The sequence below is a fragment of the Streptomyces sp. PsTaAH-137 genome (assembly GCF_003259365.1).
Lineage (GTDB): Bacteria > Actinomycetota > Actinomycetes > Streptomycetales > Streptomycetaceae > Streptomyces.
Genome location: NZ_QLLY01000031.1, coordinates 1 through 44,523, shown reverse-complemented (window position 1 = coordinate 44,523; position 44,523 = coordinate 1). Strand labels below are relative to the sequence as shown.

General features: G+C 71.2%; 35 protein-coding genes and 1 rRNA gene. 28 read left to right on the top strand and 8 right to left on the bottom strand.

Translation table 11 applies throughout. From position 1 onward, the window contains the following. Positions 1-166: 166 nt before the first annotated feature. From rrf to K377_RS39275, 9 genes are all read left to right on the top strand, one after another. Positions 167-283, top strand: a 5S ribosomal RNA gene (gene rrf, locus K377_RS39315). A 70-nt stretch (positions 284-353) separates the two neighbouring features. After that, positions 354-998, top strand: coding sequence for an HAD family phosphatase (locus K377_RS39310; RefSeq protein WP_111668450.1), 645 nt, complete (start codon positions 354-356; stop codon positions 996-998). Between the two features lie 118 nt (positions 999-1,116). Beyond that, a complete protein-coding gene (locus K377_RS39305; RefSeq protein ID WP_202454988.1) occupies positions 1,117-2,325 on the top strand; it encodes an MFS transporter in 1,209 nt (402 codons plus the stop codon). Then, complete coding sequence (locus K377_RS39300) at positions 2,276-3,457, top strand: acetoin utilization protein AcuC (protein ID WP_111668455.1); 1,182 nt, start codon at positions 2,276-2,278, stop codon at positions 3,455-3,457. Before K377_RS39305 ends, K377_RS39300 begins: the two co-directional genes overlap by 50 nt. A gap of 127 nt (positions 3,458-3,584) precedes the next feature. Then, on the top strand, positions 3,585-4,400 hold the full coding sequence (locus K377_RS39295) for a phosphatase (protein WP_111668449.1): 816 nt from the start codon (positions 3,585-3,587) through the stop codon (positions 4,398-4,400). Between the two features lie 129 nt (positions 4,401-4,529). Then, a complete protein-coding gene (locus K377_RS39290; protein ID WP_158689180.1) occupies positions 4,530-4,742 on the top strand; it encodes a helix-turn-helix domain-containing protein in 213 nt (70 codons plus the stop codon). Between the two features lie 150 nt (positions 4,743-4,892). Further along, positions 4,893-4,991: a 30S ribosomal protein bS22 gene (locus tag K377_RS39285; protein ID WP_003948845.1), complete on the top strand. Its 99-nt coding sequence runs from the start codon at positions 4,893-4,895 to the stop codon at positions 4,989-4,991. Between the two features lie 214 nt (positions 4,992-5,205). Next, a complete protein-coding gene (locus K377_RS39280; RefSeq protein WP_111668448.1) occupies positions 5,206-6,279 on the top strand; it encodes an NAD-dependent epimerase/dehydratase family protein in 1,074 nt (357 codons plus the stop codon). Between the two features lie 14 nt (positions 6,280-6,293). Next, positions 6,294-7,340, top strand: a complete 1,047-nt coding sequence (locus K377_RS39275) for a lysophospholipid acyltransferase family protein (protein WP_111668447.1) — start codon at positions 6,294-6,296, stop codon at positions 7,338-7,340. Positions 7,341-7,398: 58 nt separating this feature from the next. Here the strand turns inward: K377_RS39275 and K377_RS39270 are convergent, their stop codons facing one another. The 3 genes from K377_RS39270 to K377_RS39260 form a co-directional block, all read right to left on the bottom strand. Then, positions 7,399-8,619 (bottom strand): DUF5667 domain-containing protein, encoded by a 1,221-nt coding sequence (locus tag K377_RS39270; protein WP_111668446.1) that lies wholly within the window; start codon positions 8,617-8,619, stop codon positions 7,399-7,401. Positions 8,620-8,855: 236 nt separating this feature from the next. Then, a complete protein-coding gene (locus K377_RS39265) occupies positions 8,856-9,644 on the bottom strand; it encodes an ECF subfamily RNA polymerase sigma factor, BldN family (RefSeq protein WP_111668445.1) in 789 nt (262 codons plus the stop codon). A 314-nt stretch (positions 9,645-9,958) separates the two neighbouring features. Continuing rightward, entirely contained in the window at positions 9,959-10,915 is a 957-nt protein-coding gene (locus K377_RS39260; RefSeq protein WP_111668444.1) for an HAD family phosphatase, read from the bottom strand. Positions 10,916-11,023: 108 nt separating this feature from the next. On the opposite strand from K377_RS39260, the gene K377_RS39255 reads away from it, so the two are divergent. The 7 genes from K377_RS39255 to K377_RS39225 all read left to right on the top strand — a co-directional run bounded on the left by K377_RS39255 (position 11,024) and on the right by K377_RS39225 (position 19,022). After that, a complete protein-coding gene (locus K377_RS39255) occupies positions 11,024-11,311 on the top strand; it encodes a glutaredoxin family protein (RefSeq protein WP_375606001.1) in 288 nt (95 codons plus the stop codon). 320 nt (positions 11,312-11,631) lie between these two features. Next, positions 11,632-12,438, top strand: coding sequence for a redox-sensing transcriptional repressor Rex (locus K377_RS39250; protein ID WP_111668443.1), 807 nt, complete (start codon positions 11,632-11,634; stop codon positions 12,436-12,438). Further along, positions 12,435-14,090, top strand: a complete 1,656-nt coding sequence (locus tag K377_RS39245) for a glutamyl-tRNA reductase (RefSeq protein ID WP_111668442.1) — start codon at positions 12,435-12,437, stop codon at positions 14,088-14,090. Before K377_RS39250 ends, K377_RS39245 begins: the two co-directional genes overlap by 4 nt. Then, complete coding sequence (gene hemC, locus K377_RS39240; protein WP_111668441.1) at positions 14,087-15,049, top strand: hydroxymethylbilane synthase; 963 nt, start codon at positions 14,087-14,089, stop codon at positions 15,047-15,049. The genes K377_RS39245 and hemC overlap by 4 nt, the downstream gene beginning before the upstream one ends. After that, positions 15,046-16,725, top strand: coding sequence for a uroporphyrinogen-III synthase (locus K377_RS39235; protein WP_111668440.1), 1,680 nt, complete (start codon positions 15,046-15,048; stop codon positions 16,723-16,725). Before hemC ends, K377_RS39235 begins: the two co-directional genes overlap by 4 nt. 112 nt (positions 16,726-16,837) lie before the next feature. Then, a complete protein-coding gene (gene hemB, locus K377_RS39230) occupies positions 16,838-17,827 on the top strand; it encodes a porphobilinogen synthase (protein ID WP_111668439.1) in 990 nt (329 codons plus the stop codon). A 31-nt stretch (positions 17,828-17,858) separates the two neighbouring features. Then, positions 17,859-19,022 (top strand): winged helix DNA-binding domain-containing protein, encoded by a 1,164-nt coding sequence (locus tag K377_RS39225; protein ID WP_111668453.1) that lies wholly within the window; start codon positions 17,859-17,861, stop codon positions 19,020-19,022. A 344-nt stretch (positions 19,023-19,366) separates the two neighbouring features. On the opposite strand, the gene K377_RS39215 is transcribed toward K377_RS39225, so the two are convergent. Beyond that, a complete protein-coding gene (locus K377_RS39215; RefSeq protein WP_111668437.1) occupies positions 19,367-19,567 on the bottom strand; it encodes a hypothetical protein in 201 nt (66 codons plus the stop codon). Positions 19,568-19,789: 222 nt separating this feature from the next. Next, positions 19,790-22,774, bottom strand: a complete 2,985-nt coding sequence (locus K377_RS39210) for an AfsR/SARP family transcriptional regulator (protein ID WP_111668436.1) — start codon at positions 22,772-22,774, stop codon at positions 19,790-19,792. A gap of 273 nt (positions 22,775-23,047) precedes the next feature. On the opposite strand from K377_RS39210, the gene K377_RS39205 reads away from it, so the two are divergent. The 8 genes from K377_RS39205 to K377_RS39170 all read left to right on the top strand — a co-directional run bounded on the left by K377_RS39205 (position 23,048) and on the right by K377_RS39170 (position 33,919). Then, positions 23,048-24,316: an amidohydrolase family protein gene (locus K377_RS39205; RefSeq protein ID WP_111668435.1), complete on the top strand. Its 1,269-nt coding sequence runs from the start codon at positions 23,048-23,050 to the stop codon at positions 24,314-24,316. Positions 24,317-25,038: 722 nt separating this feature from the next. Continuing rightward, positions 25,039-25,965 carry an LLM class F420-dependent oxidoreductase gene (locus K377_RS39200; protein WP_111668434.1) on the top strand — a complete coding sequence of 309 codons (927 nt, stop codon included), beginning with the start codon at positions 25,039-25,041 and terminating at the stop codon, positions 25,963-25,965. Between the two features lie 12 nt (positions 25,966-25,977). Continuing rightward, complete coding sequence (locus K377_RS39195; protein WP_111668433.1) at positions 25,978-26,757, top strand: SDR family NAD(P)-dependent oxidoreductase; 780 nt, start codon at positions 25,978-25,980, stop codon at positions 26,755-26,757. A gap of 115 nt (positions 26,758-26,872) precedes the next feature. After that, positions 26,873-27,991, top strand: coding sequence for an LLM class flavin-dependent oxidoreductase (locus K377_RS39190; protein WP_111668432.1), 1,119 nt, complete (start codon positions 26,873-26,875; stop codon positions 27,989-27,991). Positions 27,992-28,124: 133 nt separating this feature from the next. Continuing rightward, complete coding sequence (locus tag K377_RS39185; protein ID WP_111668431.1) at positions 28,125-29,864, top strand: amidohydrolase family protein; 1,740 nt, start codon at positions 28,125-28,127, stop codon at positions 29,862-29,864. Beyond that, positions 29,861-31,336, top strand: coding sequence for an aldehyde dehydrogenase family protein (locus K377_RS39180; protein WP_111668430.1), 1,476 nt, complete (start codon positions 29,861-29,863; stop codon positions 31,334-31,336). Before K377_RS39185 ends, K377_RS39180 begins: the two co-directional genes overlap by 4 nt. A gap of 266 nt (positions 31,337-31,602) precedes the next feature. Next, positions 31,603-33,141, top strand: coding sequence for an APC family permease (locus tag K377_RS39175; protein WP_111668429.1), 1,539 nt, complete (start codon positions 31,603-31,605; stop codon positions 33,139-33,141). A gap of 208 nt (positions 33,142-33,349) precedes the next feature. Further along, a complete protein-coding gene (locus tag K377_RS39170; protein ID WP_237551505.1) occupies positions 33,350-33,919 on the top strand; it encodes a DUF4351 domain-containing protein in 570 nt (189 codons plus the stop codon). A gap of 4 nt (positions 33,920-33,923) precedes the next feature. Here K377_RS39170 and K377_RS39165 read toward each other — a convergent pair whose 3' ends face one another. Continuing rightward, positions 33,924-35,462: a CehA/McbA family metallohydrolase gene (locus K377_RS39165; RefSeq protein WP_111668428.1), complete on the bottom strand. Its 1,539-nt coding sequence runs from the start codon at positions 35,460-35,462 to the stop codon at positions 33,924-33,926. Between the two features lie 98 nt (positions 35,463-35,560). Further along, entirely contained in the window at positions 35,561-35,881 is a 321-nt protein-coding gene (locus tag K377_RS39160; protein ID WP_146614830.1) for a hypothetical protein, read from the bottom strand. 164 nt (positions 35,882-36,045) lie between these two features. Here K377_RS39160 and K377_RS39155 point away from each other — a divergent pair, with 164 nt between their 5' ends. The 3 genes from K377_RS39155 (at position 36,046) to K377_RS39145 (ending at position 41,801) form a co-directional block, all read left to right on the top strand. Further along, entirely contained in the window at positions 36,046-36,882 is an 837-nt protein-coding gene (locus tag K377_RS39155; RefSeq protein ID WP_111668426.1) for a TIGR03619 family F420-dependent LLM class oxidoreductase, read from the top strand. 56 nt (positions 36,883-36,938) lie between these two features. Beyond that, on the top strand, positions 36,939-39,545 hold the full coding sequence (locus K377_RS39150; RefSeq protein WP_111668425.1) for a bifunctional FO biosynthesis protein CofGH: 2,607 nt from the start codon (positions 36,939-36,941) through the stop codon (positions 39,543-39,545). 111 nt (positions 39,546-39,656) lie between these two features. Further along, complete coding sequence (locus K377_RS39145) at positions 39,657-41,801, top strand: LamG domain-containing protein (RefSeq protein ID WP_258395305.1); 2,145 nt, start codon at positions 39,657-39,659, stop codon at positions 41,799-41,801. Between the two features lie 51 nt (positions 41,802-41,852). Here K377_RS39145 and K377_RS39140 read toward each other — a convergent pair whose 3' ends face one another. Continuing rightward, complete coding sequence (locus K377_RS39140; protein ID WP_237551504.1) at positions 41,853-42,935, bottom strand: tyrosine-protein phosphatase; 1,083 nt, start codon at positions 42,933-42,935, stop codon at positions 41,853-41,855. Positions 42,936-43,167: 232 nt separating this feature from the next. Here K377_RS39140 and K377_RS39135 point away from each other — a divergent pair, with 232 nt between their 5' ends. Then, positions 43,168-44,277: an ADP-ribosylglycohydrolase family protein gene (locus K377_RS39135; RefSeq protein WP_111668424.1), complete on the top strand. Its 1,110-nt coding sequence runs from the start codon at positions 43,168-43,170 to the stop codon at positions 44,275-44,277. The last annotated feature ends 246 nt before the right edge of the window (positions 44,278-44,523 follow it).

Here is a 44,523-nt window from a genome sequence, read left to right as displayed (position 1 = left end):
CTGGGTTGATAGGCCGGATCTGGAAGCACCGTGAGGTGTGGAGGTGACCGGTACTAATAGGCCGAGGGCTTGTCCTCAGTTGCTCGCGTCCACTGTGTTGGTTCTGAAACCACGAACAACCCCATGCCATGGTCACGGCGTGGTGCGGTTGTCAGTTTCATAGTGTTTCGGTGGTCATAGCGTGAGGGAAACGCCCGGTTACATTCCGAACCCGGAAGCTAAGCCTTACAGCGCCGATGGTACTGCAGGGGGGACCCTGTGGGAGAGTAGGACGCCGCCGAACAAATTTTGAGAAAGCCCCCGTGCCATTGGCACGGGGGCTTTCTGCGTTTACGGGGTCGTAAAGTCGTCGTATGCGCTACGAACTGGTCATCTTCGACAACGACGGTGTGCTCGTCGACAGTGAGCCCCTCTCCAATACGCTGCTGGCCGGCTATCTCACCGAGCTCGGGCACCCGACCTCGTACGAGGACTCCCTGCGCGACTACATGGGCGCCGCCCTGCACCGCGTACACGACCTGGTTTTCGAGCGGAGCGGGGAGCGGCTGCCCGCTGACTTCGACGATGTTTTTCACGGGCGGGTCTTCGCCGCGTTCGAGCGGGAGTTGCAGCCCGTGCCCGGAGTCGTGGAGGTGCTGGAGAAGCTGACCTCCGACGGGGTGCCGTACTGCGTGGCCTCTTCGGGGAGTCATGAGCGGATTCGGGTCGGGCATCGGACCACCGGGCTCGATCGGTGGTTCGGGGAGGGGCGCGTCTTCAGTTCCGAGGATGTCGGGCGGGGGAAGCCGGCGCCTGATCTCTTCGAGTACGCGGCCCGGCGGATGGGCGTCGCACCGGAGAAGTGCGTGGTGGTCGAGGACAGTCCGCTCGGGGTGCAGGCGGCCGTCGCCGCCGGGATGGACGTGTACGGGTTCACCGCCATGACGCCGGCCGAGCGGCTCAAGGACGCCGACGGTCTCTTCGGCGATATGCGTGAATTGGTCGGGCTCCTGGGCTGAGCTGCCGAACTGGGGGACCGTCCACGGGAATTGGGTGCTTGATCTATCTACCCAGCGGTAGGCCGGGCGCATACGCTGAGCCGCCATGACCGATGGGAACGCAGGCATAACAGGCGCGATGCGATGGGGCCGAAGAGCGCTCGGATTCAGCTTCTTCGCCCAAGGGGTGGCGTTCGCGCTCCTCGTGACCCGGATTCCCGCCATTCAGGACCAGTACGGGATTTCGGACGGGCTGCTTCCCGTCTTTCTCGCCGCCGTGCCGATCCTCGCCGGGGTCAGCAGCGTCGGCACCGAGCAGCTCGTCAAGCGGGTGCGGCCGAGCCGCGTACTGCGGTGGGCGCAGCCCGTGGTGCTCCTCGCGCTGCTCGGCGTCGGGGCCGGGGACACCCTGGTGGAGGTCGCCGTCGCGCTCGCCGCGTTCGGCCTCGCCGTGGGCGCGCTCGACGCGTCGATGAACATGCTCGGCGTCAGCCTGCAACGCGCGTACGGGCGCAGCATCATGCTCGGGTTCCACGCCGTGTACAGCCTGGGCGGCATCGTGGGTGCGTCGCTCGCGTGGGCCGGGGCGCACTGGGAGCTGTCGCTGTTCGTGTCCTATCTGCCGGTCGCCGCCGTGCTGGTGCCGCTCTGTCTTCTCGGCAGCCGGTGGTACGTCGACGCGCGCGCCGCTGCCGTCGTGGAGGACCAGGTCGGGCAGGCGGCGGGCGGTGGGGTCGTTTTCAGGATGCTGCTGCCGCTGTGCCTGGTGATGGCGTTCGCGTACATCGGGGACTCGACCGTCTCCAACTGGAGCGCGAAGTACCTTCAGGACGTGCTGGGGAGCTCGGAGCAGCTGTCCACGGTTCCGTACAACGTCTACATGGTGATGACCCTCGTGGGGCGGGCCGTGGGCGATGTGGGTGTGCGGCGGTTCGGGGCCGTGGCCGTCGTGCGGCTCGGGACCGTGATCGCGGCTGCCGGGTTCGGTGTGGTGGCCGTGGCGCCCGGGCCGTGGGTCGGGATGCTCGGGTTCACGCTGCTCGGGCTCGGGCTGTGTGTGATCGTGCCGCAGACCTTCGCGGCGGCCGGGCGGATGTTTCCCGGGGCCTCCGACGCCGCGATCGCGCGGCTCAATATCTTCAACTACGTTGGTTTTCTGGTGGGTTCGCCGCTCGTGGGCGCTTTGGGCGATGCGTGGAGCTATCGCGGGGCGATGCTCGTCCCGATGGCGTTGGTGCTGGTGACGCTGGTGTACGCCCCTTCGTTCGGGAAGGGCGGTGACCGATACGGTGGCGGGCATGAGCGGCCGCGTGCAGTTGATGTGGGACCCGGCGGTAGCGGGGTATGACTTCGGGCCCGGGCATCCGATGGACCCGGTCCGCCTTGAGCTGACCCGCAGCCTGGTGGGGGCCTTCGGGCTCGACCGGGCCGGGGACGTGGAGGTCGTGGCCGCGGCCAGAGCCGGTGAGTCCACGCTCCAGCTCGTGCACCGCGAGGACTACGTGGAGGCGGTCAAGGCCGCCTCCCTGGATCCGGCCGCCGCTGATCCCTCGTACGGGCTCGGCACCACCGACGATCCGGCCTTCGCCGGGATGCACGAGGTGTCCGCGCTGATCGCCGGGCAGTCCGTGGGCGCCGCGGAGGCCGTGTGGCGCGGGGAGGCCCTGCACGGGGTGAACTTCGCCGGCGGGCTGCACCACGCGATGCCGGGCGGCGCGTCGGGGTTCTGCGTCTACAACGACGCGGCGCTGGCCATCGCGCGACTCCTGGAGCTGGGCGTCGAGCGCGTCGCGTACGTCGATGTGGACGTGCATCACGGGGACGGGGTGCAGGCCGCGTTCTGGGAGGACCCGCGCGTGCTGACCGTCTCGCTGCACGAGCATCCCCGGACGCTGTTCCCGCAGACCGGGTGGCCCGAGGAGACCGGGGCCGACGGGGCCGCCGAGGGGTCCGCCGTGAATGTCGCGCTGCCGGCCGGGACCGGGGACGCCGGGTGGCTGCGGGCGTTCCACGCCGTGGTGCCGGAGCTGCTCGCCGAGTTCCGGCCGCAGGTCCTCGTTACCCAGCACGGGGCCGATACGCACTTCGAGGATCCGCTCGCCCATCTCGCCGTGTCGCTCGACGCGCAGCGGGCCGTGCAGGTCGCCTGTCATGAGCTGGCGCACACGTACGCGGACGGGAAGTGGGTCGCGCTCGGAGGCGGCGGGTATGCCGTCGTCGATGTCGTGCCGCGGTCCTGGACGCATCTGGTGGCCGTCGCCGCCGGGCGGGACATCGATGCCGAGACCGTGATTCCCGAGTCGTGGCGGCAGGAAGTCTTCGCTCGTACGCGGCAGTTGGCGCCTGCCCGGATGACCGATGGGCGGTGGCCTGTGGTGTTCCGGGGGTGGGAGGAGGGGTACGACCCCGCCGATCGGCTGGATCAGGCGATTCTTGCTACGCGGAAGGCCGCGTTTCCCTTGCGGGGGTTGCTGGCTTAGCTGGGCTGTGGCGGGGGAGATTGCGGCGGGCAGCGGCAGATTGCCCACGGCTCATGGGTTACTCCCTCTGTGGGGTGTTTTGGGGTTTTGGGGGTGCTCCGGGCGTCAATGGGCCAGCATCGCAAAGGTGTTGAGCACCGGCGCCCTTCGTGCGCATCTGTTGGCGGCTCGGCTTGCCGGGCCCGTGGCGACCTCCCGCGAGGAGAGTCTGCGCAGTTACCGGCTCTTCGAGGCGCGGGACCCGCGTGTGCTGCTCGGGCTCGATCCCGAGTGGGCCTGGGGGCAGCGGGATCTGCTCGCCCTCATGGCCGACAAATGCGGGGTCTCGCCGGATCCGGGACACACCTCGGGGTACGACATCATCGATCCGGAACGTACGCTGGCGGCGCTGGACGCCTTCGGCGACCGCCTCGGCAGGGCCGCCGACGCGCGGTCTCCCGTGCTCATCGGGACGGGACACCCGCACCGACTGCTCGGCTTCTACGCCTCCCTGGCGAGTGCCCTGTCGGCGGCCGGCTGTCCCGTTCTCACTCCCGCGCAGGGTCTCAGTGTCGACATAACGACCCGGTTTGGTCTACGTACCTACAACCTTGACTACGTACGAGGCGTCGCGCTGGTGCGGGAACCGGACGCGTGGCCGCCCGGAAGTGAGACCGGCGCGCACACGCACTCCCCCCTCCCGGTTCGTACCGCTCTGACCGCTCTGGCGGAGGCCGGGCAACCGCTTCCAGAGCTTGTCGTGGGGGACCACGGATGGGTCTGCGGTGCAGGTCAGTTGGGGTTCGACGCCATCGGCCTGGCCGATACGGATGATCCGGCCCTGTTCGTCGGTGAGGCCGAGGGGCAGGTGTCCGTCGTCGTTCCGCTTGATGACGCTGTGCGGTCTGATTACTACCGACCGCTTACTCGCTATGTACTCAATCGAGCGTGTCTGTCACAGTAGGCGGCCGATCGCTGCTCCTCTTCCCCACTCGCACCACACGCCCCTACATTGGGGAGTGAGCACGCAACGACGTTGAGTCACCGGAAGGGGAAGCCGGTGGCCGTCGAGTGCGGAAGGTTCAGGTGTGACATGGCTGCTGGTGAGAGTAGGCCTCTGAACGAGGTGCAGTTCCTGACCGTGGCGGAAGTCGCCTCGGTCATGCGAGTGTCCAAGATGACCGTGTACCGGCTGGTGCACAGCGGTCATCTGCCCGCGATCCGGGTCGGGCGGAGTTTCCGCGTCCCGGAGCAAGCGGTTCACGAGTACCTCCGCGAGTCCTATGTGGGGGTGGATGCGGGCTGATCCGTAGCCGGCGAAGCCCTCGATTTCTGGCTCGGCACTCGGGCGGGGTAGGCTGGCCCCCCGTAGGTCGTGTGGGCCCCAATGCAGCCCCGCACCGAGTGATGGTCCCCGCTTTCGCGGGGCTTGTCCGAGAAGTGAGCGAGGGTAGTCGTGGGCTCTGTTATCAAGAAGCGCCGTAAGCGGATGGCGAAGAAGAAGCACCGCAAGCTGCTGAAGCGCACCCGCGTGCAGCGTCGCAACAAGAAGTAAGCGACTGCTGCGTCAAGCGCGTCATCTGTGGCCCTTTCACCGTTCGGTGGGAGGGCCACAGTGCGTTGGGCCGGCCCGCGATGTACGTACGGCTGTGGCTGTCGTCACTTCATGCATCGCCCGGTCATCACAGCGCAACATCGAACCGCTAACGTGAGGCGCGAGCAGTGATTGCGGAGCGCGGCGGGGCTGCGACGGAAGGTAGGCGCTGATCTTGGGCAAGGTCGTGCTCGTGACCGGGGCGGCCCGGCAGCTGGGGGGCCGGTTCGTGCGGCGCATCCAGCGGGACCCGGACGTGGACCGGGTGATCGCGGTGGACGCCGTGCCGCCCGCGCACCATCTGGGCGGAGCGGATTTCCTCCAGGCCGACATCCGGCAGCCGGCGATCGGGCGGGTGCTCGCCGAGCACTCCGTGGACACCGTCGTGCACATGGACGTCACCGGGACCCCGCTGGCCAGCGGTGGCCGCGGCTCGGTCAAGGAGACCAACGTCATCGGCACGATGCAGCTGCTCGGTGCCTGTCAGAAGTCGCCCAGCGTGCGGCGGCTCGTGGTGAAGTCCAGTACGAACGTGTACGGGTCCGCGCCCCGCGACCCGGCCGTCTTCACCGAGACGACGCCGCCCAAGTCGCTGCCGAGCGGCGGGTTCGCCAAGGACACCGTCGAGGTCGAGGGATATGTGCGCGGGTTCGCCCGGCGCCGGCCCGATGTCGCCGTGTGCGTGCTCCGGTTCGCCAACATCCTCGGGCCGACGGCCGATTCGCCGCTCGCCCAGTACTTCGCGCTGCCCGTCCTGCCGACCGTGTTCGGGTACGACCCGCGGCTGCAGTTCGTGCACGAGGACGATGTGATCGAGGTGCTGCGCATCGCCTCGCACGAGCCGCGCCGCTCCACCCTGAACAGCGGGACCTTCAACATCGCCGGGGACGGGGTGCTGCTGCTCTCGCAGTGCTCGCGCCGACTCGGCCGGCCGACCGTGCCCGTCCTGCTGCCGGCCGTGACCTGGGTGGGCGGCGCGCTGCGTACGCTGGGTGCCACGGACTTCTCGCCCGAGCAGATCCGGTTGCTCACGCACGGGCGGGTGGTGTCGACGGCCCAGATGCGGGACACCCTGGGGTTCCGGCCCGCGTACACGACCGCGGAGACCTTCGCGGACTTCGTACGCGGCCGGGGGCCCGGGCTGCTGCCACCCCAGGCCCTGGCGTCAGCCGTGGACAGGGTGGCCGCGCTGCCCTTCCTGGGCGGTGCCCGTACGCCGAGCCGGCCCCCGACGCAGAGCGCCAACTGAGGAGCGCATCAACGATGGCTGATGCCAAGGTCATTCCGTTCGACGACGACAGGTCGCGGGGGGCGACCGGCAAGGCTGCCGCACGCCGCAGGGGGCCGGGCGGCCGGCGCCGGGCCGAGCAGCCCGCTGCCGTACGCGAGATGGCGGCCGTACCCGTGCAGGAGCAGCCTCCGGCGCCGGACGCCGAGGTGCCCGGGACCGGCCCGGCTGCGGAGCAGCGGGGCGGCTGGGACCGGAAGATCGCGGGTGGGCTCGCCTTTCTGCGGCGCCGGATCACCGGCGATTACGACGTCGACGAGTTCGGCTACGACAAGGAGCTCACCGACCAGGTCCTGATGTCGCTGCTGCGGCCGATCGCGGAGAAGTACTTCCGGGTCGAGGTGAAGGGCATCGAGAACATCCCGTCCGAGGGCGGGGCGCTGATCGTCTCGAACCATTCGGGGACGCTGCCGCTGGACGGCCTGATGATGCAGGTCGCCGTGCACGACAACCACCCCGAGGGCCGCCATCTGCGGCTGCTCGCCGCCGACCTGGTCTTCATGCTCCCGGTCGTCAACGAGCTGGCCCGCAAGGCCGGGCACACCCTGGCCTGCGCGGAGGATGCCCAGCGGCTGCTGGAGGGCGGGGAGCTGGTCGGGGTCATGCCGGAGGGCTTCAAGGGCATCGGCAAGCCGTTCAGCGAGCGGTACAAGCTCCAGCGGTTCGGCCGCGGCGGCTTCGTCTCGACCGCGCTGCGCGCCGGGACGCCGATCGTGCCGTGCTCGATCGTCGGGGCCGAGGAGATCTACCCGATGGTCGGCAACGCCAAGACTCTGGCCCGGGTGCTGGGTTTCCCGTACTTCCCGATCACGCCGACGTTCCCGTGGCTGGGGCCGCTCGGGGCGGTGCCGCTGCCGACGAAGTGGACGATCCAGTTCGGCGAGCCGATCCCGACGGACGGGTATCCGCCGGAGGCGGCGGAGGATCCGATGCTGATGTTCAATCTGACGGACCAGGTGCGTGAGCAGATCCAGCACACGCTCTACAAGTTGCTGGTGCAGCGGCGGTCGGTGTTTTTCTGAGAGACATACGTCAGGGCCCGGGGTGGTGTTCCCCGGGCCCTGACGCATGCGCGTGCTGCTAGCCGGCGTCCTCGCTGTCGATGCCCAGGCCGGGGAGCAGGCCCGGGAGGAGCGGGGGCAGGGTCACGTCCGGCTTGGCCGGGCCCGTGGTGCTGTCGCCGGTCTTGCCCTCGGACGGGGTCGGGGTCGACTCGTCCTTCGGGGGGTCGAGCAGGCCGCCCGTGGTCTCGCCGAGCAGGCCGTCGTCCTTGCCGCTGCTGGAGCTGGACGGCTTGGGCTTGGCCGAGGACGAGTGGCGGTCGTGGCCCGTGGTGCCGGACGGCGCCGAGTGCTCGGTGCCGGGGGTGTCCGTGGCGGTGCCGCTGCCCCGGTCCGTACCGCCCTTGCTGCCCTGACCGGGAGGCTGGGGCAGCAGGGAACGCAGCGGTTCGACCTCTTCGTCTATGGCGGCGAAGACCGAACTCACCTGGTCGCGTACGTCGCCGAGCTGGACCGGCAGCTTGTCGCTGAGGGCGGACCAGCTCTTGCGGTGCGACTCGGCGAAGGCGGAGAGCGCCTGGATCGGCCCCAGGGAGCCGTCCCGCTTGTAGGCCGCGCTGAGCAGCTTGTGGCCCTCCGACGCGTCGTACTGCATGCCGGACAGGGCGCGGCGGACCTCGCCGAGGGACTCGTGGTCGAGGTGTCCGGTGCGGCCGCGGTCCATCAGCCGACGGGCCTCGTTGAGCCGCGTGGACGCCTGGTCCAGGTAGATCTGGCCGCGGTCGGAGTCACCGTCCGCCATGCCCAGCTTGAGGTCCTCCATGCCGCGCTTGAGGCCGTAGAGGTGGTCGCCGGGCAGGGCGCTCGAACTGGCGGCCGCCACGCCGCCGAACGCGCCCGCGGCCACACCGACCGTGAGCCCGCCCGCGGCGATGCCCTTGGTGAGGCGGGAGCGGGGCCGCAGCTTCCGCAACGGGCTGGCGCGATGTGCGCCCTTGGCCTTCGCCGACCGCTGTTCGGGAACGGCTGGGCCTGGGGCCCCTTCCGCGAACATGGCCTCCATGGCGGCAACGAGCTGGGCTCGCTGCACCACCTTGACCTCGGGGTCGAGCTCCGGTTTCGGCAGTTCGCCGAGGCCTTCGGTCAGGGTCAGAAGTCTGCCCTGCTCGGACTGCTCGGACAGGGCGACCGGGGCGGCCGGTTCTTCCGGCTGCTGCGCCACCGCGTCCTGGGCGGACTCGTCCTCCAGGGCCTGGGCGAAGGCGTTCGCCCGCCGGTGTGCCGAGACATGTGCGATCACTGGCGGCACCTCCTCTCGTCATGACGGTCGACTCCCCAGGTGGTCCTGGGGTTGCACACCGGAAGAGTTTGCACACGATCGAGTGAGTGAAACCGGTCCGGATGTGACCACAGGGAGCCTGCATCCCGCACAACGATCGGCGCGGCACTTGGGTTACGGACCGACGGATGATCCGACCGCGATCGCATCTCTCTTTCACAGAAGGTGAGTTGGAGGATGCGGATCGTGACGGTCGGTCAGCGTACGTCGTCCGGGAGGAGCCGGGCGAGGGTGCGGACGGCCCGGTACTGGAGGGTCTTGATCGCGCCCTCGTTCTTCCCCATGACGCGGGCGGTCTCGGCGACGGAGAGACCCTGGAGGAAGCGCAGCGTCACGCACTCCTGCTGCTGCGGGTTCAGCCGGCGCACGGCTTCGAGCAGTGCCGCGTTCGAGAGGGACTCCAGGACCGAGTCCTCGGGGGAGCGCTCCACCTCGTTCGCGTCCAGCATCTCGCCTGTCGTGACCTCCAGGCGGAAACGGCTGGACTTGAAGTGGTCGGCCACCAGATTGCGGGCGATCGTGACCAGCCAGGCGCCGAAGTCGCGGCCCTGCCAGGTGAAGGTGCCGATCCGGCGCAGCGCGCGCAGGAAGGTCTCACTGGTGAGGTCCTCGGCCGTCGCCTTCCCGCCCACGCGGTAGTAGATGTACCGGTACACGGTGTCGCTGTACTGGTCGTAGAGGCGCCCGAACGCGTCGGCCTCACCGCCCTGGGCGCGCTCGACCAGGTCCATCATGCGCGCGCTGTCGCTGTCCGCGGCGGGACGGCGGGCCGTGGAAGTGCCGGACGTGCCGGCGGCGCCGGAGCGCGCCCGTCTGCCCGCCGTGGCGGCGCCGCTGTCGGCCATGGCGAAGCACGGGCGGGCGGGCGCAGGGACGGCGAGGGCGGGGACGGCGTACGCGGTGGGGACGAAGCCGCGCAGCCGGTCGACGACCGTTGCGCGCAGCGTAGCCAGGCCCGAGGCGTCAACCCCGACGTGTTGAAACACGGGACTCCCAGAGGCAGAGCTTCCATCACGTGCAGTACCGGACCGTTCACTCGTCGTACTGACGAGTGGGTGCCGGAATGCGTCTGAGGAGAATAACGCTTCGTGCAGGGAGCGCTACACCCAGTTGCTCAAATCACCGATTACGTCACTTCTGTAGCTGATCGACGATGGTTCAAGTACCGGAGAGTGACCACTTGTTGATCGGATTAGGTCATCTTCCGGCAGCGGTCGTGACGCGTTGTGGCCGAGTGGTATCCGCGTGACTGGCCCCGCCCGGTGCCGGGTAAGACGTTCGGAATGCGCTCCGGGGAGGGTCAGCGGCGGCGGCGCTGCAGGGCGATGACGGCCGCCGTGCCGCCCGCCACGGCGCCCACGCCGGCCGCAGCCGGGATGCCGACCTTGGCCGCCTTGCGGCCGGTGCGGTAGTCGCGCAGCCGCCAGTCCCGCTCCTTGGCGTACGTACGGAGCTTGGCGTCCGGGTTGATCGCGTACGGGTGCCCGACGAGGGAGAGCATCGGGATGTCGTTGTGGGAGTCGCTGTACGCGGCGCAGCGGCCCAGCTCCAGGCCCTCGGCGGCGGCGAGGGCGCGGACGGCCTCGGCCTTCGCGGGGCCGTGCAGCGGCTCACCGACGAGCCGGCCCGTGTAGACCCCGCCGATCGACTCGGCGACCGTGCCGAGGGCGCCGGTCAGGCCCAGGCGGCGGGCGATCACCGTGGCGATCTCCACCGGGGCGGCCGTGACCAGCCACACCTTCTGCCCGGCGTCCAGGTGGGCCTGGGCGAGGGCGCGGGTGCCGGGCCAGATGCGCTCGGCCATGTACTCGTCGTAGATCTCCTCGCCGATGGACATCAGCTCGGCGACGCGGTGGCCCTTGACGATGGACAGGGCGCTGTTCTGCGCGTCCTGCATGTGCTCGGGATCCTCGATCCCGGCGATCCTGAACCACGCCTGCTGCCAGGCGAACCGGGTCAGCTCGCGGCGCTGGAAGAACTTCCGCTTGTACAGGCCGCGGCCGAAGTGGAAGATCGCGGCGCCCTGCATCACGGTGTTGTCCAGGTCGAAGAAGGCCGCGGCCTTGTCGTCGCCGGCGACCGGGAAGTCGGGGGCGGACTCCTCGGCCCGTTCCTCCTCGCCCGGCGGTGCCTGGCCTTCGAGGTCCTCCAGCTCCAGCGAGGACTTGCGCGCGGCCTCCGCCGAAGCCTCGCCTGCCAGCACGCTCCGCGCGGTGGCGGAGCGCCTACGGGGTGTGAGCCATCCGAGAGCGGCCATGCGGTGAGCATAGCCAGTTTGTTCGGTGGTTCCGGAGTCGAGCGGATTTCGGGAAGCTGTCGCTCTGTGAAATCCAGGCGTCGTGAGGGGTCCGGAGGTGGGGCCAGAATGGCCGGTATGAGTCCCATCTTTCGCCGGAGCGAGAAGAAGAATCCAGCCGACCGGGTGGTCACGCTGATCGGGAAGCCCGGGTGCCATCTGTGCGACGACGCACAGGAGGTGATCGAGAAGGTCTGCGCCGAGGTCGGAGCGTCCTGGGAGAAGAAGGACATCACCGAGGACGCGGAACTGCACCGCTTGTACTGGGAGCAGATCCCGGTCGTCCTCGTGGACGGGGCGCAGCACGACTTCTGGCGCGTGAAGGAGGAGCGGCTGCGGCGGGCGCTCACGGGATGAGGGGCCGCACAGTCGTCGCACACGTCACTGACCGACGAGTCCAAACAGGCTGAAAAGTCGCTTAGGATCGAGGGCGGTTTTGGTCTCGGGGGCGTGGATCGTAAGGAGTGTGTGCGGTTTTGCCCCCATCAGGTAAGCAACGAAGCTGCCTGCGCGCCGGTTCCACCAGAGCGCGCGGGGGGCGCGTGACCCCGGTCACGTTGGCCGGGCAAATCGGACACCATCTTTGTGCACGCGTTCACAAAGACATAGCCTGCATTCGACGGGGCGGTCTGGGAACGAACGGCCGCCTGCAGCCCCGCTCTACCCGCAGGAGCACCGTGGCAACTGGCCGAACTCACCGACCGGCGACCCGCAGCCGAGGAATTCCCGAGGCCACCGTCGCCAGGCTTCCGCTGTACCTCCGCGCGCTGACCGCACTGTCGGAGCGCTCGGTACCCACGGTCTCCTCCGAGGAGCTCGCGGCCGCGGCGGGGGTCAACTCCGCGAAGCTGCGCAAGGATTTCTCGTACCTCGGTTCGTACGGGACCCGTGGTGTCGGCTACGACGTCGAGTATCTCGTGTACCAGATCTCCCGCGAACTGGGCCTCACCCAGGACTGGCCGGTTGTGATCGTCGGTATCGGTAACCTCGGTGCGGCGCTGGCCAATTACGGCGGGTTCGCCTCCCGTGGGTTCCGGGTCGCCGCGCTGATAGACGCCGACCCCGCGATGGCCGGAAAGCCGGTCGCCGGGATGGCCGTGCGGCACACCGACGAGCTCGAGAAGATCATCGACGACAACGGCGTCTCCATCGGCGTCATCGCGACCCCGGCCGGTGCCGCGCAGCAGGTCTGCGACCGCCTGGTCGCCGCCGGTGTCACCTCCATCCTGAACTTCGCGCCCACCGTGCTGTCCGTGCCGGACGGCGTCGACGTGCGCAAGGTCGACCTCTCCATCGAGCTGCAGATCCTCGCCTTCCACGAGCAGCGCAAGGCCGGCGAGGGCGCCGCCGACGGGGAGAGCCCCGCCGAGGGCGCCGTCGGCGTCGAGGGCCCGGCCGCCAAGGTCACCAAGCCCGCCGCGCAGTCGGCCGAGAAGAACCGCAAGGGACCCGACGGGGACGTGCCCGCCGTGATGCCGGCATGAGCCTCCTCGTCGTCGGACTGAGCCACCGCAGCGCCCCGGTCAGCGTTCTGGAGCGGGCCGCGCTGCACGCGGACACCCAGGCCAAGCTGCTCCAGGACACCCTCGCCGCCGAACCGGCCGCCGAGGCCGCGGTGCTCGCCACCTGCAACCGCATCGAGCTGTACGCGGACGTGGACAAGTTCCACGCCGGTGTCGCCGAGCTGTCGACGCTGCTCGCGCAGCACAGCGGTGTGGGGCTCGACGAGCTCACTCCCTATCTGTACGTGCACTACGAGGACCGGGCGGTGCACCACCTGTTCTCGGTGGCGTGCGGGCTCGACTCGATGGTCGTGGGCGAGGGCCAGATCCTCGGCCAGATCAAGGACACCCTGGCGCGCGCCCAGGAGCTGCACTCCGCGGGCAAGCTCCTCAACGATCTCTTCCAGCAGGCGCTGCGGGTCGGCAAGCGGGCCCACTCGGAGACCGGCATCGACCGCGCCGGTCAGTCGCTCGTCACCTTCGGCCTCGAACAGCTCGCGCTGGCGCGGCCGGTGGAGGACTGGGCGGCCGGGAAGCGCGCCCTGGTCATCGGCGCCGGGTCGATGTCCTCGCTGGCCGCCGCCACGCTCGCGCGGGCAGGGGTCGCCGAGGTCGTCGTCGCCAACCGCACCGCCGAGCGGGCCGACCGGCTCGTCGAGATCCTCCAGGAGGGCGGGGCCGCCGCCCGGGCCGTCGCGATGAGCGCGGTGGCGGACGAACTGACACGTGCCGACGTCGCCATCTCCTGCACCGGCGCCACCGGCCTGGTGCTGACCGCCGACGCGGTGCGCGCGGCCGTCGCCGGACGCACCCCCACCGCGGGCGCCGAGGTGCCCGCCCCCACGACGTCCGGCAGCGGCAAGGCCGGCCCCGACGCCTGTCCGGTCGAGGTGGTCCGCGGCGGGTTCTCCGTCGAGGGCGAGGCCGCCGTCGCCGGGTTCGACGCCGCCGAGCTGGAGCAGCACGGCGCCTGGGTGGACAACGCTCCGGGCCGCCGGACGCAGGCCCCCGAGGCCTCGGAGGCGGACGCCATCGCGGCGCTGGCCGCCGTGGGCCGCGTACCGGAGATGCGGCGCGAGCGGACTCCCGGGCCCGTGCGCGATGTCGCCCTGGCCCTGCTCGACCTGGCGATGCCGCGGGACATTGATGCCGCCGCGCACCGCATCGACGGGGTCCGCCTCGTCGACATCGAGTCGCTCGCCGACGCCTCGGCCGACGCCCCCATGGCGGCCGACGTGGACCAGGTGCGGGCGCTGGTGGCCGAGGAGGTCACCGCGTTCGGCGCCGCGCAGCGCGCGGCGACCATCACGCCGACGGTCATCGCGCTGCGCACCATGGCCGCGGACGTCGTGGCCAGTGAGATCGCGCGGCTCGACGGGCGGCTGCCCGGCCTCGACGGCAAGCAGCGCGCGGAGATCACCCAGACCGTGCGGCGCGTGGTGGACAAGCTCCTCCACGCACCGACCGTGCGGGTCAAGCAGCTCGCGGCCGAGCCCGGTGGCGCCGGGTACGCGGACGCGCTGCGCACCCTTTTCGACCTGGACCAGGAGACGGTCGACTCCGTCTCCCGGGCAACCCCCCAAGACCGTGAATCCGCAACCGGCACGGCAGGCAAGAATCGAGGCCCGGCATGACCGCCGAGAGGGCACTGCGGCTGGGCACCCGGCGCAGCAAGCTCGCCATGTCCCAGTCGGGGCATGTAGCCGAAGCCGTACGGCAGTTGACCGGCCGCGAGGTCGAGCTGGTCGAGATCACGACGTACGGCGACACGTCCCGTGAGCACCTCGCGCAGATCGGCGGCACCGGCGTCTTCGTGACGGCGCTGCGCGACGCGCTGGAGCGCGGTGAGGTGGACTTCGCCGTGCACTCGCTCAAGGACCTGCCGACCGCGCAGCCCGAGGGTCTTGTGCTGGCGGCGCTGCCGCAGCGCGAGGACCCGCGCGACGTGCTCATAGCCCGGGACGGCCTGACGTTCACCGAGCTGCCGGCCGGGGCGCGCGTGGGCACCGGTTCGCCGCGCCGGATGGCGCAGCTGAACGCGTACGCACGCAGCCACGGCATGCGCATCGAGACCGTGCCGATCCGCGGGAACATCGACACCCGCATCGGTTACGTCGAGAAGGGTGAGCTGGACGCCGTCGTGCTGGCGGCCGCCGGGCTCAACCGCATCGGTCGGAGCGCGGAGGTCAGCGACTTCCTCTCCACCGACATCGTCCTGCCCGCCCCCGGACAGGGGGCTCTGGCAGTCGAGTGCACCGTGAACAACGGTGAACTCGTCGCCGCGCTCGGAGAACTCGACGACCCGTTCACCCGGGCCGCCGTGACCGCCGAGCGGTCCCTGCTCGCCGCCCTGGAGGCCGGCTGCAGCGCACCTGTGGGTGCGCTGGCCGACCTGCTGGCCGACGGGCAGATTGCCAAGGAAATGCGCCTGCGCGGCGTCGTCGGCACCACCGACGGCTCCGAGCTGGTGCAGCTGACCACCACCGGTCCCGTGCCCTCGTCGGAGGACGAGGCGCTGGCGCTCGGGCGGGAACTCGCCGCCGAGATGCTGGCCAAGGGTGCGGCCGGTCTGATGGGGGAGCGAGCACTTTGAGCCCCACCACCGCTGAATCGACCGCCTGTGCACCTGGGCACGTCACCTTCCTGGGTGCCGGTCCCGGTGATCCAGGACTGCTGACCCTACGGGCCGTGGAAGCCCTGACCCGAGCGGATGTGCTGATCGCCGAGCCCGAAGTGCTCGACGTCGTGCGTACGCATGCCAGGGCAGGCGTGACCGTCCTCGACTCGACGGGCGCGCCGGCGCAGACGGGCCTCGCTGACGAGGCGTCAACTGCCGTCGCGGTCCCGGCTCTGAGGGACTGGGCCAATCTTGTCATGGAGGCCGCGCGGGGCGGCAAGCGGGTCGTGCGTGCGGTCACGGGGGACCCCGGGCTCGACACGTACGCGGCCGAGGAGATGCTCGCGTGCGCCGCGCAGGGCATCGGCTTCGAGGTCGTCCCGGGCATCGCCGCGGCCGTGGGTGTGCCCGCGTACGCCGGTGTGCCGCTGCGGGACGCCGAGGGCACCGACGTCCGGTTCGTGGACGCCCGTACCGCCTCGGACCGCTGCTGGACCGAGGTCGGCGCGTCCGACTGCACGGTCGTGGTGTCGACGACGCTCGACTCGGTGGCCGCGGCCGCCGGTGAGCTGGTCGCCGCGGGCCGCAAGCCCGACACCCCGCTGTCGGTGACGGTCGCGGGGACGACGACGCGGCAGAAGACGTGGTCCGCCACGCTCGGCACCATCGCGCAGACCTTCAAGCAGGCCAAGGTGCTGCCGTCGCCGGAGGGCAACCGGCCGGTGATAGCCGTGGTCGGGGAGCGCAGTGCCACCGCCCAGCGCGACCAGCTGTCCTGGTTCGAGTCGAAGCCGCTGTTCGGCTGGCGGGTGCTCGTGCCCCGGACCAAGGAGCAGGCGGCGTCGCTCTCCGACCAGCTCCGCTCCTACGGCGCGGTGCCGCACGAGGTCCCGACGATCGCCGTCGAGCCGCCGCGCACCCCGCAGCAGATGGAGCGCGCGGTCAAGGGCCTGGTCACCGGCCGCTACGAGTGGATCGCCTTCACGTCGGTCAACGCCGTGAAGGCCGTACGCGAGAAGTTCGAGGAGTACGGGCTCGACGCCCGCGCCTTCGCCGGGATCAAGGTCGCCGCAGTCGGCGAGCAGACGGCGAACGCGCTGATCGCGTTCGGCGTGAAGCCCGACCTGGTGCCCAGCGGTGAGCAGTCGGCCGCCGGTCTCCTGGAGGACTGGCCGCCGTACGACCCGGTCTTCGACCCGATCGACCGGGTCTTCCTGCCGCGCGCCGACATCGCGACCGAGACGCTGGTCGCCGGTCTGATCGAGCTGGGCTGGGAGGTCGACGACGTCACCGCGTACCGGACCGTGCGCGCCTCGCCGCCCCCCGCCGAGACGCGTGAGGCGATCAAGGGCGGTGGCTTCGACGCGGTGCTGTTCACGTCGTCGTCCACCGTGCGGAACCTGGTGGGTATCGCGGGCAAGCCGCACAACGTGACGGTCATCGCCTGCATCGGTCCGGCCACCGCCAAGACGGCCGAGGAGCACGGGCTGCGGGTGGACGTGATGGCTCCCGAGCCGTCCGTCACCAAGCTGGCCGCCGCGCTGGCCGACTTCGGTGCCCGGCGCCGGCTCGCCGCCATCGAGGCCGGTGACCCGGTGACCCGGCCGAGCGAGCGGAGGCCGGGGGCGCGCAGGCGCCGCGCGGCGCCGTAGGACAGAGGTGAGGGGCGGGTTTCCCGGTGCTGTGCCGGGGGCCCGCCCCGCTTCGTTTTCATGAGTACGTGTTGGTACGTAGAAGTACGTGTAGGTACGAGGTGACAGTGCAGTGACTCGGTACGGCTCTTTCCCCGGTTCCCGGCCCCGGCGGCTGCGGACGACTCCCGTGATGCGGCGCATGGTCGCCGAGAACCGGCTGCATCCGGCCGACCTGATCCTGCCCGCGTTCGTGCGCGAGGGGATCGACGCGCCGCAGGAGATCGGTTCGATGCCGGGCGTGTACCAGCACACCCGTGACTCCCTGAAGAAGGCGGCGGCCGAGGCCGTCGAGGCGGGCGTCTCCGCGATCATGCTGTTCGGTGTGCCGCTGGACGAGAAGAAGGACGCGGCGGGCACCGTCGGCACCGACGCCGACGGGATTCTCCAGGTCGCGCTGCGCGATGTGCGGGCCGAGGTGGGCGACGACCTCATCGTCATGTCCGACCTGTGCCTGGACGAGTTCACCGACCACGGGCACTGCGGCGTCCTCGACGAGCAGGGCCGGGTCGACAACGACGCGACCCTTGAGCGGTACGCCGAGATGGCGCAGGTGCAGGCCGACGCGGGCGCGCACGTGGTCGGCCCGAGCGGCATGATGGACGGTCAGATCGGCGTCATCCGCGACGCGTTGGACCAGATCGGGCGCGAGGACGTGGGCGTGCTCGCGTACTCGGTGAAGTACTCCTCCGCCTTCTTCGGCCCGTTCCGCGAGGCCGTGGCGTCGTCGCTCCAGGGCGACCGCAAGACGTACCAGCAGGACCCGGCCAACGCCCGGGAGTCGCTGCGGGAGCTGGCGCTCGACCTGGAGGAGGGCGCCGACATGGTGATGGTCAAGCCGGCCGGGCCCTACCTGGACATCCTGGCGAAGGTCGCAGAGGCGTCGGACGTGCCGGTCGCCGCGTACCAGATCAGTGGTGAGTACGCGATGATCGAGGCGGCGGCGCAGCGCGGCTGGATCGACCGGGACCAGGCGATCATGGAGTCGCTGACCGGGATCAAGCGCGCGGGCGCGAGCATGATTCTCACGTACTGGGCGACCGAGGTGGCGCGGAAGCTGTAGGACCGGTGCCCGCCGGGTGACAATGCCCGGCATGACGATCAGTGCTCTCGCCCTCAACCGGGCCACTCTCGCACGGCAGTTGCTGCTGGAGCGGGCGGACATCGGGGTCGAGGACGCGGTACGGCGGGTTGTGGCGCTCCAGGCGCAGCAGCCCGCTTCACCGTATGTGGCGCTGTGGAACCGGGTGGCGGGGTTCCGGGCCGAGGAGCTGGACGCCGCGTTCGCCGCTTTCCGGGTGGTGAAGTCGACGCTGATGCGGATCACGCTGCACGCGGTGCACGTCGACGACTATCCGGCGCTGCGGGCCGCCGTGGAGCCGACCGTACGGGGTGCGCGGCTGCGGGACCGGCGGTTCACGGCGTCGGGGCTCACGGAGTCGGACGCGGCGCGGCTGCTGCCGGAGCTTCTTGAGCTGGCCGGTGTGCCGCGCGGGGCGGGGGAGTTGGGGGAGTGGCTGGCCGGGCGCGGTGGGGGCATCGCGCCGGAGGTGGCGCGGCCCGCGTGGCGGATGCTGCGGCAGTGGGCGCCGCTGTGGCACGCGCCGGTGGCGGACGCGCCCTGGGGGTACGTCTCGGCGGGGCGGCAGCTCTTTGTCGCCGCGGGGGCGGAGCGGCGGCCCGAGCTGGCGGATCCGGGGGCCGTGGCGGAGGGGATGTGGGTGCTGGTGCGGCGCTATCTCGCGGGGTTCGGGCCCGCGTCCGTGGCGGACATCGCGCAGTTCGGGCTCGTGCAGAAGGGGCGGGTGCGGGAGGCGCTCGGCGCCGATCTGGTGGAGCTGGAGGGGCCCGGGGGTGAGGTGCTGTACGACGTTCCCGGCGGGGTGCTGCCCGGGGAGGGGGTGGCGGCGCCGCCTCGGTTGCTGGGCATGTGGGACAGCGTGTTGCTGGCGTACGCGGATCGGGGGCGGGTGCTGCCGGGCGCGTACCGGAAGGTGGTGACGCGGGTGAACGGGGATGTGTTGCCCACGGTGCTCGTGGACGGGTTTGTCGCCGGGGTGTGGCGGATGGCGCCGGAGGGGGATGGGGTCGAGGTTTCTGCTTTCCGGGCGCTCACGGAGGGGGAGTGGGGAGTGCTTCGGGGGGAGGCTCGGGGGGTTTGCGCGCTGCTGGTGGGGCGGGATGTCGCGGCTTATCGGCGGTTTGATCACTGGTGGGAGAAGGGGTTGCCGGTGGTGGAGTCGCGGGTGTTGGGGTGACGGGTGTTGGGGTGGCGGGGGTTCGTTGTCGGGTGCGCGCTGCGTCGTGGCTGGTCGCGCAGTTCCCCGCGCCCCTGGGTGGTACGTCGGCTGACGGCCGGTGGCCGCTTCTCGCGCAGTTCCCCGCGCCCCTGAGGCATGCGCTCCGCGCAGCCTCATCGATGAGATGCCGCACGAAGTGCGCATCTCAGGGGCGCGGGGAACTGCGCGAGAAGCCCCACCGGGCCGCGGGTGGAGAACGGCCCCAGAGCGCGGGGAAACACTCGGCCGGGGCCGGGCATGACTCGGCCGCGGCGGCTCCCCCTCCGCGCCGCCGCGGCCGATCCCCGTGTGGGCAGAAGGTTCTAGACGGGCTCGTCCGTGGCGTGGACGTTGTCCGTGGTGGCGTCGCCGGTGGTGGACTTGGCGGTGGCCTTCAGCGGCTCGCTGGTGGCATGCACGTTCAGGGGCGCGACGGTGGGCTCGCCGGTGGCGTGGACGTTGTCCGTGGTGGCGTCGCCCGTGGGCTCGTCGTTCGCGTGGACGTTCTCGGTCTTGTCGGTCATCTTCCTGCTCCCCTGCAGAAGGTACGGACTGCTTGCGCTGTGAAGAGCGAGATCCGCCCGGCAGCTCCCCCGTGGGCGGCCGGACGGATCTCGCGGGCCGGATCACCCTAAGGTCCCGGCCGTTCGCCGTTCCGTCTGCCCCCGACGCGACGGCCCGGCATATGTGGAAGAGTGCCGGGCCGCGATAAACGAACGATGAACGAGCCCTGTCAGCAGGCCCGTTCAGGCGGCGGTCGGCGCGAGCAGCGCGCTGACCTGGGCGGCTTCGGGGGCGTCGAGGGACCGGAAGATGTCCAGCGCCTCGCGCCAGCAGACCTGGGCGCGGTCGAGCTGGCCGATGCTGTCGAGGGCCCGGCCGAGCACGGTGAGGACATTGCCCCGCCGCCAGTCGCCGCCGATCCCGCGCAGCAGTGTCAGCGCGGTCTCGGAGTGGGCGGCGGCCTGCCCGGGCCGGCCCGCGGCGATGTCGACCTCGGCGAGCCGGAACAGGGTCATGCCCTCCCACAGCCGCTGCCGGCTGTCCCGGAAGACGCCCAGGGCCTGCTGGAGGCAGTCGGCGGCCTCGGTGAGCCGGCCGCTCTGGGTGAGGGCGAGCCCGAGCGCGTAGCGGCCGTTGGCGCCCTTCAGGTCGTGCCCCATCTCGTCGTACATCGCGGTGCCCTGCCGGGCGAGGGCGACGGCCCGGTCGGTGCGGTCGGCCGCGAGGTGGATACGGGAGAGGTTGCACAGGGCGCTGGCCTCGCCCGGCCGGTCGCCGAGGGCGCGGAAGTCGGCGATCGCGCGGGTGAAGTGGGCCTCGCCCTCCTGGTTGCGGCTCTGGTAGAGGGAGACGACCCCGCTGATGTTGGAGGCCCAGCAGCCGGTCAGCGGGTCGTTGGCCGTGGCTGCCAACTCGGCTGCCCGCTGGGCCTCTTGGAGCGCCACGTCGAAGCGGCTTCCGGAGATGTGGTGCACGAAGGCCAGCGCGGTGAGCGCGCGGGCCTCCACGTGGAGCGCTCCGTGTTCCTGCGCGGCGTCGCGCAGGAGGGCGGCGACGGCCTCGTACTCCTTGGAGTTGGCCCCGGACTCGGCCAGGTCGATGGCCGCCCACAGGGTGTCGACGGCGCGGCGCAGGGTCCCGGGCCGCGCCGACTGGCGTACGCAGGCGAGGAGGCTGACGGCCTCGGCGTACAGCCAGTCCTGCGCGGCGCGTCGGCTCTCGAAGGCCAGGCCCGGGTACGCGGACGGGGTGAGGTGGTCCACGAGGCGGTCGCCGGGGCGGTCGATCAGGTAGACCCCGGAGACGGTGGAGAGGTAGAAGTCCAGGAGCCGGGAGAGCGCGGCGTCCCGGCCGGTGCCGGGGTCCTCGTCGCGCTCGGCGCACGCACGCGCGTAGAGCCGTACGAGATCGTGGTACCGGTAGCGGCCGGGCGCCGCCGATTCCAGCAGGGACATGTCGACCAGCTGCTCCAGCAGGTCCTCGGCCTCGTCGGGGTCCAGGTCGAGCGTGGCCGCGGCCGCCGAGAGGGAGATGTCCGGGCCGTCTGCGAGGCCCAGGAGGCGGAACGCGCGGGCCTGCGCGGGCTCCAGCTGGCCGTAGCCCAGCTCGAAGGTGGCCTTCACGGCGAGGTCGCCGGCCTGGAGCTCGTCGAGGCGGCGCCGGCCGTCGGCGAGCTTCGCCGCGAGGACCGAGACCGTCCAGGTGCGGCGGGCGGCGAGGCGGGAGGCGGCGATCCGGATGGCGAGCGGCAGGAAGCCGCAGGCCGCCACCACGTCGAGGGCGGCCTCGCGCTCGGCGGCGACCCGCTCCTCGCCGACGATGCGGGTGAACAGCTGGAGGGCCTCCTCGGGGGACATGACGTCCAGGTCCACGAGGTGGGCGCCGGCCAGGCCGACCATCCGGACCCGGCCGGTGATCAGCGCGGCGCAGCCCTCGGTGCCGGGGAGCAGGGGGCGGACCTGGGCGGCGTCCCGGGCGTTGTCGAGGAGGACCAGGACGCGGCGGCCGTCGAGCGTCGAGCGGTACAGCGCCGCCCGCTCGTCCGGGGAGTCGGGGATCGCGGAGTCGGCGGTGCCGAGCGCCCGCAGGAACGAGCCGAGGACCGCCTCCGGCTCGGCCGCGTGCGGGCCCGCGCCCTGGAGGTCCACGTACAACTGGCCGTCGGGGAAGGCGGACCGGGCCGCGTGGGCCACGTGCACCGCCAGCGTCGTCTTGCCGACGCCGCCGATGCCGGCCACCGCGGAGACGGCCATCACGCCGCCCGCGCCGGTCTCCGAGGAGGCGGCGGACAGCGCGTCGCTCAGCTCGCGGACGAAGTCGGCGCGTCCGGTGAAGTCGGGTACGGTCGCCGGTAGTTGGGCCGGGCGGACCGGGACCGCGGGGGGTTCCGCGGGCGGCGCCGAGGGCTCGGCGAGGCCGGGGTCGGCGCGCAGGATGCGCTGCTGGAGCTCGGACAGGCCGGGGCGCGGGTCCACGCCCAGCTCGTCGGCGAGCAGGCGGCGGGTGTCCGCGTACACGGCGAGCGCCTCCGCCTGCCGGCCGCTGCGGTACAGCGCCAGCATCAGCAGTTCGCGCAGCCGCTCGCGCAGCGGGTGGGCCGCGGTGAGGGCGGTGAGTTCGGAGACCGCCTCCGCGTGGCAGCCCTGCTCCAGGTCCATGTCGAGGCAGAACTCCAGGAGTTGCAGGCGCCACTCCTCCAGACGGGCGCGCTGGGTCTCCGCGTACGGTCCGGGGACACCGGCGAGCGGTTCGCCGTCCCACAGGCCGAGGGTCTTGCGCAGCAGGGCGCGCGCCTGGCACAGGTCGCCGGACTGGCGGGCCTTCTCGGCGTCCGCCGCCAGCTCCTCGGCGACCGCCAGGTCCAGGGCGTCGCGCCGGGGCAGCCGGATCGCATAGCCGCCGGACTCGCTGACGAGCACGTCCGGGTCGAGGATCTTGCGCAGCCGGGACGCGTAGGTGCGCAGCGCGGCGAGGGCCTGTGAGGGCGGGTCCTCGCCCCAGAGCGCGTCGATCAGCTCGGACGCCGTGGCGGTGCGGCCGTCGCGCAGCAGCAGGGCGGCGAGCAGTGCGCGCTGCTGCGGGGAGCCGGGCGCCAGCGGTTCGGCGCCGCGCCAGGCGTGGACCGGGCCGAGGACGCTGAAGCGCAGGCCGGATCCGGGCACGGCGGACACGGCGTCCTCAGGCGTGCCGGACCGTCGCTGCTCCGGAACCCGCGGTCCACCGTCCATCGTCGCTGCCCCCCTGCCGCCCCACCAGCACCTGTTCGTCCCGTACTCCGCGCCGGTGTCGCTCCGGCGTTTCTGCCCTCGCTGTCCAGGCGGCGCGCCGTCGTCGGCACGCCCCCCGAGGCAACTCCGTCAGTTTGCCTTGTTCATGGCAGATACGTCAGCCGCGGGAGACTGTCATCACAGACATCTCACGCGTACGACCCTCACCATCCGCACAAATCCGTCGGTCGTCAGCTAGCTGACGGGTCGTCAGATCGGCGCTACCGTGAATCCATGGAGACCACCGAGACCGCAAACACCCAAAGTGCCCCGGAATCAACCGACTTGCCGCTCATCATCTCCGTCGACGACCACACCGTCGAGCCGCCCACCGTGTGGTCCGACCGGCTGCCGAAGAAGTTCGCCGACGTGGGGCCGCGCATCGTCCGCGCGCCGCTGAAGGAAATGACCTTTCTGGGCGGGAAGTTCGCGCCCGTCATGGGGCGACCCGGGGACGACGGGCCGATCGGTGACTGGTGGGTGTACGAGGATCTGCACCGGCCCCTCACCCGGCTCGACACCGCCGTCGGCTACGACCGCGACGAGATCAAGCTGGAGGTCATCACCTACGAGCAGATGCGCCCGGGGTCCTTCGACGTTCCCGCCCGCCTCGCCGACATGGACGTCAACCACGTCCAGTCCGCGCTCTGCTTCCCCACCTTCCCGCGCTTCTGCGGGCAGACCTTCACCGAGGCCAAGGACCGGGAGCTGGGGCTGCTCGGGGTGCGCGCCTACAACGACTGGATGGTGGACGAGTGGTGCGGGCCGGCTGCCGCCGGGCGGCTCATACCGCTCACCCTCGTCCCGCTCTGGGACGCCGAGCTGGCCGCCGCCGAGGTGCGGCGCAATGCCGCGCGCGGGGTGCGCGCTGTGGCCTTCTCCGAGATTCCGCCACATCTCGGGCTGCCGTCCATCCACGGTGACGAGTGGGATCCGTTCCTCGCCGCCTGCGACGAGACCGGGACCGTCATCGCCATGCACATCGGTTCCAGCAGCAAGATGCCGTCGACCTCGCCCGACGCGCCGCCCGCCGTCGGGTCCACCATCACCTTCGCCAACTGCTGTTTCTCGATGGTCGACTGGCTGATGAGCGGGAAGTTCGAGCGGTTCCCGAACCTCAGGATCATGTACGCCGAAGGGCAGATCGGGTGGATTCCGTACATCCTGGAGCGGGCCGATGTGGTGTGGGAGGAGAACCGGGGGTGGGGCGGGGTTGCCGACAAGGTGCGCAAGCCGCCGAGTGAGTATTTCGCGGAGCATGTGTACGGGTGCTTCTTCGACGATGCCTTCGGGCTGCGGAATCTGGACTCGATCGGGGTCGCCAATGTCCTGTACGAGACCGACTATCCGCACTCCGATTCGACGTGGCCGAAGTCTCGGGAGGTGGGGGAGGCGCAGATGGGGCATCTGGCGCCCGATGTGGTCGAGCGCATCGTCCGGGGCAACGCCATCGACCTCCTCGGGCTGACTCCGGACGGCCTCTGGGGGCCCTCGACGCCTTGATCTGACCGGGGCTGGGGTGGCCCGGGGTTGTTTGCGCAGTTCCCCGCGCCCCTGGGTTGTTCGTCGGGCGCGGGCCGGTGGGGCTTCCCGCGCAGTTCCCCGCGCCCCTGGGTGGTTTTTCGGGTGCGCCGCCGTCGTGGCTGGTCGCGCAGTTCCCCGCGCCCCTGAGATGCGCACTTCGTGCGGCATCTCATCGGAGAGGCGCGCCGCCGCTGTCTGGACGGGAGGCGCGCCACCGCCGCCCCATCAGGAGAGGTGCGCCCCCGCCGCCCCGCCAGAGGGGTGTGCCCCGCTCCCCTATCGGGAGGCGCGCGGAGCGCAGCCTCAAGGGGAGGCGGCGCGCAGCGCCTGCCTCAGGGGCGCGGGGAACTGCGCGAGAAGCCCCACCGGCCCGCAGGTGATCGACGACCCAGGGGCGCGGGGAACTGCGCGGGAAGCCCCGTCGGCCGGTGGACGAAGTGCGACCCAGGGGTGCGGGGAACTGCGCGAGAAGCCCCACCGGCCCGCAGGTGATCGACGACCCAGGGGTGCGGGGAACTGCGCGAGAAGCGGCCACCGGGGGTCAGGTGATCGTCAACCCACGGGCGCGGGGGACTGCGCGGCCCAGGCGTGACGCGTCCGCGGTCGAGTCGTGTGTTCGGGGCCTTGTCTGACGGTGTGTCAGGTATGAGGATGGGGGCAGCTAAGTGACGGGGCGTCAGATCTAGCGAAGGGGGTCGGGTATGGCGCGGCTTGCTTATGGGATTCAGCTTCCCATTCAGTCCCAGAGCACCATGTACGCCGAGAAGTGGGAGGCCGGGGCGGGCGTCGCCGACCTGGTGGAGATCGCGCGGGCCGCCGACCGCGGAGGCTTCGACTACATCGCGGTGTGCGACCACGTCGGCATCCCGCGCCGCCTCGCCGACGCCATGTCGACGACCTGGTACGACCCCGTCGCCACCCTCTCCTACCTGGCCGGGGTCACGGAGCGGGCGCGGCTGCTCAGCCATGTCGCCGTCGTCGCGCTGCGGCACCCCCTGCTCTCCGCCAAGAGTTACGCGACCCTGGACCACCTCAGCGGCGGCCGCCTGATCCTCGGGGTCGGGGCCGGCCACGTACAGGAGGAGTTCGAGGCGCTCGGGGTCGACTTCGCGCGGCGCGGGGCCGTGCTCGACGAGACCGTCGACGCGCTGAAGTCGGCGCTCACCCAGGAGGAGTTCCCCTCCTATAAAGGGGAGTTGTTCCAGTTCGAGGGGCTGGGGCAGAAGCCCAGGCCCGCTCAGGCGCACGTACCCGTATGGGTCGGCGGGTCCTCGGCACCGGCCATGCGCCGCGCCGCGCTCAAGGGCGACGGATGGCTGCCGCAGGGCGACCCGCGGGAGCAGCTGGCCGAGAAGATCCGGACCATCCGGCGGCTGCGCGCCGACGCCGGGATCGAGGCGCCCCTGACCGTCGGGGCCATTGCCGAGCCGCTGTACATCGGCGAGCCCTCCTGGCACGTCGGGCGCCGCACCCTCACCGGCCCGCCCGGCGAACTGGCCGAGTCGCTGCGCGCGTACGCGGCGATGGGCGTGCACCAGATCCAGGTGCGCTTCCGCAGCCGCGGGCGGACCGAACTCGTCGACCAGATCGCCGCCTTCGTGGACGGCGTCGCACCCCAACTCAACTGAGGAGCACAGGGCATGGGCAAGCTGGACGGGCGCGTCGTTCTCATCACGGGTGCGGCGCGCGGGCAGGGCGAGCAGGAGGCGCGGCTGTTCGCCGCCGAGGGAGCCAAGGTCGTCCTCGCGGATGTCCTCGATGATCAGGGGGAGGCCGTCGCCAAGGAGATCGGGGGTCATTTCGTCCACCTCGACGTCAGTAGCGAGGAGGACTGGGGCGCCGCCGTGCGTGCCGCCAAGGACGCCTTCGGGAAGGTCGACGGGCTCGTCAACAACGCGGGCATATTGCGGTTCAACGAGCTGACCAGCACCCCGCTGGAGGAGTTCCAGCAGATCGTGAACGTCAACCAGGTCGGCGCCTTTCTCGGCATCAAGACCGTCGCCCCCGTGATCGCCGAGGCGGGCGGCGGGTCGATCGTGAACACGTCGTCGTTCACCGGCGTCACGGGCATGGCGCTGGTCGGCGCGTACGCCGCCAGCAAGCACGCGATCGTCGGGCTGACCCGCGTCGCCGCCCTGGAGCTGGCCGCGAAGAGGATCCGGGTCAACGCCGTCTGCCCGGGCGCCATCGACACCGCGATGAGCAACCCCGCCCAGCTCGACCCGGGCGGCGACATCCAGGCCGGCACCGAGGCGCTCGACGAGCTGTACCGCAAGCTCGTGCCGCTCGGCCGGGTCGGCAGGCCCGAGGAAGTCGCGCGGATGGCGCTGTTCCTCACCGCCGAGGAGGACTCCGCGTACATCACCGGGCAGCCGTTCGTCGTCGACGGCGGGTGGCTCGCCGGGGTCAGCATTCTCTAGCGGACACCCACTTAGCTGACGAGGCGTCAGGTATTGACGGTCACTCGTCGCAGTGGAACAGTCATCCCATCCAATCTGACGGATCGTCAGAAACTGACGAGGACGGTGAACCTCCTTGGAATTCGGGCTCTTTGTACAGGGATACGTGGGCAAGCAGGCGCTGACCGACCCCACCGCCGAGCACCGCGCGCTCATGAACGAGACCGAGTACGTCATCCAGGCGGACAAGTCCGGCTTCAAGTACGCCTGGGCGTCCGAGCACCACTTCCTGGAGGAGTACTCGCACCTCTCGGCGAACGACGTGTTCCTCGGGTACCTGGCGCACGCCACCGACCGGATCCACCTCGGCTCCGGCATCTTCAACCCGCTGGCCCAGGTGAACCACCCGGTCAAGGTCGCCGAGAAGGTCGCCATGATGGACCACCTCAGCGAGGGGCGGTTCGAGTTCGGCAGCGGGCGCGGGGCCGGCAGCCACGAGATCCTCGGGTTCATCCCTGGTGTGACGGACATGAACTACACCAAGGAGATCTGGGAAGAGACCATCGCCGAGTTCCCGAAGATGTGGCTCCAGGACGAGTACGTCGGGTTCCAGGGCAAGCACTGGTCGCTGCCGCCGCGCAAGATCTTCCCCAAGCCGCACGGCAAGTCCCACCCCGCCATGTGGTACGCGGCCGGGTCCCCGCCCAGTTACGCGATGGCCGCCAAAAAGGGGCTCGGCGTGCTCGGCTTCAGCGTCCAGAAGGTCTCGGACATGGAGTGGGTGCTGGAGCAGTACAAGACCGCCATCCAGGACCCGGACCCCATCGGCGACTTCGTCAACGACAACGTCATGGTGACCTCGACGGCCATCTGCGCCGAGACCCATGACAAGGCCGTCGACATCGCGGTCGGCGGCGGGCTCAACTACCTTCAGTCGCTGGTCTTCCGGTACCACGACACCTTCCCGCGGCCCGAGGGCATCCCCGCCTGGCCCGAGGTCCTCCCCGAGTACAACCGCGAGATCATCGAGCTGCTCATCGCCGAGGAGCTGATGATCTGCGGTGACCCGGACGAGGTGCTCCGGCAGTGCAAGCGCTGGGAGCAGGCCGGGGCCGACCAGCTCTCCTTCGGGCTGCCGATCGGGATCTCGCACGAGGACACGCTGAACTCGATCAAGCTCATCGGGGAGCACGTCATTCCCAAGATCGACACGGATCCGGTGCACCGGACCAGCCGGTTCCGGTCCGCCGCGTAGCGCTCCGCGACCGCCCCGGTTCTCCTCCTCCCGGACAGGAGGGCCGGGGCCCTGCCGTTGCCACCGTCACGGGGCTCCGCCCCGGACCCCGCTCCTCAAACGCCGGAGGGGCTTGATAGTTGGGGGGTTTGCCATGCTCGACCATCTGATCAAGGGCGCCACCGTCGTCGACGGGACCGGTGCCCCCGCCCGCGTCGCCGATGTCGGCATCCGTGACGGGCGCATCGCCGTCATCGCCGAGCCCGGAGCCGTCGCCGAGGAGGCGCGGACGAGCGAGGACGCCGCGGGGCTCGTGCTCGCCCCCGGGTTCGTCGATCCGCACACGCACTACGACGCGCAGCTGTTCTGGGACCCGTACGCGACGCCCTCCCTCAACCACGGCGTGACCACGGTCGCGGGCGGCAACTGCGGCTTCACGCTCGCCCCGCTCAACCCCGAGCGGCCGGACGACGCCGACTACACGCGGCGGATGATGTCCAAGGTCGAGGGGATGTCGCTGGTGGCGCTCGAAGAGGGGGCGCCCTGGAACTGGAGCTCCTTCGGGGAGTACCTCGACGCGCTCGACGGACGGATCGCGGTCAACGCCGGTTTCATGGTGGGGCACTGCGCGCTGCGCCGGTACGTGATGGGGGCGGACGCCGTCGGCGGGCAGCCCAGCGAGCAGCAGATGGACGCCATGCTCGCGCTGTTCCACGAGGCGATGGACGCCGGCGCCTGGGGCCTGTCCACCACCCAGTCCTCCACGCACTCCGACGGCGACGGCAAGCCGGTCGCGTCGCGGCACGCGCTGCCCGCCGAACTCATCGCGCTCAGCAAGGCGGTCGGCGAGCACGAGGGCACCCAGATCGAGGCGATCGTCGCCGGGTGCCTCGATCAGTTCAGCGACGACGAGATCGATCTGTTCGTCGAGATGAGCGCCGCCGCCGGGCGCCCCCTCAACTGGAACGTGCTGACCATCGACGCCGCCGTCCCCGAACGCGTACCGCGCCAGCTCGCCGCGAGTGAGCGGGCCCGCAAGTCGGGCGGCCGGATCATCGCCCTGACCATGCCGATCCTGACCCCGATGAACATGTCCCTCGGCACGTTCTGCGCGCTCAACCTCATCCCCGGCTGGGGCGACATCCTGGGCCTGCCGGTCGACGAGCGGATAGCCAGGCTCCGCGATCCGGACGTGCGGGCCGAGATGCTGCGGCGCGCCGACAGCAAGGAGGCCGGGGTCTTCCGGCGGCTCGCCGACTTCGGCCGTTACGTCATCGGGGACACGTACTCGGAGGCGAACGAGGGGCTGAGCGGGCGCGTGGTGAAGGACATCGCGGCCGAGCGCGGCCAGGAACCCTTCGCGTGCCTGGTCGACATCTGCGCCAACGACCGCCTGCGTACGGTGCTTTGGCCGATGCCGACCGACAACGACCCCGACTCGTGGGCGCTGCGCGCCGAGGCCTGGGGCCACGAGGACGTCATGCTGGGCGGCTCCGACGCCGGGGCGCACCTGGACCGGATGTGCGGGGCGCCGTACACGACCCGGTTCATCGGGGACTGTCTGCGCGGGCGCAAGCTGGTCGGTCTGGAGCAGGCCGTGAAGATGCTGACCGCCGACCCGGCCGAGCTGTTCGGGCTGCGCGAGCGCGGGCGACTTGAGGAGGGCTTCCACGCCGACCTGGTGCTCTTCGACCCGGAGGCGATCGACGCGGGCAAGGCGACCCTGGTGCACGACCTGCCCGGCGACAGCCCGCGCCTGGACTCCAAGGCCATCGGCATCACCGCCGTCTGGGTCAACGGGGTCGAGGCCATCCGCGACGACGTCGTCAGCGGCGCCGTTCCCGGCAAGGTGCTCCGCTCGGGGCAGGACACCCGGACGGTGAGCACCAAGTGAGCGCGGTCGAGGGCAAGTTGCTGATCGGGGGCGAGTGGGTCGAGCCCGCCGGCGGTACGTACGACGTGGTCGACCCGGCGACCGAGCAGGTCGTCGGCGCCGCACCCGAAGCCACGCGACAGCAGGTGTACGACGCCGCGCGCGCCGCCCGCGACGCCTTCGGGCCCTGGTCGCGGACGACGCCCGAGGAGCGGGCCGCGATTCTCGACCGGGCCGCCGACCTCATGCAGCGCGACTTCGCGGCCCACGCCGAGGTGGCGCAGGCCGAGAGCGGCGCCACCACCGGCACGGCCCGCGGGATGCAGGTCGGCGTCGGCGTCACCCGGTTCCGGCGGTACGCGCGGGGCGCCCTCGAACCCGTGGAAGAAGGACTCGCCCCGCAGATCAACGAGGCCGGGCCGATGGGCAAGGCCGGGGTGATGGGCGCGCTCGCCGTGCGGCAGCCGGTCGGCGTCGTCACCTGCATCACCTCGTACAACAACCCGTGGGCCAACCCGGCGGGCAAGATCGCGCCCGCCCTCGCCATGGGCAACACCGTCGTCGTGAAGCCCGCCCCGCAGGACCCGCTCTCCGTGTTCCGGATGGCGGCCGCCCTGGAGGAGGCCGGGGCGCCGCCGGGTGTGGTGAACGTGGTCAGCGGGGCCTCGGTCGACGTCGGGGAGGCGGCCGTCGACGCGCCGGACGTCGACATGGTCTCCTTCACCGGCTCCACCGCCGTCGGGCAGCGCATCGGCGAGGTGTGCGGCCGCACCATGAAGCGGCAGCTGATGGAACTGGGCGGCAAGGGCGCCGCGATCGTCTTCGGCGACGCCGACCTCGACTCGGCCGTCGCCGGGATCGGCACGACGTACGCCTTCTACAGCGGACAGATCTGCACGGCGCCGACCCGGGCGCTCGTGCACCGCTCGGCGTACGACGCGTTCGTCGACAAGCTCACCGCGTACATCGGGTTCATGAAGGTCGGCGACCCGAGGGAGCGGGGCACGGTCGTCGGCCCTGTCATCTCGGCCGCGCACCGCGAGCGCGTGGAGTCGTACGTGGAGCTGGGGCGCAAGGAAGGGGCGACGGTGGTCGCGGGCGGGGAGCGGCCCGCGTACGAGCAGGGCTTCTACGTCGCTCCCACGCTGCTCGCCGGGTGCACCAACGACATGCGGGTGGTCCGCGAGGAGATCTTCGGCCCGGTCGTCACGATCGTCCCCTTCGACGGGGCGGGCCCCGGCGACGAGGACGAGGCGGTGGCGCTGGCCAACGACTCCGACTACGGGCTCATCGACTACGTCTGGTCCGGCGACGTCGCGCGCGCCTTCCGGGTCGCGCGGCGGCTGCGGGCCGGCGGGGTCGGGGTGAACACGGTCGGGCGGAACATGGAGGCGCCGTTCGGCGGGTTCAAGAAGAGCGGGGTGGGCCGGGACGTCGGCTCGTACGCGCTGCACGCCTACAGCGAGCTCCAGTCGATCGTGTGGCCCGGGTGAGGTGACCCGGGTGAGGTGGCCCGGGGCGATGTGACCCGGGAGACGTGACCCACTCCTCACGGGAAATTTTCGAAGGGGGCATATCGGACCCGGCTGCGATTACCGAATATCGGACGCCGGGCCGATCGCCTTGCAAAGTGCGGCTAGAATGCGCGAGTGGGCTGTTAACTCTTAGGTCGATGCCCGAATTGCCCATGGATCATTAAGAGTCCATGTCATGACGAATCACGCCAGATGTGGAAACCGCAGGATTTAACGTCCTGTTCATGACTCAGCTGGACGTGCGGCCCCAGGAGGGCACAGGGAAGGGCGAGGGCAAGGGCCTCGGCGGGAACTCCGTCGGGCTGCTCGGCAGTGCCGTCATCGGCGTCTCCACCGTCGCGCCCGTCTACTGCCTCACCTCGACCCTCGGCTCCACGGCCGGCGAGGTCGGTCTCCAGATGCCCGCGGTGTTCCTCGCCGGGTTCCTGCCGATGCTCCTCGTCGCGTTCGCGTACCGGGAGCTGAACAAGGTGATGCCGGACTGCGGCACGTCGTTCACCTGGACCGTGAAGGCGTTCGGGCCGCGCGTGGGCTGGATGTGCGGCTGGGGCCTGGTGATCGCGACGATCATCGTGCTGTCGAATCTGGCCGGCGTCGCGACCTCGTACTTCTGGCTGCTCGCCGGGGAGATCACCAACAACTCCGCCGTGGCCGACCTCGACGGCAACAAGGCCGTCCACATCGTCACGTGCCTCGTCCTGATCGCCGCCGCGACCGCGATCAGCTATCGCGGAATGACCGCCACGAAGGGCGTGCAGTACACGCTCGTCGGGCTTCAGCTGGTGGTGCTCGCCGTCTTCGTCGCGATGGCGGTGGCGAAGGCGGGCTCGGCGGACTTCCCGACCTCGGTGGACTTCTCCTGGTCGTGGCTGAACCCGTTCTCGGTGCAGTCCTTCGGCGCGTTCACGGCGGGCCTGTCCCTGTCGATCTTCATGTACTGGGGCTGGGACACCTGCCTGACCGCCAACGAGGAGACGATCGGCTCCGAGAAGACGCCGGGCCGCGCCGCGCTCATCGCGATGGTCGTCCTCGTCGGCTCCTACCTGGCCACGGGCGTCGCCGCCCAGATGATCGTCGGCTCCGGCGGCAAGGGCCTCGGGCTGGCGAACCCCGAGACCTCCGACAACGTCTTCGCCGCGCTGGCGGGACCCGTGATGGGCCCCACCCTCGGCATCCTGCTCTTCCTCGCGGTCCTCGCCTCGGCGGCGGCCAGCCTCCAGACGACGTTCATCCCCGTCGCCCGTACCGTCCTCGCCATGTCGACCTACGAGGCGCTCCCGGCCTCGTACGCCCGCGTCCACCCGCGCTTCAAGACGCCCGGCCGCGCGACCGTCACGGCGGGCGTCGCGACGGCCGTCTTCTACACGGTCATGACCCTGGTCTCCGAGCACGTCCTCGTCGACACGATCTACGCGCTCGGCCTCATGATCTGCTTCTACTACGCGCTCACGGCGTTCGCCTGCGCCTGGTACTTCAAGGGCGAGCTGACCGGTTCCCTGCGCGACTTCGCCTTCAAGGGGCTGTTCCCCGCTCTGGGCGGTGTCCTGCTCTCGGCGGTCTTCGTGAAGACCCTGGTGGACATGTGGAACCCGGCTTACGGCAGCGGCTCGTCCGTGTTCGGCGTCGGCTCGGTCTTCGTCATCGGCGTCGGCCTGCTCCTCATCGGCGTCCTGATCATGCTGGTGATGGGCCGCCGCAGCCCCGCCTTCTTCCGCGGCGAGGTACTGAACCGGGAGACCGCGGTGCTGGTGGTGGAGGAGTAAGGGTCAGCCTCCGGGGCGCCTGCTCACTCACTCGGGTGATCTCACGGCGTATGCCGCTGGCATGAGCGGACCGGCCCATAGCTTCGGGACATGGTCAGTTCATCCCATGAGGCGATGCACCGGATCTTCCAGAAGGATCCCGGGGTCTTCGGCCGCACGTTCAGAGCGTTGGACGTGGCGCTCATGCCCACGGACCTGACGGCTGCCGATGCAGCTCCTCATCACGTGCCAGGACGCGAACACGGCCCGCTGGGCGTCCGGCCCCTTCAAGGTCGGACTGGACGTGTGGCCGCTCATCACCATGCGTCCCCTGGTCCTGGGCCCGCACAACGTGCCGGTCGTGGCCTCGGCCGACGAGGTCGCCCGCGACGTCCCGCTCGCGGTCTTCTCCGCCGTCACCCACGCCAAGGACCCGCGTATCGCTGACACACTGAAGATGCTGGCTGCCGGTCTGAAGGCCGTCGACGAGGAGACGGCCGCGGTCTTCACCGAGTTCACGGAACTGGGGCTGGGGAAGGTCCCGGCCGCCGACATCTGGAGGCAAATGATGCCCCTCCCTCTTTCCTACTTCCGGTCCGAGACGTCCATGCGGCTGCGTGCGGAAGGCCGTGCGGAAGGCCGTGCGGAAGATGTGCTGCGCATCCTCGACCGGCGCGGTGTCGACGTTCCCGACGCCCTGCGGGAACGCGTCGCCGGATGCACGGATCTCGCCCAGCTGGACGCCTGGTTCGACCGGGCGATCTTCGTCGACACCGCCGAGGCCCTGTTCGTGGAGTAGCCGCCTACGCCCCCAGGAAGATCGGGTTCGTGAACGCCGTCAGGGCGCCCGGGAGGCCCGGGACCGTTGCCGGGTGGCGGATCTCGGCGCGGACGTAGGCCGCGTAGGACGGGGTCGTGTGCCAGGTTGCGCGGCCCGTGCCCGATTCGGGGAGCGGAGCCGAGGTGAACAGGAGGCCCTCGTCCGTGACGATGTGCAGGGTGCAGCCGGGGGCGCCCTTCACCTCAAGGTCCACCGTCACCGGGGTGTCGGCGGCGACGGCGAGGCGTTCGCCGAGGCCCGCCGTGCGGCCCTTGCCGCCGCTCGCGGTGAAGGTGACCTCGACGTCCTTGGTCTCGGCGACGTAGGAGTGGCCCGCCCTGATGCCCGCCTGGATCGCGTCCCGCGTCAGGTCGTCGGCGAGGACCACCGTCTGCGGGCCGCCGACCCGGTCCGGGTCGCGGTGGGCGTCGCTGTTGCCCATCGCGGGCAGCCAGGAGCCGTGGCCGCGGCCGCGTGAACGGGCGTAGGAGACAAGGGTGTTGTCCCAGTCGGCCAGGGAGACCTCGTCGTCCGCCGTGTACGGGCCGTTCCACACCTCCACCGCGTCCGCCTCGCCGAAGCCGAACTTCCAGCCGCAGCCGATGCACGTCGCGTGCGGGTGCGCCGGGACGACCAGGCCGCCCGCCCGCCGGATCCGGTCGGCGTACTTCGCCCAGCGGTTGTCCCGCGCCCGGTAGCGCCAGTCGACGAACGTGCCCGGGTCGGTGCCGAGGGCGACGACGTGGCCGTTGCGGGTCGTGATCTCCTCGCCGAGCATCACCAGCAGGTCGTCGCCCGCCACGTCCGCCCAATGGGCGTGCGAGGACTGGGTGTTGTGGTCCGAGGTGTTGATGAAGTCCAGGCCCGCCGCCCGCGCGAGGGCGCCGATCTCGGCCGGGGTGCGCCTGCCGTCCGAGTACCAGGAGTGCAGATGGCAGTCGCCGCGGTACCAGGCCCGGCCGCGCCCGCGCGCCCGCTCCGGCGGATAGGACGGCGTGGGCGTCTCACCGGGCTCGCCGTGCGTCAGCGTCACCGTCACCGAGTACGGCAGGCCGTCCGGCGCCACCGTGTACGGGCCGAGCGCGATGTGCCAGGTCCCGGCCCGCACCGGGCCCGGCAGATAGCCGGGCGTCGCGTCGTCGGCGCGCAGGAAGAACTCGGTGCGGGCCCCGCCCGACCAGCCCCGGAAGCCGTCGCCGCCGAGCGCCGTGCCGCGCTCGTCGAAGATGCCGATGTCGAGCGCGTTGTTCTGGGTGCCGGCCGGCACGGCGGCCTTCGTGTACGTGTACGCGACCCTGATCTCCCGTACCCCGCGCGGCACCTCGACCGGCAGGTACACGAAGTCGGGCGCGCCCGGCGGCAGCGTGCCCGTGAGCGTACGGGTCGACTGCGAGCCCTCGGCGGCGCGGGCGAAGCTCATGGTCCCGAGCGTAAGCGCGCCGGCCGCTCCGGTCACCAGCAGCGCCCGCCTGCCGAGTCCGCCGAGGTCGCTGTCGTCTCCGTGGTCGGCGTCGGTGCACATGTCGCGGCTCCCCAGAGTGTCGGATGTGGCCCGGGTGTGGCCCGGGCAACTCTGGTATTGAGCCGTTAACCGCCCGCCAATGGAAGGGGAGCGGCGGATTACGACCGGGAGCGTTTACGGACCAGGCCGAGGACCACCAGCACCACGAGCACGAGCAGAATGATCAGGATCAGGGCGACCTTGCCGAACGAACCGCCGTGACGGGATTTGTGCCGCCGCTTGGATTTGCCGATCCGCGTCACCGACTTGGCCACGGTGACCTTCTGCGGAGCCGCGGCCGACGACGTGTGGCCCGTCGCCGAGGCGGCCGCCGACACCGTCGTGGAGCCGGTGTGCGCGGCCGCCGTCACCGGCACCGACCCGAACAGCAGCGCTCCCAGCAGCACCAGCACCGCCGCGGGACGTGAACGTACGGACATCGAAAACCCCCGTGAAGAATGGTCCGGAAAAACGTGGAAGGAACCCGGAAGAGGCCGCGTACCCGCCTTTCGCAAAAGGCCGGTAAAGAGCGTTCGGCGAATGCGATCAGGGGAGCGTAGCCGTGCCCATGGACTCCTGGAACCCCCGCCGGTAGGAAAGCCGCATGCGGATCTCGACCACGATCTTCCTGACCGACGAGACCATCACTCCCGTGCGCCTCGCCCGCGAACTCCAGCAGCGCGGCTTCGGCGGCCTCTACCTCCCCGAGCACACCCACATCCCCGTGGAGCGCACCAGCCCGTACCCCAACGGCGGTGACCTGCCTCGCGAGTACACCCGCACCCTCGACCCGCTCGTGGCCCTCGCCCAGGCCGCCGCCGTCACCGATGACCTGTTCCTCGGCACCGGCGTCACCCTCCCCATGGAGCACGACCCGATCGCCCTGGCCAAGCAGATCGCCACCCTCGACCACCTCTCCGGCGGCCGCTTCACGCTCGGCGTCGGCTTCGGCTGGAACCGCGAGGAGGCCGCCGACCACGGCGTCGCCGACTGGCGCACGCGCCGGGACCTCGTCCTGGAGCGGATGGGCGTGATGCGGGCGCTGTGGGCGGCCGAACCCACGGCGTACGCGGGGGAGTTCGGCCCGGGGGTGCGCGCCAGCCACGCCTTCCCCAAGCCGGTGCGCGGCGGCGCGCCCCGCATCCTCGTCGGCGGCGCCGCCGGGCCGAAGCTCTTCGCGCACATCTGCGCGTACGCCGACGGCTGGATGCCGATCGGCGGCGCCGGGCTGAGCCGGACCGTGCCCGAGCTGAAGGAGCGGTGGGCGGAGGCGGGCCGCGACCCCGAGGCGCTGACGATCGTGCCGTACGCGGTGCTGCCGACCCCGGGCAAGCTGGCGCACTACGCCGAGCAGGGCTTCGAGGAGGTCGTCCTGCAACTCCCGCCGGGGGACACCGGGACCGTGCTGAAGACGCTGGACGAGTACGCCCCGTACCTGTGAGCGTCACCCGGGGTGCGCTCTCGTGGGCCGCGGGCCACCGCTCGTATGCTCAATTCATGAGTGATCAGGACGCCGTACCCCAGACGCCTCAGACGGACCGACCCACGGCCAACGCGATGCGCCGCGCCCTGAAACGAGCCAGGGACGGCGTCGCGCTCGACGTCACGGAGGCCGCCGTGCTGCTCCAGGCGCGCGGCGCCGACCTGGACGACCTCACGGCCTCGGCCGCCCGGGTGCGCGACGCGGGACTGGAGGCGGCCGGGCGGCCCGGCGTCATCACGTACTCCAAGAGCGTCTTCATCCCGCTCACCCGGCTGTGCCGGGACAAGTGCCACTACTGCACGTTCGTCACCGTCCCCGGCAAGCTGCGGCGCGCCGGGCACGGGATGTTCATGTCGCCGGACGAGGTCCTGGACGTCGCGCGCAAGGGTGCCGAACTCGGCTGCAAGGAAGCCCTGATCACCCTCGGCGACAAGCCCGAGGACCGCTGGCCCGAGGCGCGCGAGTGGCTCGACGCGCACGGCTACGACGACACCATCGCGTACGTCCGGGCCATATCCATCCGCATCCTGGAGGAGACGGGCCTGCTCCCGCACCTCAACCCCGGGGTGCTGTCCTGGACCGACTTCCAGCGCCTCAAGCCCGTCGCGCCGTCCATGGGCATGATGCTGGAGACGACCGCCGAGCGCCTGTGGTCCGAGCCGGGCATGCCGCACCACGGCTCCCCGGACAAGGAACCGGCGGTGCGGCTGCGGGTCCTGGAGGACGCGGGCCGCTCGTCCGTCCCGTTCACCAGCGGGCTGCTCATCGGCATCGGCGAGACCTACGAGGAGCGCGCGGAGTCGCTGTTCGCGCTGCGCCGCACCGCCCGCTCGTACCACGGGATCCAGGAACTCATCATCCAGAACTTCCGCGCCAAGCCGGACACGGCGATGCGCGGGATGCCCGACGCCGAACTCGACGACCTCGTCGCGACGGTCGCCGTCGCCCGGCACATCATGGGCCCGTCGGGCAACCTCCAGGCCCCGCCGAACCTCGTCGACGGCGAGTACACGCGCCTCATCGGCGCGGGCATCGACGACTGGGGCGGCGTCTCCCCGGTGACCATCGACCATGTGAACCCCGAGAAGCCGTGGCCGAAGCTGGAGGAACTGGCCGAGCAGTCGGCGCAGGCCGGCTTCGAGCTGCGCGAACGGCTGTGTGTGTACCCGGAGTTCGTGACGCGCGGCGAGCCGTGGCTCGACCCGCGCCTGCTCCCGCACGTCCGCGCGCTGGCCGACCCGGAGACGGGCCTCGCGATCGCGGACGCGCCCGTCGTGGGCCGCCCCTGGCAGGAGCCCGACGAGGGGTACGTCGCCGCGTCCGGCCGCACCGACCTGCACCGCACCATCGACACCGAGGGCCGCACGTCCGACCGCCGCGACGACTTCGACGAGGTCTACGGCGACTGGGAGGCGCTGCGCGAGCAGGCGGCGCCCGGCATGGTCCCGTCCCGCATCGACGGCGACGTGCGCGAGGCGCTGGCGGTCGCCGCCGACGACCCGACGAAGCTCACCGACGACCAGGCCCTCGCCCTGCTGCACGCGGACGGCCCGGCCCTCGACGCCCTCTGCGGAATCGCCGACGACATCCGTAAGACGGTCAACGGCGACGACGTCACGTACATCGTCACGCGGAACATCAACTTCACGAACGTCTGCTACACCGGCTGCCGCTTCTGCGCCTTCGCCCAGCGCCGCACCGACGCCGACGCCTACACCCTCTCCCTGGACCAGGTCGCCGACCGGGCCCAGCAGGCGTGGGACGTCGGCGCGGTCGAGGTGTGCATGCAGGGCGGCATCCACCCGGACCTGCCCGGCACGGCCTACTTCGACATCGCGAAGGCCGTGAAGGAGCGCGTGCCCGGCATGCACGTCCACGCCTTCTCCCCGATGGAGGTCGTGAACGGCGCGACCCGCACCGGGATGTCCATCCGAGAGTGGCTGACCGCCGCCAGGGAAGCGGGCCTGGACTCGATCCCCGGCACGGCCGCCGAGATCCTCGACGACGAGGTCCGCTGGATCCTCACCAAGGGCAAACTGCCCACGGCGACCTGGATCGAGGTCATCAAGACGGCCCACGAGCTGGGCATCCGCTCGTCCTCCACCATGATGTACGGGCATGTGGACCAGCCCCGCCACTGGCTCGGCCACCTGCGCACCCTGGCCGGCATCCAGCAGGAGACCGGCGGCTTCACGGAGTTCGTGACGCTGCCGTTCATCCACACCAACGCGCCGGTCTACCTGGCGGGCATCGCCCGCCCCGGCCCGACCACCCGCGACAACCGGGCCGTCACGGCGATGGCCCGCGTCCTGCTCCACCCGCACATCCCCAACATCCAGACCAGCTGGGTGAAGCTGGGCACCGAGGGCGCCGCCGAGATGCTCCGCTCCGGCGCCAACGACCTCGGCGGCACCCTGATGGAGGAGACCATCTCCCGCATGGCGGGCTCCTCCTACGGCTCCTACAAGTCGGTGAAGGACCTGACCGCGGTGGCCGACGCGGCGGGCCGCCCGGCCAGGCCGAGGACGACGCTGTACGGCGCCGTCCCGGAGGAGCGGGTCCGGGCGGCGGCGGCGTCGGACGGGCATCTGCCGGAGTTGCTGCCCGTCCTGGAGGACTGACGGCCTCGCCGGGACCCGGGTCCCGGCCATTCAATGGCCCACTCGTGTCAGTGCCCGCTGTTAGCCTCCTGCGACCCGTGATCGGAGCGGGACGACAGGGGAGGGGCCAACGTGCCACGCAGTAAAAGGACTTGGAGCAGACTCAGACGGGCGGCCGTCGTCGGCTCGGCGACACTGACGGTGATCGCGACGCCGTCGGCAGCGCTGGCGGCCGACAACCTGCCGCCGTTGCGGCCGCTCGTGCAGGATCTGAGATCCGACGGCAAGGGGTGCGCTTCGGGGGCGGAGCGGTCGTACGTCTCGGAGGCGCCGCGGCTGACGGCGGTGCTCTACGACCCTGAGAGCGACGACCAGCCCGCCGAGGGCAACCGCGTACAGGGCGAGTTCGAGGCATGGTGGACGGACGCGGACGGCGCGGAGCAGCGCCGGACCTACACCTCGACCATGACGCCGTCGGGCTCCACGCAGTCCTGGCGGATGCCCGACGACGTACCGCCGGACACCGTCGTGTCCTGGCGGGTGCGGGCGAACGACGGCAAGGCCGTCTCCGCGTGGAGTTCGGAGGAGGGCGGCTCCGTCTGCGAGTTCGTCTACGACGACGAGAGCCCGGCGAAGCCCGTCGTGACCTCGACGGACTTCCCCGAGGACAGCTGGACCTCGCGCGTCGGGGAGTACGGCACCTTCACCGTGGACTCGCCCTCGGACGACGTCGTCGAGTACCGCTACTGGTACACCGGCGGCACCTACAAGAGTGTGTCACCGGAGAAGCCCGGCGGGCCGGCCGACATTCGGTACCTGCCGCTGGAGAGGGGCCCCGAGACGCTGAGCGTCGAGGCCATCGACCGGTCGGACCGCAGCAGCAACCGCGCGGACTACTCCTTCTTCGTCGTGGCGGGCACCGGACCCGTCGCCCACTGGGAGCTCGCCGACCCGGCGGGCACGCAGACGGCCGCGGCGGAGACCGGGCCCGGCGCGCGGGCGGGCGCCGGTGTGACGTTCGGCGCGACGGCGCCGGGCGGCACCGCCCTGACCTCCACCGCGAGCCTGGACGGCACGGGGCACGGCTTCCTGTCCCCGGACAAGGCCGTGGCCGACACGCGGCGGACGTTCGCGGTGGGCGGCTGGGTGCGTCCCGCCGCCACGGACGGGGTGCGGACCGTCGCGAGCCAGGACGCCGGCGCGGCTGCGGGTCTCACCCTCGGACTGCGGCCCGGTGACGGCTCCACGCCGGTGTGGTCCTTCCGTATCGGCGGCGCGCAGGTCTCCGGCGGCACTCCCGAGACCGGCGAGTGGGCCCATGTCCTCGGCCTCTACGACAGCGAGACGGGACTCGCCGCGCTGTACGTGAACGGCCACGAGGTCGGTACGCGTCAGAAGGCGACGCCCGCCGAGGCAGCGGGCGCCTTCCAGATCGGGCGGGCCCGTGGCCCTGCGGGATACCGCGACCGCTGGCAGGGCGAGGTCGGTGACGTACGGGTCCACGACCGCGTGGTCACTCCCGGCGAGATCGCGGAACTCGGTTACCGCAAGCCGGAGGTGAAGGGGCACTGGTCCCTGGAGAGCGCGGACGGCGGGGAGAGCCCGGAACTGTCCGGGGGCGCGCCGCTGAAACTGTCCGACGGCGCGACGATCCGCCGTGGCGTCGAGGACGACTGCGCGTGGAACCCGGACTGCGTTCCGCCGGCCGACTACCCGCTCGTGGGCGACGGCGACCTCACCCTGGACGGCACGACCGGTCACGCCACAACGGACCGGCCCGTCGTGGACACCGGTGACAGCTTCACCGTCGGCGTGGTGGTCCGCCTCGCGGACACCGATCCCGAGCACCCGATGACGGTGCTGTCCCAGGGCGGCGAGCACGCGGACGCGTTCAAGGTGCGGTACGCCCCCGCGGACCGCGAGTGGCAGCTGGTGATGACACGCGCCGATGAGGACGGGGCGGCGGAGACCGTCGTCGCACGGGAGGCCCTCGCCGACGGCGGTGAGGGCCAGGGCCAGCGGCTGGCGGTCGTGTACGACGACGCGACCGACCAGATCAGGCTCTACCTGGACGGCTACACGAGCGACGAGGGCACGGCGACTTTCCACGGTGGCTGGCACAGCGACGGCGGGCTGCAGGTCGGGCGCGGGCATGCCGACGGCGCGTGGGGCGAGTACCTGCGCGGCTCGGTCGACGAGGTGCACGCCTTCTCCGGCGCGCTGAGCCAGTCCGACATCATCGGTCTCGGCTTCGGCACCGAGCCCTGCGTCTGCTGAGAGGCTGACAGGCGGGCGCACCGATGCCGGTGCGCCCGCCCCGCGCACGGCTCAGACCAGCAGGTCGCGCTTCAGGTCGCGCAGCTCGCTCTTGCTGATGCCGAGGCCCTGGCGCTCGTACGCCTCGAAGGAGCCGAAGGTGTCCTTGACCTCGGCGAAGCCCGAGTTCAGGTACTCGGCGCGGACGTCCAGGAGCGGCTTGTAGACCTTCGCCTGCTCCGGGGGCATCGAGGCGAGGGCCGCCGCGTTGGCCTGCGCGCGGTAGTCGTTCGAGGCGAGGTAGTCGGCCATGACCGTCTCGCGGGGGACGCCGAGCGCGGTGAGCAGAGCCGCGTTCGCCCAGCCCGTGCGGTCCTTGCCCGCCGTGCAGTGGAACAGCACGCTGTCGCCGTCGGTGATGCCCGAGAAGACCTGCTGGTAGGCGGTCTTCGCGGAGTCGCCGCTGACCATGAACTTCTCGCCGTCGGTCATCATCGCGACGGCCTCGGCCTCCGTCGTCGGCATCGCGGTGTAGGTGGGCGAGCCCGCCAGGACGTCCGCGACGACGTACGAGGTGCCGCTCGGGACGCGGTCGGGCGCGGCGGCGCGCTCCGAGGCCATGCGCAGGTCGTAGTCGGTGTCGATGCCGAGGCGCTTCAGCTTGGCGAGGTCGGCCGTGGTCAGCTTGTCGAGCGCGTCCGAGCGGTAGACCTCGCCCATCTTCACCCAGTGGCCGTCGGCGGTGCGGTAGCCGCCGGCGTCGCGGAAGTTCACCGTGCCGTCGAGCTTGATGAGCCGGTCGGCCAGGTGCAGGCCGCGGCCGTGGTCGGGGGTGAGGTCGAACCACTGGCGGTCGGCGTTCGCCGGGAGGCCGGTGACCTTCACCGTGCCGGTGGAGCCGCCGCTCGCCACGGTGCGGCCGTTCGCCTTGACGGTGACGCGCCGGACGCCGGGGGCCTTCCAGGTGATCTCGTACGTGCCCGGGGTCGCCGCCGCCGTGACGACGGCCTGCGTGAAGGGGATCCGGGCGGACGGAGCGTGGTGCCCGGCGTGTGCGGAGGCCGCCGGGGCTGCGAGAGTGGCCAGGAAGGCGGCGGCCGACAGAGCGGTGACCGTGCCCCTGACACGCGTCATCTGCTGCTTCATGTGCGTCATGGGGCGGATGCTTCGGGCTGTCGGAGAGCGGCGTGCGACAGGCCGGTGAACGGCGCGGGAACCTCAGGAAGCGGACTCCTCTGTACCTTCGCGAACTGGTCACATACGTGCCGAAGTGACCACAAGAGCTTCTCCTCCCTCACCAGTTGAGGTCGCTTGGATCACTGAAGCGAACGTTCCTGGTCGATTACAGTGCTGCGAGTCGAGGGCCGCAGGGCAGCGAAGGAGAGCCATGGGCGCACCACCCGCCGCCGGGGCCGTCTGGGGCCGCGCCGAACAGCAGGACTTCCGCAGCCGGGTGCGCGGCGCGCTGCTCGGCTCCGCGCTCGGCGACGCGCTGGGCGCTCCGCTCGACGAGAAGGCCCCGGACGACGCTCCGCCCGCGCGCGGCGCCGAGCTGCTGCCCGCCTTCGGCCGCACCGGCGCCGTCTCGGCCGCCACCCAGCTCGCGCTGTTCACCGTCGACGGGCTGATCCGCGCCCAGGTGCGCCGCGACACCGGCGCCTGGCATCCGCCCACCGATGTGCACCGCGCCTATCTGCGGTGGGCCGCCACCCAGCGCGACTGGGGGCCCGACGAGCGGCGCAAGGAGGACGGCTGGCTGGCCCGCGAGGAGTGGCTGTACGCCCGCCGCGGGGCCTCTTCCGCCTGTCTGCTCGGGCTCGGCAACGACGTCATGGGCACCCTGGACAAGCCCAAGAACCCCGACGCCGACGGGCCCGAGGCCGCGACGCGCTCCGCCGGGTTCGGGCTGCTCGTCGGCTGGGAGCCGCAGCTCGTTCTTCAGCTGGCCGTCGAATGCGCCGTCCATACGCACGGGGCGCCCGAGGCGTATCTGTCGGCGGGCGCCTACGCCGTGATCGTGCACGCCCTTGCCCGCGGGGACTCGCTGGACGCCGCCGTGCAGCGCGCTCTCGCCCTGCTCGCCGCGCGGCCCGGGCATCCGCCGGTCGTGGACGCGCTCAAGCATGCGCTGGGTGCCGTACGGCAGGGGATGCCGAACGCGTCCCGGGTCGCCGAGCTCGTCGGGGACGGTGGGGGTGTCGGGGCGCTGGCCGGGGCCGTGTACTGCGCTCTGGTCGGGGAGGACATCCGGCACGGGCTCGGGCTCGCCGTTCACCATGGTGGGCCTTCGGCGGCTGTCGGGGCGTTGTGCGGGGGGTTGTTGGGGGCGTTGCACGGGGAGACCGCGTTGCCTCCGGCGTGGGTGGTGGAGCTTGAGGGGCGGCCCACGATTCTTGAACTCGCCGATGATTTCGCCATGGAGATGACCCAGGGCGCCGCCCTCCACGGCCCCGCCGGCGCCTCGGAGGGCTGGCTGTCCCGGTACCCCCGGGCTTAGCCCTGGCGGGGGCGGGTGCGCAGTTCCCCGCGCCCCTGGGTTGTACGTCGGCTGACGGCCGGTGGGGGCTGGTCGCGCAGTTCCCCGCGCCCCCAAAAACCAGTTCGTCACGCGCGCCACCGTCGTGGCTGGTCGCGCAGTTCCCCGCGCCCCTGAGATGCGCACTTCGTGCGCCATCTCATCAAAGAGGCGCGCCGCCGCTGCCCCCTATCGGGAGGCGCGCGGAGCGCAGCCTCAAGGGGAGGC

Bases quoted from the DNA above. Each gene is read 5' to 3' on its own strand.
- hemC (WP_111668441.1), top strand. From the start codon at position 14,087: ATGACCGCCGAGAGGGCACTGCGGCTGGGCACCCGGCGCAGCAAGCTC.
- K377_RS39290 (WP_158689180.1), top strand. From the start codon at position 4,530: ATGGCTGCTGGTGAGAGTAGGCCTCTGAACGAGGTGCAGTTCCTGACC.
- K377_RS39175 (WP_111668429.1), top strand. From the start codon at position 31,603: ATGACTCAGCTGGACGTGCGGCCCCAGGAGGGCACAGGGAAGGGCGAG.
- K377_RS39215 (WP_111668437.1), bottom strand. From the start codon at position 19,567: ATGACCGACAAGACCGAGAACGTCCACGCGAACGACGAGCCCACGGGC.
- K377_RS39255 (WP_375606001.1), top strand. From the start codon at position 11,024: ATGGCCGGTATGAGTCCCATCTTTCGCCGGAGCGAGAAGAAGAATCCA.
- K377_RS39310 (WP_111668450.1), top strand. From the start codon at position 354: ATGCGCTACGAACTGGTCATCTTCGACAACGACGGTGTGCTCGTCGAC.
- K377_RS39140 (WP_237551504.1), bottom strand. From the start codon at position 42,935: ATGACGCACATGAAGCAGCAGATGACGCGTGTCAGGGGCACGGTCACC.
- K377_RS39245 (WP_111668442.1), top strand. From the start codon at position 12,435: ATGAGCCTCCTCGTCGTCGGACTGAGCCACCGCAGCGCCCCGGTCAGC.
- K377_RS39165 (WP_111668428.1), bottom strand. From the start codon at position 35,462: ATGTGCACCGACGCCGACCACGGAGACGACAGCGACCTCGGCGGACTC.
- K377_RS39305 (WP_202454988.1), top strand. From the start codon at position 1,117: ATGCGATGGGGCCGAAGAGCGCTCGGATTCAGCTTCTTCGCCCAAGGG.
- K377_RS39200 (WP_111668434.1), top strand. From the start codon at position 25,039: ATGGCGCGGCTTGCTTATGGGATTCAGCTTCCCATTCAGTCCCAGAGC.
- K377_RS39260 (WP_111668444.1), bottom strand. From the start codon at position 10,915: ATGGCCGCTCTCGGATGGCTCACACCCCGTAGGCGCTCCGCCACCGCG.
- K377_RS39170 (WP_237551505.1), top strand. From the start codon at position 33,350: ATGCAGCTCCTCATCACGTGCCAGGACGCGAACACGGCCCGCTGGGCG.
- K377_RS39205 (WP_111668435.1), top strand. From the start codon at position 23,048: ATGGAGACCACCGAGACCGCAAACACCCAAAGTGCCCCGGAATCAACC.
- K377_RS39185 (WP_111668431.1), top strand. From the start codon at position 28,125: ATGCTCGACCATCTGATCAAGGGCGCCACCGTCGTCGACGGGACCGGT.
- K377_RS39150 (WP_111668425.1), top strand. From the start codon at position 36,939: ATGAGTGATCAGGACGCCGTACCCCAGACGCCTCAGACGGACCGACCC.
- K377_RS39225 (WP_111668453.1), top strand. From the start codon at position 17,859: ATGACGATCAGTGCTCTCGCCCTCAACCGGGCCACTCTCGCACGGCAG.
- K377_RS39275 (WP_111668447.1), top strand. From the start codon at position 6,294: ATGGCTGATGCCAAGGTCATTCCGTTCGACGACGACAGGTCGCGGGGG.
- K377_RS39300 (WP_111668455.1), top strand. From the start codon at position 2,276: ATGAGCGGCCGCGTGCAGTTGATGTGGGACCCGGCGGTAGCGGGGTAT.
- K377_RS39160 (WP_146614830.1), bottom strand. From the start codon at position 35,881: ATGTCCGTACGTTCACGTCCCGCGGCGGTGCTGGTGCTGCTGGGAGCG.
- K377_RS39210 (WP_111668436.1), bottom strand. From the start codon at position 22,774: ATGGACGGTGGACCGCGGGTTCCGGAGCAGCGACGGTCCGGCACGCCT.
- K377_RS39155 (WP_111668426.1), top strand. From the start codon at position 36,046: ATGCGGATCTCGACCACGATCTTCCTGACCGACGAGACCATCACTCCC.
- K377_RS39135 (WP_111668424.1), top strand. From the start codon at position 43,168: ATGGGCGCACCACCCGCCGCCGGGGCCGTCTGGGGCCGCGCCGAACAG.
- K377_RS39195 (WP_111668433.1), top strand. From the start codon at position 25,978: ATGGGCAAGCTGGACGGGCGCGTCGTTCTCATCACGGGTGCGGCGCGC.